Genomic DNA, 55175 nt, shown 5'->3' with positions numbered 1-55175 from the left:
TGGATGTACTCGTCGGTCTCGGCACGCCACTCGTAGACGTCACGGACGTTGATCTCGTCGTTCTCCGCGGAGTACTCGTTGATCTCGGTCAGGGACTTGTTCCGCCGGACCTTGTTGCCGTCGACACGGGTCTGGGTCTGGATCGAGACCAGATCCAGCGCCGTAAACAGCGTCTTCGAGACGTTGATCGGTTCGGTCGTGAACCGCTTGATGACCTCGCCGACCGAGTCGGCGTGGAAGGTGGTGTAGGTGGTGTGACCCGTTGACATGACCTGGAAGAGGGTTCGCCCCTCTTCCCCACGGATCTCACCCATGACGATGTAGTCGGGTCGTTGGCGGAGCGCGGCCTCCAGCAGGTCGAACTCGTCGACGTCGCCGGTGTCGTCCTGGCCGAACGACGGTCGGGTGACGCTCGCGACCCAGTTGCGCTGGGGGAGTTCGACCTCGCGGGTGTCCTCGATGGAGACGATCTTGGAGTTCGAGGGGATGAACAGCGAGACGGCGTTCAGGCTCGTCGTCTTCCCCGAGGCAGTACCCCCGGCGAAGATGAGCGACTTGTGGTTCTCGATACAGAGCCAGAGAAACGCCATCTCGTCCAGACTGAACGTGTTCCAGTTGATCAGATCGATCGGCGTGAACGGGACGTCCTTGAACTGACGGATGGTGTAGTTAGTCCCGTGGTCCGAGACCTCCCGTCCCAGGGTCAACTGAGCACGTGAGCCGTCCGGGAGGGTCGCGTCGACCTGGGGCTGGCGTTTCGAGATACCCTTCCCCGACCGCTGGGCGAGTTTGACGACGAAGTCGTCCAGTTCCTGCTCGCCGTGTTCGACGTTGGAGATGATCTGCTCGTAGTCGGTGTGGTAGGCGAACACACGCGAGTTGTAGCCGTCACAGGAGATGTCCTCGACGTTGATGTCGTGTTTGACCGGGTCGATGCGTGCGTAGCCGACGAAGTTCCGCTTGAGTTCGTACAGCAGTTTCTCGACCTGGTACTCGTTGAGTGTCGCCGGGTCGTCTTCGAGGATCTTCGGCTCCGGACGCGTCGACAGCCCGGTGAGTTGGCCGCTGGTCTGCTCGGTGTCGGGACCCATCCCGAGCATCGCCTTGAACTGGTCGAACATCCCACCGCCTTCACCGGTCCCACTGGAGACAGTGCCGTCGTAGAGGTCGTACCGGGAGAGCAGATCCTCCGCTTCACGCTGGATGACCTGTGCTCGGTCCTCGGTCGATCCCTGGACGATAACGTCGTCCTCGGAGTATTTGATCGCTGTCTTGAGCTTCCGCGAGAGGAACTCCTTGAGGTCGTTTTCGATCGGGTTGAGATGTGGTTCGATGACGTAGTACTTCTTCTCGTTTTCCTTCCGGGAGTGGAAGATAACAACACACGCGTAGGGTTTGTTCACCCAGTAGCGTTCGATCTCGCGGAAGTGTGATTTCTTGTTCTCCGGGACGGACTTTTCCAGATCGTATCGGTTGACGACGGTCGTATACCCCTCCCGAGTCGAGAAGAACTCGTCTTCGTCCAGTTCTTCGTTGACGTCGACGGTGTGTTCGTCGACGTATTCGGCCAGGGCCGTCCCGATACGCCCGGCCTCATCGACACGGTCCTGGGTGTCGTCGGGAGCGAATCCGAGGTACTGTTCGCCGTCGAACGGTTCCGCGTCGGCCGTGTTCGCCGGCGGTTCGCCGCCCTTGTAGTGGTATTCGCGCTTGAAATGTTCCCAACTGTACCGGTCTTTCGCGACCGGCGTCACGTCGGGATCGAGGGAGGCGTCCAACGGCTCCCTGATCGTCTTCGCGACGGCACCCCCGTCCTCGATCAACTGTTCGAGATACCGCGGCTCGAATCCGAGATACTCGCTCCGGTCGAAGCGTCCGCCGCCGTGGTATTCCTGTCTGAAATCGTCCCACGTGTACTCACCCACGGCAGCATCCCGATTGTCGACATCCCCTATGTTGTCGACTGCCCCATCTGTGTCCTCAATTGCCATTGTAATTCATCCCTTCGTGGAGGTGAAAAAACTTTCCGGCACCGGTCTGTGCCACGACTGGCTGGTCGTCCCGGAGACCGACACTCCCTGACATGATGTAGCAACGCTACAGTACCATCTGTACTGAAGGTTTCGGGTCGAATTTTATTACTGATAATTAGAGGGGTAGCGGCAACCTGTGACCGGGCGACGCGCGGCACTCAGTCGAGAAACGCTTCGATCCGGTCCATCGCCGTCTTCAGGTCCGCCATGCCGGTCGCGTACGACACCCGCAGGTGGCCCTCGGCACCGGCGCCGAAGGCATTACCCGGGACGACCGCGACGCCCTGGTCTTCGAGCAGCGCCTCGGCGAACGCCTCGGCGTCGTCCCACGGACACTCGGGGAACGCGTAGAACGCGCCCGCCGCGGGGAAACAGTCCAGCCCCATCTCGGCGAACCGCGAGAGGATGAACTTCCGTCGGCGGTTGTACTGGGTCGCCATCTCGGTGACCTCCGCCCGGCAGTTGTCCAAGGCCTCGATCGCTGCGTGTTGTGCCGTCGTCGGCGCCGACAACATCGTGTACTGGTGGATGCGGTTCATCGCCGTGATCGCCTCGGGCGGCGCCATCGCGTACCCCAGTCGGAAGCCGGTCATCGCGAACGCCTTCGAGAAGCCGTTGAACACGACCGTCCGCTCGCGCATCCCCGGCAGCGTCGCGATGGAGGTGTGGTCGTGTTCGTAGGTCAGATCGGCGTAGATCTCGTCGGCGAAGACGAGCAGGTCGTGTTCGCGACAGAACGCCGCGACCTCCTGCAGTTCGTCTCCGGTCATCGTCGCCCCAGTGGGGTTGTTCGGGTAGCAGTAGATGAGCGCCTCGGCGTCGGCCGCACCCGAGGCCTCCAGCACCTCGCGAGTGAGTTTGAACTCGTCTTCGACGCGCGTCGGGACATCGATGACTTCGCCGCCGGCGAATGTCACTCCCGGGACGTAGGAGACGTAACACGGTTGTGCGACCGCGACGGCGTCTCCCGGGTCCAGCAACGCTCGGAACGCCAGATCGATCCCCTCGCTGGCACCGGCGGTCACCAGGATCTCCTCGTCGGGGTCGTAGGTGAGGGCGTGTTCGGCCGCCTCGTAGTCGGCGATCCGCTCGCGGAGTTCACGCTTGCCGCGGTTTGCCGTGTAGGACGTTTTCCCCTGTTCGAGCGAGGCGATCGCCGCCTCACGGGCCGCCCAGGGTGCCGAGAAGTCGGGTTCACCGACCCCCAGCGAGATGATGTCGTCCATCTCCTCGGCCAACTCGAAGAACCGTCGGATTCCCGACGGCGGCACCGACTCGACGCGGGCGGACGGCTCGAAGGTCATGGCGAGACCGAGAGTCGATCGTCGTCGTCCCGGTCGTCGAAGCGCACCCCTCGCTCCTTGTAGGAGTCCATCACGTAGTGGGTGACCGTCTGGGTGATCTCCGGGATGGGGGCGATCTTGTTGCTGATGAAGTGTGATACTTCACGCATTGAGTCGCCCTCGACCTCCAGATCGAAGTCGTAGTCGCCGCTGATCAACCGCAGCGAGGTCACCTCGGGGAACTTGGCGATCCGGTCGGCGATGTCGGCGTAACTGGTCTCCCGGTCGAGGGTGACGTTGAGTTCGACGGTCGCGCGGACCCGCTCCTCGTCGGTCTCGACCGCCTCCCAGTCGACGACAGCCTGGTAGCCACGGATGACGCCGGCCTCCTCTAGTTCCTCGATGGCCGACTCGATCTCGTCGGCCGACTGGCCGGTCATGTGGGCGATGTCTTCGGTGGTGTACCGGGCGTTCTCCCGGAGGAGTTCGAGAATCTCTCGGCGGCTACTCATACAGAGACGGCGGGCGGTGGCGGACAAAAACCTTGCTCCGTCGTGTGAATGCCTGTCAGACACGGCGTCTCGCCCACAGCCGCGAGGATGACGGAGGCTTTACCACGGTGGCGTCCATCGACACCGACGATGTACGACAAGGGCACACAGCGCCCTGATACCGATTCCGGGTGGGCACACGTCGCACGCCACGACGAGTCAGCAGCCGTCATCGACGCCGCGCTCCGACTGGACCCAGAGGAAGCGTACACCAAGACCGAACTCAGCGATGCCGCCGGCGTCCCGTTGAAGACGCTGTACCTCGACGGGACCCTGGAGGATATCGTCGACATCGGCCTCCTGACGAAAGACGACCCGGAGGGCGAAGAGGCGACGTTCTCCGTCGACACCGACAGCGAGGTGTACCAGGCGGCGAGCGCATTCGACGACGCCGTCGTCAAGCACCTCCAGACAGGAAACTGAGAGCGGGGTGAACGGCGACGGGTTTCACCGCTGGCCGGCCAGTGACGACCCCGCGGTCCCGAACTCACAGTCGCGGCTGAGCGTCGGAGTCGTGTCGATCGGTCTCGGCAGACTGGTGCCGGCCTGACCGCCGGTGTCCTCCGGTCGGACCCACCCTGGCGTGGTACCGGACCCCAGCGACTCCGGAGCCACGCGGTTTTTGACGCCGACGCCCGTAGCCGGACCCACCATGGTCGAACTCGATTCCGACTCGGACGTACTCCAGCACGGCGACGCCCCACCGGACTTCGAACTGCTCGATACCGACGGCGAGCCCCGGTCGCTTGCCGACTTCGCCGATCGCGAGGCGCTGCTGGTCGTGTTCACCTGTAACCACTGCCCGTACGCGAAAGCGAAGTTCGACGAACTCAACCGCCTGGCCGCGGCGTACGACGACCTCGCGGTCGTGGGGATCAACTCCAACGACCCAGAACAGTACCCCGAGGACTCCTTCGAGCGGATGCAGGACCTGGTCGAGGACGGGACGATCGACTACGACGCGTATCTCTTCGACGAGGACCAGACTGTCGCGGCGGCCTACGGCGCTCGGTGTACGCCCGATCCGTTCCTGTTCGACAACGACGACGGCACTTTCCGACTGGCCTACCACGGCCGGCTGGACGACGCGACGAACCCCGACGACGAACCCACGGAGCGCGAGATGGCCGGCCACGTCGAGACGTTGCTCGCCGGCGAGGAGATCACCGCCTCCGAACGCCCCTCCCGTGGCTGTTCGATCAAGTGGCGCGAGGGCAACGAGCCCGAGTACTGGGATGCGTAGGCCGGCGCGACGGCCCGGAGTGCGGAGCGAGGCTAGGGACGGCGCTTCTCAGTGGTCGAGCGTCGGCCGTTCGATCCGGTCGCCGACGTCGGGATCGATCCCGCCCTCGCGGGCGGACTCGACGATCGCGTCGTGTGCGACCCCACAGCGCTCGACGACGTCGTCGGGTCCGAAGACGCCGACGACGTGGTCGGTCTCGACGAGGTACTCCGCGACGGCGAGCGTGTAGGTCGCCTCGGGGTCGATCGGTTCGCCGTCGACGGTCGCCGACCGGAGTTCGTCGGCTTCGTCGTCGAAGACGATACGAGCGCCGCTGAGGTGGCTGCAGAACCGCCGCGGGAACGCGTCGTTGTGTGCACCGACCGGGACCGCAGCCAGCGCCGAACGCAGCCGTTCCCCGGAGAGTTCGACCAGCGTCAGATCGTCCCGGTACGGGGCGAGTCCGATCAGGTCCGCGACGGTCACCTCCCCGGCCAGCGGGTCGCCCGACCTGAGCGCGCCGGTCGGGCTGATGGCGACGTCGGCCCCGGCGCGCCAGCGGAGCGCGTCGGTGACGAAGTTCCCCGCCCGGCTCTCGGCGACCGTGACGGCCTCCTCGGTCAGTTCGATCGGTTCGGCGACGGTCGCGACCACCTCGTCCAGACCGGTCGTCGCGAGGCGGTCCGCGAGCGTCGCCGCGAGCCCGTCGTGGCGGTGGTCGTCACCGATCTCGTGGACGGCCACCTCGGTACCCGTTCCCAACTGGACCACGGAGACGTACCGTGCAGCACGACCCGGCCGGACGACGACGGTGTCGGCGACCGTCTCGACGTGGACGTCGTGGACGTGCCCGCCCAGAACAGCGTCTACGTCGGTCTCGCGGGCGATACGGCTGTCGCCTTCGCCACAGTGGGAGGCGACGACGACGAAGTCCACATCGCGCTCGCGGAGCGTAGCGGCCGACTCCCGGACGGCAGGGACCGGATCGTGGAAGTCGACGGCGTCGGCGGCGGGATTGATCTCGTCGGTCTCGGGATGAGCGACCCCGACGACGCCGACGCGGTACTGTTCGGTCTCGACGACCGTGTGTGGAACCGTCTCGGCGGCGGCGAAGCGCTCGCCGTCGAGGGTCGCGTTCGCACAGAGCCAGCTCTGTGGTGCCGACCCGGCCAGTTCGCGGGCCGTCTCGACGCCGAAATCGAAGTCGTGGTTCCCGAAGGTATCGACGTCGGGCTCGACCGCCTCGAAGAACTCCAGTGCGATCCGGCCGTCGGTCGCAAGCGGGAGCGCCCCCGGCGCGGTGTTGTCCCCGGTACCGACGACGACGGTGTCGGCACCGCGGCGTTCGTCGATCGCGCCGGCCAGGCGCGCGCATCGCTCGGGGTCGTCGAGTGCCGTCTCGATATCGGAGTAGTGGAGGAGGGTCAGAGACACTGCCGATAGATGCGCCAGCACGGGTATGAATCCGTCGGAACTGCGGACGCGCCGAACCGCTCGGGAGCACGAGACGGGACGACAGCACGGACGTATCGGCCACGCTTGCCGGACAGCCAGTCCCGCGGTCGTGCCCCATCGTTTTGTACGGGCCTCACGAGGACTCTGATGTGAGTCGCCCACTCGGGTATCTGTCGCTCGTCCTCGCACTGTGTTGCAGTGCCGGTATCGCCGCAGTCCAGCGGTTCGGAGTCGGGGGCACCGTCGAGGGGATCGCCGTCTCGTTCGTCCTCGTGCGGGGCCTCTCGATACTGGCTGTCGTCTTCGTTACCTACGGCTGCTATCGGCTGGCGCTGACGGCCTTCGATCGTCATACGCCGGACAAGCGCCGGCGCCACGACGCGAAGAACGTCTTTCGACTCGCGTTCGGGGTCGCCGGCGTCGCCGCGGCACTCGGCGTCGTCACCGAGCAGTGGTTGGGCCTGCTGTTCTCGCTGGGCGTCGTCGGGTTCGCGGTGACGTTCGCACTTCAGCAACCCCTGTTCTCGCTGATCGGCTGGCTGTACATCATGATCAAGCGACCCTACCAGGTCGGGGACCGTGTCGCCATCGAGTCCTCGAAAGGCGACGTGGTCGAGGTGTCGTTCCTGGTGACGACACTCTGGGAGATCAACGGCGAACTCGTCTCCTCGAACCAGCCTTCCGGCCGGATCATCACGCTGCCGAACAGCGTGGTCCTCTCCTCGCACGTCAAGAACTACACCCGCGAGGAGTTCCCCTACATCTGGAACGAACTCACGATCCAGGTGGCCTACGAGACGGAACTGGACTACGCGACCGCGACGATGCAGCGGGAAGCCGACGAGTTCCTGGGCGACGAAATGGCCGCACGAATCCAGCGCTACCGCGAGCGACTGGCCGAGACGCCCGTGGAACTGGAAGTGCGGGATCGACCGACTGTCAACGTGGTACAGGAGGAGTCCTGGGTCGAACTGCGCTTGCGGTATCTCGTCCACCCGAAACGGGGACAGCGGGTCCGAAACGAACTGTACGAGCGGATCCTGGGGGCGTTCAACGACGACCCCGACCGGATCAAGTTCCCGATCGGCCGGAACCGCTGACGACGGTCGGCGTACCGGTTTCTCGTGAGCCAACACGAAGCGTTTGCGACGTTCGGCGCGTCCATCGACTGCGGAATGGAGTGACCGAAGAAGATGGACTCGCCGGGATTTGAACCCGGGGCCTCTCCCATGCCAAGGGAGTGATCTACCCCTGATCTACGAGCCCTCGCATCCCAGGATATCCTGGCACGGCAATTAAACCCATCGAAGTGATCGGGGTATCAGGGAGAGTAGCACGCAACCTCGCGCCCGAAACGTCCAATTATCAATTGTAAGATCACGGCCAGAATAGCTAAATCAGGGGGGCCTCTTGTTCGCTACAACCGTTTGCAGCGTCCCGACAGTTGATTGGTCATCACCGGTCGTGGACATACTTCGGGGTCTGAAACATGAAGCAGGGTCAAATACACTGGGTTCTCCGATGAGTCGTGGACAGACGACGCTCGATTTCGCAGTCGGAATCAGCCTCTTCCTCGCCATCGTTCTCTTCGTCTACCTGTTCGTTCCAGGGATCCTGACGACGTTTACCGACGGGACGCCGTCGGAGACAGTCACGGCCAACCGCGTCGCCGACGACCTGGCACTTGGCCTGTTGGGGTCGCCGTCGGAGCCCAACGTCTGGGACCGGGAGTGTGCCGTCGCGTTCTTCGACGGCACGACACCGGGTGGCTGTCACTTCGCCGGCTCGACGACGAACGAACGCGTGGGGATCGCTCCCCGGGAGAACGTCAACGTCACGGTCATCGGTAACGTCTCGGCCGACCCCGATCCGGGATCGGACCGCCTGTGTTGGGACGACAGCGCCGCTGCGCTCGCCGAGACCGACAGCGGCTGTACCGGGACGAACGACGTGACGCTCGCCGCTGGCGACCAGGCACCGAAGACGAACGCCGACTCGGTGACGGCGACGCGGGTCGTCTCACTCCACGGTGAAGCAGTCACCGTCGAAGTGGTGATGTGGTAACATGCGCGGACAAGCACATACGCTGGAAGCGGTCGTCGCGGGCCTGCTACTGTTGAGCAGTATCATCTTCGCGCTCCAGACGACTGCAGTGACGCCGCTGTCGGCGAGTACGTCCAGCCAGCATATCGAGAACCAGCAGCGGTCGGTCACCAACGGCATCCTGTCGGCTGCTGCCGAGGAAGGGGCGCTGAAATCGACGGTCCTCTTCTGGAACAACTCCTCGGAGCGGTTCCACGGGACGAGCGACATCGGATACTACACCAACGGCCCGCCGAACACGACCTTCGGGCGGATGCTCTCGCGTTCGTTCGACGACCGGAGCATCTCGTACAACGTCCGGATCGTCTTCCAGAAACCGGACGGCGAGTCGCTCCGACGACCACTGGTCGATCAGGGGGTTCCGAGCGACAACGCCGTCGTGACGAGTCGGACCGTCACGATCACCGACGACGACCCGCTGTACTCGGCCAGCGAGGAACCGATTCCGGGATCGGGCGTGACCAACGCGACGAGTTTCTACATGCAGGACACCGGTGGGAACGTCTACAACGTCGTCCGTGTGGAGGTGATCACGTGGCGGATCTGAGCGACGACCGCGGCCAGATCATCCTGATCGCGGCGTTCGCGCTGGCGGTGACGTTCATCGCGCTTGCGTTGGTGGTCAACGCGGCGATCTTCACCGAGAACCTCGCGAGCCGCGGGGAGACAGCGGGGAGCGACGACGCGTTACTACTCCGTCACAGCGTCGAGCAGTCCGTCGGCCGTGCCGTGACCAACGCGAACACGTACAACAGCTCCACAGAGCCGGCTCTCAACAGCAGTGTCGCCACGAGTGTCGACAACGTCTCCCAGGCAGTTACGAGACAGCAGTCGGTCAGTGGACGGATCGTCACCGTCTCGGGGCCGGCATACACACACGGGACACGGATCGTCGACAACGCCAGTGGTGGTTCGGAGTTCAGAGGCGCGGCTTCGACGGACAACTGGACCGTCGCTACCGGTGTCAACGCCCGGGCGTACACGATGCGGATATACGACGCCAATACTGCCGGTGGTGCCAACTTCGGCGGGACGAAGACCGACGAGTTCCGGCTGAACGTCACCGACGGGTCGGATACCTGGCGAGTCAACGTCACCGAACAGGCCTCCGGTGACATTGCGGTCGGCGTCAGAGAGTTCGGCGGCGAGTCTGGCGTCTGTACCGCATCGCCGACCGGCGGTCCCGTCGACATCGATCTCACGGGCGGTCGCGTCGGCGGCGAACCGTGCGCGCCGCTCGCGTTCGGCGAGGGCGTCGGTAGCGGGTACGACATCGAGTACAACAACAGCCACCTCGTCAGCGGGAACTACTCGCTGGTCGTCGACCAGGACGAGTACACGAACGGGAACCTGACGAGTGGCATCGGGACGGACGATCCCGGCACTCGACACGGGATCTACGCGGTCACTGTCACCTACCGCTACGACGGCTCGTCGATAACCTACGAGACCGAGGTCCGGGTCGCACCGGGTGAGCCGGCATGACCGACCGCGCAGTCTCGTCGACGCTCAACTACGTGTTGAGTATCGCGATCGCGTCGCTGCTGGTGACGGGACTGTTGTTCTCGGGGACCAGCTTCGTCGAGGGCCAGCAGGAGCAGGTCGTCCGCTCGGAACTGCGTGTCATCGGCGAGCAGATCAACGCCGACCTCCAGCGGGCGGACCGACTCGTCGTCGCCGGTGACGGATCGACGACGGTCCGGATCGAGCAGACGTTCCCGGAGCGCCTTACCGGCCGGACCTACGACATCGAACTCGATCCCGCGAGCCAGCAGTTGGTCCTCTCGATGAACAACCCCGACATCGTGGTGACGCTCCCCGTGGACCTCCGGACGTCGCTGTCGTCCTCGACCGTCGACGGGGGAGCCGTCACGGTCAGGAACACCACCAGCGGTGACCTGGAGGTGTCCAATGGCTGATCGGGGCGCGAGTGAGGTGCTGAGCTTCACGCTGGTGTTTGTGATCATCCTGACCTCGATCGTGTTCGTCTCCGTCTCGGGCGTCCAGACGCTTCAGGACGCTCGCGACGCCGAGCAACTCAACAACGCCGAGCGCGCCTTCGACGTCCTCTCGGAGAACATGGCCGACATCTACCAGCGGGGCGCGCCGAGCCGGGCGACCGAGATCAGTCTCCAGGGAGTAGAGTTGTACACGGGCGACAACGTGACGATCAACGTTACCGCGACCGACGGGCCAAGCGGTGACGTCACCGTCACGCGTGCGGTCCGTCCGCTCGTCTACGAGGCCGGCGACGACCGCCGACTCGTCTACGAGGGCGGCGCGGTGTTCCGGACGCAACGTGACGGCGGACTCGTCGTCCGGGACCCGCCCCTCGTCGTCCAGTCCGACCGCGTGTTGGTCCCGATCGTGGCGACGGTGTCCCCGGGGCGGACGAGCGTTGGCGGATCGACGGCGCTGGTGCGGGCCGATATGGTCGAGACGACGGTCCCTATCGCCGAGACGGACGACAGCAGTAGTGACGACGACTACGACGAGGTCTACGTCAACGTCACGTCGCCCCGGCGGAACCACTGGGAGACCGCACTGGAGGCCGAAGGGTTCAGCAACTGCATCCAGGGGACCGACGCCAGCGACGACCCGTTCGTCAGATGTACTCTCGGCAGCGGTAGTTCACTGGAACGGCTCCTCGTTCCGGCCTACGACATCGCTCTCGACATCGAGCGGTAAGCCGGAAGGCTCGATCGGTGACTCGGCAGTCGGCCGGTTCACGTCGTCCCCGGAGACGGAGGCAAAAACGTCGGAGCCGACCCGTAAACGCCGATCTCAGCTGGTGACGTTGACGCGGTTGGTCGAGATATGCAGGTACGTGACCCGGACGACGTCGTCACCGCGAGTCAGGGTCTGTTTCTCACGGAGTGCTTCGTCGTAGTGGATCGACCCTTTGTTGATCGTCGTCGTCCCGGTGACCAACCCACCGTACACTTCGCCGAAGTCGAGGTTCACGTCGCCGGTCCCGCCGTTGCCCGGCGGCGCGTAGATGACGCCGACGTACTTGGCGGGGTCGCTCCCGCCGCCGCCGGAGCCGATCCGGCCCGTGAAGTTGGCCTGGCCGAAGATACGGAACTGGTTCGCGTCGTCGCCGGCGTTGGTGATCGCCGAATCCTTGTCTAAGTAGAGGTCTTCGGTGTGTGGGCCGGCGCCTTCGACGTAGACGAACACCACGCCGTCGCCCAGCACCTCGATGTCGCTGTCGACGAGGTGGATGTACTCCCGCACCGAGAGCGTGACGTTCCCGCTCGTCGTATCGAAGTAGATCTCCTTGCCGGAGGCGTCGATCCGGTCCAGATAGTAGTTACCCGGCCCGATAGTGACCTCGTCGGACGGGCCCGCGGCGCCGTAATCGAGCGTGTCACCGGAGATACTACTCGTTCCCCCGTTGCCGTTGCTGTCGTCGGCCTCCTCGACTGTACTCCGGATGAGATAATCGAGCGCGCCGCGCTTCTGGATTCCGTCGATCTGGTTGACGGTCCCGCTCGCCGTCGTGATCCTGGACTGACAGTCGGCGATGCTCGGCTGGCAGGCCGTCGTGTAGTTGATGTCGCCGCCGACGTCGGGTTTACCGCCGCCGTTGCCGACCTTGACGGTCCCGCCCGAGACCAGCGAGCCGTAGAAGTTGTCGCCACCGGACCCGCTGCTGATGTCGATATCGTTCCCGTAGATGACGTCACCCTTGTTGCCCGGCGTCTGGCTACAGTAGTCGTCGCTCGTCCCCGAGGAGTTGTAGCTGTCAGTGTAGGTGTCGGCCCGACAGACGCTCTTTGCCGCACCGTTGACCTCGAAGGTCCCGCTGGCGGCCAGGCTCGCGGCCGCCGAGTTGACGTCGCTGGCCTGTAGCGGCGTGACGAGGTCGACGGTCACGCGGCTGTTGGGATGATCGTAGCTGACGTTGCCCGTCGTCCGCTGCTCGAAGAAGGTCCCCCAGGCCCGGTAGTAGTCGCTCTGGACGGTCACCTCGACCTCGCTGCGCTCCAGCGGGTTCGTGAAGTTACCGTTGGTCGACTCGTTGGGGAAGTACGCCTGGGACGTGTTGCGGCTGATGACGGCTCGGCCGTCGATCGATTCGTCACCCGAGACAGTCACTAGCGGGAGTGTCAGCGTCGCCTCCCGGTAGTGGAACTCCGGCGGCGACACCATCACGGCGTTGTTCTCGCCGTCGGATCGCCAGACTCCCCCGCCCTGATAGGCGATCTCACGGTCGTCGTTGTCGTAGACGATCGCACCCATCGACTCGTTCATGATCGTCGTCGACCCCCCACCGGTGAGGTTCGTGTAGGTGACGTCCATCCAGCCGGTGTTCTCCGCGACGCGATAGCTGTCGCCCGACGACGTGGCGAGTGACACTTCCTGGACCTGGGAGTTCCCGAGGGCGACCATCGCCGCCTGCGAGTCCAGTTGCGTCATCGACTTCTCGGCACGCTCTATCGACAGTTGATTCTGTGTCGAGCCGAACGCTTCCGCTCCGAGTGCGACTGTCAGCGCGGTGCCGCTGACGACGATCGCGAGGATGAGAATGACACCGAGCGGACTGCTCTGGCCCCGCTTCCCGATTCCTGGTGGGTTGCTCACCATACCTCACGCTCCGTCGACGCTGTGTCGGTCGTGCTGTCCCGACAACCGCCCACAGCGACCCGCTCTCGTGACCCCATTGTCCTGACTCGTGTTCGCGTATGGATACTCCTACCTATCCAGTTTTCACATATGATATTTGTGGCCGATCCGTCGCGCCGACAGGTTCGTTCGCTGTCCGCCGACGGCCGGCCCGGTCCCACCACTCCCGTCGTCGCTTGTCCCGGGACAGTCTGTTCGAAGCGAGTAGTAACCGTTATACGCGTCGGTAGACCAACGTCGGACGGGAACAGCACGACCGCAAATCTGACACGCCGTGGGCTTCCACGGCTCGGGATTGCGGCCGTGTTCGGCACCGGACGGTGCCAATACGCCTCGCGACCGGTAGCGACGAGCGGTTCGTGCAGTTCCAACACAACTATGGCACGAATGCATACACGCCGCCGTGGCTCGTCCGACTCGGACAAGCCGGCGGCAGACGAACCCCCGGAGTGGAGCGACGTCGACGCCGATGCCATCGAGGATCGCGTTGTCGAACTCGCCGAACAGGGCCACTCGCCCAGCGAGATCGGCCTGAAACTGCGCGACGAGGGCGTCCAGGGCACTCCCGTCCCGAACGTCAAACTCGCGACCGGCAAGAAGGTCACCGAGATCCTGGAGGACAACGAGGCCGAACCGGAGTTCCCCGAGGACCTCCGGAGCCTCCTCGAACGGGCCGTGCGCCTCCGTGACCACATGGACGAGAACCCGACGGACTACCAGAACAAGCGTGCGCTCCAGAACACGCAGTCGAAGATCCGCCGGCTCATCGACTACTACCGCGGTGACGAGATCGACGAGGAGTTCACCTACAGCTACGACAACGCCGTCGAAGCCCTCGGACTGGAGTAACCACGATGTCGACGACCGGTCGGGACGACGCGTCGGCCACCATCCCGAGTGATATCGCCACGGCGCTCGCCGACGCGACGTTCGTCCGTCTCGTCAGCGGCGTCACCGGCGATGCGCTCGCCGGTACCGGTGTGCTGGCGCGGGCACTGGCCGACGGCGGGACGCCGTTCCAGGCAAGCGCCGTCGGCCCCTTCGCCGACCCCGACCGGTCGACCGACGCCGACGTCACCGTCGCACTCGGCCGCCAGTACACGGCTGCGGATCACACCGTCCGCGATCGGATCGCGCCGACGGCCTTCGAGGCCGCCCGCGAACTCGGCGTGACCGCCAGCCCGACGCTGGCGCTTGCCGGGACGATCGCGGCCGGCGACACCGACAGCCGAATCGCCGAAGCCGCCGAGCAGGCCGGCGTGACCCGCCGACCGGGCGTCGCCGTCCCGGCGACGGACCTGGCCGACGGGCTGGCCCACTCGACGCTGCTCTCGGCTCCCTTCTCGGGTGACTCCGACGCGGCACGGGCCGCGCTGGCGTCGCTCGACCTCCCGGACGACCTGAGCGAGGACGACCACCGGCGCGTCGCCTCGCTTACCGCACTCGCCGTCACCGACGCCGAAGACGCCTCGCCACGCGCCGCCGAGGCCGTCCAGCGGGCGCTCCGACCCTACGTCGGCGGCCCCTTCGAGACGGTCGGCGGCTACGCGGACGTGCTCGATACTGTCGGGCGGGAACAGCCAGGTACCGCCGTCGCGCTCGCGCTCGGGCACGACGGGGTCCGCGAGGACGCAGTGGCCGCCTGGCGCCGTCACGCGAACCGTGCTCACGAGGCCGTCCAGACGGTCACGACCGGCCGCTACGAGGGCCTCTTCGTCGCCCGCGGCGACGAGATGCCGATCGGAACCGTCGCCCGACTGCTCTCGCAGTACCGCTCGCCCGAGCCCGTAACGCTGGTCGTCACCGACGGCCACGCCGCTGCTCGGGCGACGGACGGCCGTGACGTCGCTGCCGCGATGGACGCGGCGGCGGCCACAGTCGACGGCGAGGCGGTCGGGACGACGACCCGTGCGCGGGCACGGTTCGACGTGTCGACGGCCGACCTCATCGAAGCGTTCCGGGAGGCAGTATGAACGACGCCGAGATCCGTACGACCCACGGCACGCCCGCGGTCGCAGAACGGATCGCGGCCGCGCTCCGGCCGGACAACACCGACGAGATGCGGACACGCGTCGAGGGCGACACCGTAGTGACCACCATCGATCGGGAGTCGATCGGTGGCCTCCAGGCGACCGTCGACGACTACGTCGTCAACCTCCGGGTTGCAGCACAGCTTTCCGACCAACCGACACACGACACAAACCATGAGTGAACGAAGCGTCTCCAAGCGCAAACAGCAGAAACGGTGGTACACCGTCTACGCTCCCGAGCAGTTCGACCGGGAGGTACTCGGTGAGACCACAGCAGACGAACCGGACAAGGTGCTCGGTCGCACCATCGAGACCACGCTGGGCGAACTCCAGAACGACGCCAGCGAGAACAACACGAAGCTGACCTTCAAGATCAACGAGGTCGCCTCGGACTCGGCGTACACCGAGTTCACCAAACACGAGCTCACGCGGGACTACCTGCGCTCGCTCGTGCGCCGTGGCTCCTCGAAGGTCGAGGCCTTCATCACCGTACTGACCACGGACGACTACCGTGTCCAGATCCAGCCGGTCGCTGTCACGACCAAGAAGGCCGACGCCTCCCAGGAGAAGGCGATCCGCCGCACGATGATCGACCTCGTCGAGGAGACGGCCAAAGACCGGACCTTCGAAGAGGTCATCGACAGCGTCGTCGAAGGCCGTCTCTCCTCGGCCATCTACGGCGAGGCGAAGGACATCTACCCCCTGCGCCGCGTCGAGATCCAGAAGACGACGCTGGAAGCCCGGCCCGAGGAAGTCGCAGCCGAAGAGGAAACCTCCGTCGACGTCGACGAGGAAGACGTCGAAGTCGAGAGCTAATCCGCCCGAACACACTTTTTCGTCGCGCCGCTTCGAAGTGGCGACGCCGGCTATCCCGTCGTCGTGCTGGGGTCGTCAGTGACGACGACGGTTCCGACCATCCCGCCCCGTTCGTGGGGGATACAGAAGTACGGGTACTCCCCGCGGATCTCGAAGGTGTGGCTGTAGCTCTGGCCCTCGAAGAGGGTCCCGCCGTCGCCTGCACCCCACGCTTCCCGGGCGCTCTCCTCATCGTCGAAGCCGCCGGAGGCCCAGTAATCGGCCCCCTCAGGAAGGCCGGACTCGTAGGCCGTCACGGAGTGGCCCTGCTTGCTCGTGTTGCGCCAGACCACCTCCGTCCCCGGCGCGACCTCGATCGTCTCTGGGCGGAACGCTCTGGCGGACATTCCGACGTCGTACTCGGCGCTCGTGCCGCTAGTGCCGATACACCCGGCGAGGCCAGCTACTGTGACCGCGCCGACAGCCCGGAGGTAGGCCCGTCGCTCCATGGTCGCGTTCGGGACTGGACGGACAAAGACACCTCGGTTCCGAACTGCTACGCCCGGAACGTCAGCCCCGATCGCAGATCCCGCGCGTCCGCGAGTAGTCGTTCGCGATCCTCGCCGGTCAACGTGACGTGTCCCATCTTCCGGAGGTCGTACACTTCGCGCTTGCCGTACCAGTGGAGGTGGGCCCGATCGGTTTCGAAGACCGGCCCCTCGCCCGAGAGCGTCGCAGGCTGCCGGTCGTCGACATCCCCGAGAATGTTCGTCGAGACCGTAGGGAACCGCTGGTCGGTCGGGCCGAGTGGTCGGCCGGTCACCGCCCGGAGGTGTTGCTCGAACTGCGAGGTGTGACACCCCTCGATGGTCCAGTGTCCGGAGTTGTGGGGCCGGGGCGCGATCTCGTTGAGCAGGATGCGGTCGTCGCCGGTCTGGAACAGCTCGATCCCGAACACGCCCCGACCGTCCAGCACGTCCAGCACCTCCAGCGCGACTTCGCGGGCGTGCTCTCGGACCCGCTCGCTCGCTCGTGCGGGCGCGACCATCTCGCGAAGGATCTCTTCCTCGTGGACCGTCTCGGTGACCGGGAACGTCGCCCGCTCGCCGTCGCCGCGACAGCCCATGACCGCCAGCTCCCGCTCGAAATCGACCATCTCCTCGACCATCGCCGGCCCGGCGACGGTGTCGATCGCCGCCTCCACGTCGTCCGGTCCCTCGACGGGAACGTTCCCGCGACCGTCGTAGCCGCCGGTCCGGGCCTTGAGCATCGCCGGGTAGCCCAGCTCGTCGCAGGCTTCCCGGAGGTCGTCGGCGCTCTCGACCGCGCGGAACGCCGGGACGGGGACGCCCGCGTCGGCCAGTCGGCGCTTCTGGACGAGTTTGTCCTGGATGGTCCGCAGCGTCTCCGGCGCCGGGTGGACGGGTGTTCCGGTCGCCTCGGCGACCGCTTCCAGCACGTCCGGGTCCGCGAGTTCGATCTCGTAGGTCAGATACTCGGCGCGTTCGGCGAGTTCCCGGAGCGTCTCGCGGTCGTCGAACTCACCAACGACTTGGTCGTGGACGACCGGGAACGCCGGGCACTCCGGCGTCGGGTCCGAGACCACGAGGTCGATCCCAAGCGGGGCAGCCGCTTCCCCCAGCATCCGGCCGAGTTGGCCACCGCCGACGATCCCGACGGTCGGCCCTGGCGAGGAGAGTGTCATGTACCGGGCGATACCTCAGCGGTCGGGTTAAGGGTTCTCTCTTTGCCTGACTACGACGGGCGCTGGTCGGTGTGTGACTCGTGAATCCAGACGGTGAACGTGTTCTTGTACCCGCCAGTCCGTAGCTGATGGGTGCGCCGTTCGTACCCGGCCGGGCCGAGCTGTTTCCCTGGCTGTGTCCCGTCGAACGGCTGTGTGATGACGATCGGTGGCTGTTCGTCGCTGACCATCCGACTCAACTGCTCGCGGTCGTTCTCACAGACGGTCTCCATCTCCCCCGAGGCGAAGTACCACGGCAACGGCAGGGTGTTGTACCACTTCAGACAGGTCGGCCGCAGGTTCCAGAAGGCCTCGCCCCACTCGTCGCGGTTCTCCTGAACGTAGGCGCTCCCGTCGTCGAAGTTGTCGCCGCTCTCCCCGTAGTAGACCACCACGTCGGTCCCCTGGTTGTCGCGGGCGATGCGCTCCATCGCGGTGAGGTCGCTGCGCAGTTCCTCCTGGGGCTGTGCGAACTGGACGAGCGGGTTCGACTCCTCGTGGGCGTTGCTGTAGACGGTCGTGGCGGCGACGTTGCCCACGAGTGCGGTGACGAGAACGAGCACGAGCGCGGACGTGGCGACGCCGGTCACGTCGTCGGCCGAGAGCGCTTCGACACCCCAGCGGAATATCGCGGCGACACCGACGCCGGCCGGAATCGCCAGGGGAACCACGACGTGGGCACCGATCCAGGGGTTGCCGATGTCGGTGCCGATCGGGTAGCCGACGATCGAGACGTAGCCACAGTAGGCCGCGAACGGGACGAGATGTCGCGGCCGGATCGAACCCAGCCGATCCAGCGCGTAGCCGAACGCGGAGAAGGCGACCAGCGGGCCACAGGTGTAGGCAAGCGCCTCTAAAAGGATCCCGTAGTGACCGTCGACTTCCTTGTAGAACCGGTCGAAACGTTCCTGAAACGTGCTCTCGCCGGTGGTCGTCGCCCGCTCGGAGGCCGGGTTGAACCAGTTGCTGTACTGCTCGATCACTCGGTCGGAAGTCACCTGGACCAACTCCGGGAACATCGCCGGGTTGGTCACGCCGTTCCAGAAGTTGACGCTGTCGGCCGTGGGTGTCGCCGGCGGGTGCTGGATGCCGGCCAGTCCGGCTCCACGTGGCGCGTAGAAGAACAGCGAGACGGCGAGGAAGATCGCCAGCCCGATCCCGACGTGGCCGACGTAGGCGACGACCACCTGCCAGGGGGTTCCGTGTCGCTCGCGGAACGATCGAACAGTCTCGACGACGAGGGCTACGTCCGCGCGGACGCGACCGGCCATCCGGTTCCAGATCGCCGACGGCGACGGGACACTGGCGAGAAACGACGCCGCGTCGCGGTAGCCGTTGGGCAGTACCAGAACCTTCGCCAGCAAGAGCCCGGTCGCCCCGAACCAGGTCACGACGTAGACGATGGCGTTCTCCTTCGAGGCGAACCCCAGCGCAGCGAACGCGCCGACGCCGTAGAGATAGCGGGCCTTCCGGGTGTCGTAGAACCGAACGAGCAGGCCGAAGGCGGTGAACATGAACGCGGCGACGAGCACGTCGCTGCGCATGAACCGCGAGTAGTACAGCAGCAGGGGGTTCAACGCGAGGAAGGCGGCGACGCCGACGATCTCCTCCCGGCGGAGGTGCTCACGGAAGAGCAGTGCCGTCACCGGTAACAGTCCCCCGACGAGCGCGACGGGGAGTCGCATGATCAGGTCGCTCGTTCCCAGGAGCGAGAACAGCCAGGCGTCGACGTGCTGGATGAACGGGCCGTGGATGATGTACCGGTAGGTGAACGATCCCGTCTCGGCGAGGTTCAGCGCCCAGTAGGCGACCCGTCCCTCGTCGTAGTGGGCGACCCGGGAACCGAGACCGACGACCCGGAGGGCGACGGACAGGAGGGTGATTCCGAGGACCACCTTGGCGACGGCGTAGTCGTCGCCGTCGGCCCAGGCAGCGACACGTTCCCGCAGGCGTTTCAGCCGCGAGAGTTCGCGGGGCGGCACAGCCATACCCGGTGTGTGAACAGCGGTCGTTAGAACACTTCTGGTTTCCCGAAGCCGGAACGGTAGTTCTTTAGGGATAACAGCCACCCACACGAGTATGGTGCAGCTCGGACTGGTCGTCGCCCAGTACGACAAACACGGGCAAGTCGTCGAGGAGATGGAGGAGTCGGCCCGACAGGCCGCCGCCGACCACGACGCCGACGTGGTCGAGACGGTGGCTGTCCCCGGCTCCTACGACACGCCGCTCGCCGCCGACCGGCTGGCACGCCGGGACGATGTCGATGCCGTCGCGGTCCTCGGCGTTATCGTCGAAGGCGACACCGCCCACGACGCGGTCATCGCCGACGCGGCGGCACAGGGATTGACCGACGTCGCCCTCGACCGCGACACGCCCGTCACGCTGGGGATCATCGGCCCCGGCATGAGTACGGCCGAAGCCGAGGCACGGACTCACAAGGGCGGCTCGGCAGTCACGAGCGCCATCGAACTCGCTACCCAACTACCATGACTATGGACTTCGCATCCCGAGTCGAACGTGTAGAGCCGAGCGCGACGCTCGCGATCAGCAACAAGGCCGCCGAACTGGAGGCCGAGGGGAAAGACGTCGTCGACCTCTCGGTCGGCGAACCCGACTTCGATACCCCCGAGAACATCAAAGACGCTGCCAAGGACGCTCTCGACGCCGGCCACACCGGCTACACTCCTTCGAACGGTATCCCGGAACTCAAGGAGGCCATCGCCGAGAAGCTCCACGACGACGGCCTGACCCAGTACGGCCCGGAGAACCTCATCGTCACGCCCGGTGGGAAGCAGGCCCTCTACGAGGTCTTCCAGACGATCATCGACGACGGGGACGAGGTGGCCCTGCTGGACCCGGCGTGGGTCTCCTACGAGGCGATGGCGAAACTCGCCGGCGGGACGCTGACTCGCGTCGACACCGCCGCTCACGACTTCCAGCTAGCGGGCGCACTCGACGACCTCGCGGCCGCGGTCTCGGACGACACCGAACTGCTGGTGGTCAACTCGCCGGGCAACCCCCACGGTGCCGTCTACTCCCGCGAGGCGATGGAGGGCGTCCGTGACCTGGCCGTCGAACACGATATCACTGTGATCTCCGACGAGATCTACAAGGAGATCACCTACGACGGCGCCGAGGCCGTCTCGCTGGGCACTCTGGACGGTATGGAGGGCCGGACCGTCACCCTCAACGGCTTCTCGAAGGCCTACTCGATGACCGGCTGGCGGCTGGGGTACTTCGCGGCCCCGGAGGAACTGGTCTCGCAGGCCGGGAAGGTCCACTCCCACTCGGTCTCCTGTGCGGTGAACTTCGTCCAGCACGCCGGCGTCGAAGCGATCACCAACACCGACGAGGCCGTCGAGGAGATGCGCCAGGCGTTCGCGGAACGGCGCGAGTTCCTGATGGGCCTGTTCGAGGATCACGGCGTCCACGTCCCCGAGCCAGAGGGCGCGTTCTACATGATGCCGGAGATCGCCCCGGACGGCGACGACACCGAGTGGTGTGACAAGGCGATCTCGGAGGCCCAGGTCGCGACGGTCCCCGGCAGCGCGTTCGGGACGCCCGGCTACGCCCGTATCTCCTACGCCAACAGCAAGGAGCGCCTGCAGGAAGCGGTCGACCGACTGGCCGAGCACGACCTGCTGTAGCGGTCCATCCAGCGAGTCGGCGTACAGCCCTTTTCACGACACGCCGTCCGGACCGTGTTCACTCGCGCTCGTCGAGCACGCGGGCGATGATCTGACCGGTCGAGAGGAGGGACTCGTCGCCCTCCTGTTCCAGCGGGCTCGCCCGCCGGACGTCACAGTCGATACCGCGCTCGGAGAGCGCGTTCCGGAGCTTCTCGATGTCGTGATGTTGGTCGTATCCCAGCGCGATCACGTCCGGTTCGAGCCGTTCGATCGGGACGAAGATGTCCTCGGGATGGCCCAGATGGGCCTCGTCGACCGGCTTCAGCGACGCCACCATCTCCCGCCGTTGCTCGTCGGGCACCACTGGCGGCTCCTTGTGCGTGACGTTGACCGAGCGCGCGACGATGACGTGGAGTTCATCGCCCATCCGGGCGGCGTCCCGGAGGTAGTGGACGTGTCCGGGGTGGAGGATGTCGAAGGTCCCCTGTGCGACGACCCGCGTCACGAGTCGAACTCCTCGTCGCGCAGTTCGCGGTCGATGTCCGACTGGTCGAAATCGAAGAACGTCTCCTCCGGCGGGGCGACGTCGAGTACCGGGAGGTCGATCGGTTGGCCCTCGTTGTCGAAGGCCTGCCAGTCGTCGGGGCCGTACGGGTACCCCAGGATGATGTGGACGTCACCCCGACCGAACGTCGCCAGGTCGGCGTCGCTGGGCTGTAAGACGCCGTTGGGGTGCGAGTGGATCGACCCCGCGGCGCGCATATCGTTGGGGACCATACTCGTCTTGACGGTCGCACTCACCGGGTTCGATTCGGTGCCCGGGATGACGAGCACGTCGGTCAGGACCGTCCCGTCCTCGTCGAGTCCGACCTTCGTCGCGTCGTCGCCACGGAGCAGCCCCATGTACTCGTTGGGGTGTGACTCCTCCGAGGCGGCACGTGCAAACTCCAGTGCGGACTCGGCGATACCGAGGATACCGCCCGAGCGGAACAACGCCATACACACAGTCGGTGGGGCTGGCTTCTAAGGGTTGTGTCTCCGGCCAGCGGGCTCGCGTCCCGTGCTTTCCCGGCCAATTATCGTCGCTCGGATCGAGCGGCGCTACCCAGCGATTCCGAAGAGTACAAACGGCACAACACCGAAGTGACGGTAAATGTCTTCGCCAACCGGCACCGACGACGGTGCCGCGGTCCCCGATGGGGGGACTGTCGTCTACGATCTCGCTGCAGAGTGTACCGCCGACGATCTGGAGGACGATGGCCGCTACCTCGCGACTGTCAACGGCGTCGTCGAGTACGGTGTCTTCGTCGATCTCTCCGATACCGTCTCCGGACTCGTCCACGATTCGAACCTGCTGGGCGACTACGACGTCGGCGACGAACTCGTCGTCGAACTCGCCGAGGTCCGCCCCGATGGCGACCTCAGCTTCGACGAGGTCCGACTCGACGACTACCGGCTCGAACCGGTCGCTCACGGCGACCTGACGACCGTCGCCGACCTCGGCGGCGCGACCGGTGATACTGTGATCGTCGAGGGGACCGTCGTCCAGATCAAACAGACCGGCGGTCCGACCGTGTTCCAGCTCCGGGACACGACCGGCGTTGTCCCGTGTGCGGCCTTCGACGAGGCCGGTGTCCGCGCCCATCCCGGCGTCGAGATCGACGACATCGTCCGGATCGCCGGCCGCGCCGAGGAGCGGGACGGCGGCGTCCAGATCGAGGTCGAATCGCTGACCGTCCTCGACGGCGAGCCGGCGGCTGCCGTGCGGGACGACCTCGACGCCGCCCTCTCGGAACTGGCCGAGCCGGCCGATATCGACCCGTTGGTCGAGTGGCCGGCTTTCGAGAAGCTCTGGGACGACCTGCGGGAGGTCGCGACCGAACTCCGCCGGACGGTACTCGCCGGTCGGCCGATCCGGATGCGCCACCACGCCGACGGTGACGGGCTCTGTGCCAGCGTCCCGCTGCAGGTCGCGCTCCAGCGATTTATCGCCGAGCAGTACGAGGACAGCGACGCGCCCCAGCACCTCCTCAAGCGCCTGCCGAGCAAGGCCCCCTACTACGAGATGGAAGACGTCACCCGGGACCTGAACTTCGCGCTGGAGGACCGGACCCGCCACGGCCAGAAGCTCCCGATGCTGTTGATGCTCGACAACGGCTCGACCGAGGAGGACACGCCGGCCTACCGGAACCTCCGGCACTACGATATCCCTGTGGTCGTCGTCGACCACCACCACCCCGACCCCGAGGCCGTCGAACCGCTCATCGAGCACCACGTCAATCCGTATCTCCACGACGAGGACTACCGGATCACGACCGGGATGCTCTGTGTCGAACTCGCCCGGATGATCGACCCGACGCTGAGCGAGGGACTCCAGCACGTCCCTGCCGTCGCCGGCCTCTCGGATCGCTCCGAGGGCGAGGCGATGGCGGACTACCTCGAACTCGCCGGCGAGATGGGCTACGACGAGGGCGACTTGCGGGACATCGGCGAGGCGCTCGACTACGCGACCCACTGGCTTCGCTACAGCTCCGGCGAACAGCTCGTGACCGACGTGCTCAACGTCGACTGTGACGACCGCGGACGCCACGAGGAGATCGTCGAGTTCCTCGCCGACCGGGCCGAGCGCGACGTGGCGGACCAACTCGACGCCGCGATGCACCACGTCGATCACGAGCGACTCGACAACGGTGCCCACCTCTACCGGATCGACGTCGAGAACCACGCCCACCGCTTTACCTATCCCGCTCCAGGGAAGACCACCGGCGAGATCCACGACCGGAAGGTGGCAGAGACCGGCGACCCGGTCATCACCATCGGCTACGGTCCCGACTTCGCCGTCCTCCGGAGCGACGGCGTCCGGCTGGACATCCCGCGGATGGTCAGCGAACTGACCGCGGAGGTCGACGGCGGCGGGGTCTCCGGCGGGGGCCACCTCGTCGTCGGCTCGATCAAGTTCGTCTCCGGGATGCGCGACGAGGTGCTCGACGCCCTCGTCGAGAAGATGGCCGAGGCCGAGATCGACGAGGAACTCGGGAGTTCGACGGCGCTCCCCGAAGACGTCGACGTCTGATCGGTCAGCCTCGTCCGACGGTCTCCGCGAACTCAACTCGACGCAACGCCAGCACGGCTACGATCCCGACGCCGAGACCGATTCCCAGTAGTTCGAGCGGTAAGCCACTTCTTCCGCCCTGCCAGTCGGCGTCGAACACTTCCCGGTAGTACGACGCCACCTCCGAGCCGTGGAGGAGGAGGACGACCTCCCGGTTCGTGGTCGCGGCCTGCTCGTTCCAGTTGAGGCTGCCGACCACGACGCGGTCGTCGACGACCGCGCCTTTCGCGTGGATCTTCTCGTACCGGCCGGCGGGGTCGGCGACGCGGGCCGAGAGCGGGCTGTCGGTCCGGTCGGCCCACTCCCGGAACCGCTCGACCGTCGCTCGGTTCTCCTCGCGGACGTACCAGGCGTCGCTCAGGAGCAGGCGGACCTCGACGCCGCGCTGGGCCGCCCGACGCACCGCCCGCAGAAGCGGCTCGTCCCACCCGCCGACCGTCGGCTGGACGACGGCGATTCGCCGGTCGGCGTCGTCGATCGTCTCGATCAGACGTTGCTGTGCATTGTCGGGTGTGACCAGTAGCTCCGTCCGCTCGACCGGGACGCTCGTCGGTTCGAAGCGTCGTGGGTAGCTCCCGACTGCCCGTTCGCCACGTTCGAACTGACGGCCACGCCGGTAGGAGCGCCAGGCCGTCCCGTCTCGCCATCCCGCGTCGGCGCGGAACGTCGTCGCCAGCCCCTCGACGACGCTCGGCTGTTCGGTCACGACACCCCACCCGCGGCTGCTGTTGCCGCCGGTCCCGGCCGGTTTCCAGTTCTCGGTCAGGACGACCGCGCTCCCGTCGGCGACCGCGTACTTCGCGTGGTGATAGCGGTAGCGTGCCCGCGGCCCCGTGAGCAACCGCACCTCGACGCCGGCGTCGGTGAGACGGTCGAGTGTTCGTGCCTCGGTACGAGTCCGATCGCCGACTGGGTCGCCCTCCAGCAGCACACGCACCTTCGCTCCGCGTCGTTTTGCCGCGATCAGGGCGTCGGCAACCCGCTCGGAGGTGAGGGTGTAGCCGGCCAGCAGGACCCGACTCTCGGCGGTTCGAAGGGGTCCGAGTGGGGCGCCGGGCGCGTCCGGGAGCGTAAACGCCCGGACGGACCCGCGGCCCGCGGTGACGATCGGTCTGTCCGAAGCACCGAGTGGTCGCCAGCGGATCGTGGAGCCGGCGACGACGCCGACGGCTCCCTCCTCGGCGTCGGTGTAGCGGACGCTGTCGATCGTCTCACCGTCGGCGACGAGCCGGACCCGTTCGCCGCTGTTGGCCAGTTCCGGGTGGTCCGGGAGCGCGACGACGGGATGATCAACGAGTGGTCGGACGGCGTCCGGCGCCGCGGTCAGCGCGACCGTTCCGGTGACCGTCTCGTTCGGAAGCGTGACCGTTGACTGGCCGTCCGAGAGCGCGTATCGACTGAGACCGGTCCGCTCGGGAACGTCGAGGACGACGAACTCGCCGGTGTCGCCACCGGCTACGGGATTCGGGTAGACCGCGTGAATCGACGGATCGGTCGCGGTCGAAGTCGATCCCGGGCCGGCAGCGACCGGGGGACCGATAGCTGGGGTGACGAGCAGGCAGATCAACGCGAAGGCGACGGACGACCGCATCGGAGAGTTTGGTCGCCCTTCGGTACAAGAAGGTTCGGCCGTGGGGACGAGCGATGGATCAGGCGCTTGCGGCCTTCTCGGCCTCTGCCTGGACGAGGTACGCGCGGTCGTCGACGTACTGTGCGGCCTCGTCGAGCGCGCGCTCGGTGCCGATCTGGCGCAGTGCCCACGCGGCCGACGCGCGGGCCTGGTCGCTCTCGTCGCTCTTGAGGAGGTCAGCGAGCGGTTCGACCGCACGGGTATCGCCGAGCAGGCCCAGCGTGCGTGCGGCCACCGAGCGGATGTCTTCGTTCTCCGAGTCGAGACAGTTCGCGACCGGCTGGACGGAGTCGGGGCTGCCGATCGAGCCCAGCGCGCGCAGCGTCACCTTCTGGAGTGCGGGGTCGCCGTCCCCGTCGATGAAGTCGTGGAGCGTCTCGCAGGCACGGTCGTCGCCGATCTTCCCGAGTACCTTGATCGGTCCCTTGTCGCGCCGTTGGGCCTTCTCGTGCATCGCCTCGAAGGCCGGCTCGGCGTCGCTCCCGAGGTGATAGAAGATGTCGATGATGTACTCGTCCATGAACTCCGAGCCCAGCTTCTCGAACGCGAACAGGACGTCTTCGATGTTGCCCTGCTTCGCGTGGAGTTTGGCCGCGTTCCACTCGGGTGGGAAGTCCTTGCGGTTCTCGTTGGTCAGGATATCGTAGAAGCCCCGTGCGTCGAGCTGTTCCCGGACGGTCAGATCGTCCCAGACCTCCGCGGCCTCCAGATCGTCTGCTAGCGTCTCGGCGACCTCCAGAAGCGAGGTGATCGTGTCGGCGTCCTCGTCGGCGTCCAGCCCGGCGGCGTCGATCGCGTCGGCGACCGTCTCAAGCGCGGAGCCAGCGTTGATGAGGTCCGTCTCGGTGTCGGCGTCGTGGGTGACGTGGTCGCTCGCCGTCTCGAGGAACGACCGGACCGCTTCGAGTGCTTCGCCTTCGCCGTCTTCGGTCCACTCGCTGTCGTTGACCGTCGACTGTGCGGTCTCGACGATCCCGACGACGTCCTCGGCGTACGGGCCGCGTTGCGCTTCGAGGCCGTCCCGGAGGTCCGAGAGCTTCGACTCCAATTCCTCTCGGGGGTTCTCGGCGTCCTCGTCGTCTTCGTCCGGCTCCGGGAGGTCGGCCGACTCCAGCGCGCTCTCGATGTCGTCCAGTGTCGCCTCGATCTCGTCGAGGTCGGCCTCGGTCTCGGCGCCATCGAGGGCGCTCTCGGCCTCGTCGAGCCGTGATTCGAGTGCGTCGGCGGTCACGTCCGCGCCGGCGCTGTCGTCAGACGCCGCGGCGTCGTCCGTGGGCGCCTCGGTCTCGTCCTCGGGTGCCTCGTCGTCCCCGTTGCTCATGTACGACGATGTGTCGGTGTGGGGCAAGAGCGTTTCCTTTCTTGGCTGGGGTCGGCGTGAGCGAAACCACATACGCTTAGGTTCCCCGCCGTGGAGCCTGGGCTATGACAGCCGACAGCGTGCAGTCCCTGATCGACCAACTCCACGAGGAAGCGGCGACGGATCAGCCCGACGAACTGACACCCGACGTGGGAATCGTCATGGGATCCGACTCGGATCTGGCGACGATGGCCGGCGGGAAGGGGAAACGGCCGGGCGCGTACGCCGCGCTCGCGGAGGAACTCGGCTTCGAGGAACAGACCGACTACGCCGACGCCCCCGACGCTCGGTTCACCTTCGAGACGTTCGTCGTCTCGGCACACCGGACCCCGGAACTGATGTACGCGTACGCGGAGACCGCTGCCGACCGTGGTCTCGACGTGGTCATCGCTGGTGCCGGGGGGAAGTCGGCCGACCTCCCGAACATGACCGCCTCGATCGCGTACCCGTTGCCGGTCATCGGCGTCCCCGTCCAGGAGAAGTCCGTCGACTCGGTCATCGGGATGCCACAGGGGGCACCGATCACTGCCGTCGACGCGGGCAAGTCGTTCAACGCCGCACTGAGTGCCGTCCAGATCCTCGCACGCGAGCACGAGGACCTCCGCGAACGACTGATCGAGTACCATCAGGGTCTCCAGGAAGGGGTCGGTGACGTTTCGCGGGACCTCCACGAACTGGGAACGCCCGGGTTCAAGGCCGAATACTGGGACGAATAACCGGCGGGCGAGGTGGCCGGCGTCGAACTGCCGTGGTAGTGTTCGCTCGGGTGTCTGGCGACCCGCGCATCGCGTCACAGACGAACCCCGCCGACGGGGCGTGACTCACTCGAAACCCGAACAATGAACCCTTATATGCGAGTACACCTAACCGGCGAACGATAGGAGATTCCGGAATGAGTAATGCATGGATTGCCATCGGTGCGCTCGCGCTCGTGGGGCTCGCAATCCCGCTGGGGATGATGACGGCGTCGAGCCTTCTCCGGCCGAGCGTTCCCGAACAAGGCAAACGAACCACCTACGAGTCCGGTGAGGTGCCGACTGGCAGCAGCCGACATATCCGTTTCAACATCCAGTACTACATGGTCGCGCTGCTGTTCGTGGTCTTCGACATCGAGACGGTCCTCATCTTCCCGTGGACCCTCATCTACCGAGATGCGGTGTCGGCCGTCGGCATCACCAGGGTTCTGTTGCCGATGGCGGTGTTCGTCGGCATCCTCGTCGTCGGACTCGCCTGGGCGTGGCGTAACGGCGCGGTCCAATGGGTGCGTAACCCGTCGGTAACGAAGGGGGCAGATACATATGAGTAGTGACCAAACACCGCCGACCGAGGTATCGACACGAGAGGCCCGGATGGGCGAGGGCGCGGACGACCGCTTCAACTCCAAACTGCGGGAAGCGTTCGGCTCGACGCCGTTTATCCTCACCAAGTTCGACCAGTTCATGAACTGGGTGCGGGGCTCCTCGATGTTCATGCTACAGTTCGGGATCGCCTGCTGTAGCATCGAGATGATCCACACCTACGCGATCAAACACGACCTCGATCGCTTCGGTGCCGGCGTCCCGCGGGCCTCACCGCGGCAGGCCGACGTCATCATCGTCCCGGGGACCATCGTCTCGAAGTTCGCCCCGCGGATGAAGCGGGTCTACGACCAGATGCCCGAGCCGAAGTTCGTCGTCTCGATGGGTTCCTGTACCGTCTCCGGCGGCCCGTTCCAGGAGGGGTACAACGTCGTCAAGGGCGCCGAGGAGGTCATCCCGGTCGACATCCACGTTCCCGGTTGCCCGCCCCGGCCCGAGGCGCTGATCTACGGCGTCGCGAAGCTCCAGGAACGGATCGCCAACGGCGAGTCATCGCCGGTGACGGTCAAACCATACGAACTGGAGCAGTTCGGCGACCTCGAACAGGACGAACTCGTCCAGAAGCTCGCCGACGAGGTCGACGAGGAGGACCTCGTGATGCGGTACAACTGGGACAACTCGCCCTGACTACCAATGAGTCTCGAAGAACCTACACCGGACACGACGGTCGATGTCGGAGTGACCGACGACGGGCTCGACTACGACGCGCTGGCCGCCATGCTCGACGGACACGTCCTCGAGCGCGAACAGCACGTCAACGCCGAGGGTTTCGTCATCCGCCCCGACGAGGTACAGGCAGTCCTCTCGCAACTACGGACCGAAGCCGGCTTCGATCACCTCTCCTGTGTCACCGGCCAGGAGTACGACGATCGCTACGAGACGATCTATCACCTCAAAAAGTACGAGGACCCGACCCAGGAGCTGTCGATCGTCGTCCCGTCGCCGAAGGACGACCCCGGAAACGAGTCCGCGGCCCGCGTCTACTCGACGGCCGACTGGCACGAACGCGAGGCCTACGACCTCGTCGGGCTGGAGTACGACGACCACCCGAACCTGGAACGGATTCTCCTGCCCGAGACCTGGCAGGGCCACCCGCTCGGCCAGGACTACAACCAGGACCAGCCACAGATCGTCACGCTGCGTGAGAACGCCAACCCGCTCCAGGAGGACCACCGGAGCGAGGAGAACCCGGACACGATGTTCGTCAACATCGGTCCACACCACCCCGCGACCCACGGCGTGCTCCACGTCAAGACGGTGCTGGACGGCGAGCAGATCGCCGACATCGAGCCCGACATCGGCTATCTCCACCGCTGTGAGGAGCAGATGTGCCAGCAGGGGACCTACCGACACCAGATCATGCCCTACCCCGATCGGTGGGACTACATCTCGGCCGGCATCCTCAACGAGTGGGCATACGCCCGCGCGGCCGAGGACCTCGCGGACATCGAGGTTCCGGAGTACGCACAGGTCATCCGAACCATGTCCGCGGAGATGTGCCGGATCGCGGCACACATGCTCGCGCTGGCGACGTTCGCGCTGGACGTCTTCGGTGACTTCACCGCCGTCTTCCAGTACGGCATCCGCGACCGCGAGATCGTCCAGAACCTCCTGGAGGACCTCACCGGTCAGCGGCTGATGTTCAACTACCTCCGGCTGGGCGGCGTCGCCTGGGACCTGCCCGAGCCCCGCGAGGAGTTCTTCGAGAAGACGCGGGACTTCCTCGACGAACTCCCGGAGAAACTGGAGGAGTACCACGACCTCGTGACGGGCAACGAGATCTTCCAGATGCGGTGTGTCGACACCGGGGTTCTCTCGCCCGAGCAGGTCAAACAGTACGGCGCGACCGGTCCCGTCGCACGGGGCTCGGGCGTCGACTACGACCTCCGGCGGGACGATCCCTACGGCTACTACGACGAACTCGACTGGAACGTCGTCACCGAGGACGGCGGCGACAACTTCTCGCGCGTGCTCGTCCGCATGCGCGAGGTCGAGGAGTCCGCGAAGATCATCGAGCAGTGTGTCGACCTGCTCGAACAGTGGCCCGAAGACGACCGCGAGATCCAGGCAAACGTCCCGCGGACGCTGCGCCCGGACCCGGACGAGGAGATCTACCGCGCCGTCGAGGCCGCGAAGGGCGAACTCGGCATCTACATCCGCTCGGACGGGACGGACAAACCGGCACGGTTCAAGATCCGGAGTCCGTGTTTCTCGAACCTCCAGACGCTGCCCGAGATGTCTCAGGGTGAGTACATCCCGGACATGATCGCCTCGCTGGGTAGCCTCGACATCGTTCTCGGGGAGGTCGATCGGTGATGCAAAGCGGCGGTGCACCACTCCCCGAGATGCTCGCGGAACTGCTCGGGCTCGATCCGACGAACCCCGGGGTCATCCTGGTGATGGCGCTGATCGCCTCCGCCGCCGTCGGCTCGTTCGTCCTGACGAACACGGCCATCGTCATCTGGGCGAAACGGAAGATCACCGCGGCGTTCACCGACCGCATCGCCATCAACCGCGTGGGGCCGCTGGGGCTGCTCATCATCGTCGCCGACGCGGTCCGCCTGCTCTCGAAGGAACTGATCGTCCCGGAGGGCGTCGACCGCCCGGCCTGGGACCTCGCGCCGCTGGTACTGGCCAGTTCTGCGTTGCTCGGGTTCGCGGTCATCCCGATGGACATGGAGTACAACATCCAGATCGCCGATCCCGAGGTCGGTCTGGCGTACGTCTTCGCGACGGCCTCGATCGCCTCGGTCGGCCTGGTGATGGCCGGCTACGCCTCGAACAACAAGTACTCGTTCCTGGGTGGGTTGCGCGCGGTGGCACAGAACATCGCTTACGAGATCCCGCTCATCCTGACGGGCGCGTCGGTCGTCATCTTCGCCGGCTCGCTCCAGATGAGCGAGATCGTCACGGCCCAGCAGCAATCCCTGGTCGGTCCCATCCCCTCGTGGTACGCGTTCGTCAACCCGTTCGCGTTCGTCCTGTTCATGATCGCGAACCTGGCGGAGGTCGGCCGGAACCCGTTCGACATCCCCGAAGCGCCGACCGAGATCGTCGCCGGGTACCAGACGGAGTACTCCTCTGTGTACTTCGTGTTGATGTACCTCGGTGAGTTCATCCACATCTTCCTGGGCGGGGCTATCGTCGCGACCATCTTCCTCGGTGGCCCGGCGGGGCCAGTCCTCCCCGGGATCGTCTGGTTCATCATCAAGATGTGGGCAGTGTTCCTGTTCACCCAGTGGGCCCGGTCGGCGGTCCCCCGTGTTCGTATCGATCAGCTCATCGAGATCGGTTGGAAGGGCATGCTCGTGCTTTCGCTCGCGAACCTCATGCTGACAGCCGTGATCGTCGGGGTGGTCAACGTATGAGCACAGCGACGTTCGACAACGGCGGTGATCCACAATGATCGGAGTCTTGAAATCCATGGCGACGACGATGAAACACGCCCTCGAAGGGGAGACGTTCACGGTCGAGTACCCGGACGTCGCCCCCGAGGTGAGCCCCCGCTTCCGTGGCGTCCACAAGTGGAGCCAGGAGCGGTGTATCTGGTGTCGACAGTGTGAGAACGTCTGTCCGAACAACACCATCCAGATCGTGATGGACGACCAGCGCAACGGCGAGCAGTACAACCTCCATATCGGCCAGTGTATCTACTGCCGGCTGTGTGAGGAGGTCTGCCCGACCGACGCCATCCTGCTGACCCAGAACTTCGAGTTCACGGCGGACACCAAAGACGAGTTCGCTTACGACAAAGAACAACTGAAGAACGTTCCGTGGTACAAGGACATCGACCCCCTCGAATCGCGTGAACCCGACCGGGGCGCCTGGATCGGCGAGGGCGAAGGCGAAGTCGACTACCAGTAAGTCCGTCTCCGGCGGCGAATCCACGGATCCGCCTTTTCGTCGACGCTCTCGTCCCGAGCGACAGCTATCGGCCACTTGAGCGACAAAAGATGGCGAACGAAAAGAGGAATCTTCAAAGGGCCGCCGGAAAGAGGTTCAAAGTAAGATGGGACTGTACGAGTCAATCGCGTTCGCGCTGTTCGCCATGGTTACGGTGGGCAGCGCGTCGGGTGTCGTGTTAGTGCGCGACGTCTGGCACTCGGCGTTGTTACTGGGTGTGTCACTGGTCAGCGTCGCAGTGTTTTACGTGCTGAACCAGGCCGCATTCGTCGCAACGATGCAAATTCTGGTGTACGTCGGCGGCGTCCTCATCCTCATCACCTTCGCGGTGATGCTAACCCGGGAGGACGAGTCGGTCATCGAGGTGACACCATGACAACGAAACCCGAGATCAACACCGAGGGGAATCTCACCGCTGGACTGGCCGCTATCGCACTGTTTCTGGTGCTGGGTGGTGTGTTCCTCACGGCGTCGTTCTCGACGCCGATCGGGTTTCCCGAGGGCGCAGCCGTCACCATGAGTCTCGGCGCGGCGATGTTCGATATCGCACCCGGCGCGCTGATGGGCGATGGGCAGACGGCCGTCCCCGCTGAAGGGTTCATCGTCGCGTTCATCGCGATTGCCGTGGTCCTCGATGCGGCACTCGACGGCGCCCTGATGTTGGCAAAGCGTGACGACGAGGAGGACGTCGCCGCCGACGGGGGGGAGAGACGGTGATCCCCGTTCAAGCGTACCTTCTGCTGTCGGCGGCCGTGTTCTGTATCGGTCTGTTCGGTATCCTGACCCGGAAAAACGCGCTTATCTTCCTGATGTCGGTCGAACTGATGCTGAACGCGGCGAACATCAACTTCGTCGCGTTCTCGCTCCATCACGGCAACCTCTCTGGACAGGTCTTCTCGCTGTTCACGATGGGGATCGCGGCGGCCGAGGTGGCAGTCGGGATCGGTATCATCCTGGTCCTGTACCGTAACTTCAGTGACGTCGACGTGACGAAGGCGACGACGATGAGGTGGTAACAATGGCTGCATTCACATACGCTCCGGCGATCGTCCTGCTGCCGTTCGCATCGTTCCTCGTCGCACTGTTTGCCGGTGACCGGATGCCCAAGGGCGGCGCGCTGGCCGGCATCACGGCGACGGGTGGATCGCTACTGCTCTCGATCTGGGTGGCGCTGACTGTCGGTGGCTTTACGGGTAGTTCCACGTCCTACAACGAGTTTATCTACACGTGGGTCGCGGGCGTGGAATCGATCCAGCTTCGCTTCGGGTTGCTCATCGACCCGCTCTCTGCCCTCATGCTGTTGATCGTCTGTCTGATCGCCTTCCTCGTCCACGTCTTCTCGCTCGGCTACATGAACGACGAGGGCGAGACGGGTCTCCCCCGGTATTACGCCGGGCTGGGCCTGTTCACGGCGAGCATGCTCGGGTTCGTCGTCGCCAACAACCTCCTGATGGCGTTCATGTTCTTCGAGCTGGTGGGCCTGTGTTCGTACCTGCTCATCGGCTTCTGGTTCCGGGAGGACGGCCCGCCCAGCGCCGCGAAGAAGGCGTTCCTGGTCACCCGTTTCGGTGACTACTTCTTCCTCATCGGCGTGGTCGGTATCTTCGCTACCTTCGGGACCGGCCTCTTCGCTCCGATCACGGAGGGGGGCGAAGTGGTCGCACAGAGCTTCCCGGCGCTTGCCGAACACGCCGTCGTCGACGGCGAGACCGGCCCCATCTCGATGCTCGATACCGTCGGACTCGGCCCACAGGCCTGGTTCACGGTCCTGGGCCTGCTCGTGCTGGGTGGTGTCATCGGGAAGTCCGCACAGTTCCCGCTGCACACGTGGCTCCCCGACGCGATGGAGGGTCCGACCCCGGTCTCGGCGCTCATCCACGCGGCGACGATGGTCGCGGCCGGCGTCTACCTCGTCGCGCGCATGTACGGCTTCTACGCCATCTCGCCGACTGCACTCGCGGTCATCGCGCTGATCGGTGGGTTCACGGCCCTGTTCGCGGCGACGATGGGCCTGGTCAAACAGGAGATCAAGCAGGTACTGGCGTACTCCACTATCTCCCAGTACGGCTATATGATGCTCGCGCTGGGGTCGGGTGGCTACATCGCCGCAGTCTTCCACCTGACCACCCACGCCGTGTTCAAGGCGCTGCTGTTCCTGGGTGCCGGATCGGTCATCATCGCCATGCACCACAACGAGAACATGTGGGACATGGGCGGGCTGAAAGACCGGATGCCGGTGACCTACTGGACGTTCCTCTCCGGGTCGCTGGCGTTGGCCGGCATCGTTCCCTTCGCCGGCTTCTGGTCGAAAGACGAAGTGCTGTACGAGGCGCTCATCCACGGCTTCGGGAGCGAGGGCGGTCTCGGAACGGCCTATCTCGTCGCGTACGCGATGGGGCTGTTGGCCGTCTTCTTCACCGGCTTCTACACCTTCCGGATGGTGTACCTGACCTTCCACGGCAACGCCCGGAGCGACACCGCACGTGACCCCGAACCGGTCCACTGGAACGTCAAGGGGCCACTCACGGTACTCGGCGTGCTCGCCGCGACGATCGGGTTCATCAACATGAAGCCCGTGGCGGAACTGACCGGCGCACACATCGACTTCCTGCACGCGTGGCTCCACGGCCCCGACGAGGGCGGCTGGCCGGCCCAGCTCGGGACCGGGCTCGTCCGCTACGAGGAACTGCTCCACGATGTCGGCGGCGTCGCTGCCGGCTACCCGCTGGGCGAGATTCCGACGCTGCTGGCCTCGGCGGGCGTCTCGCTGGGTCTCGCGCTCGCCGGTGCCGGTGCCGCGACCGCGCTCTACCGCGGCCCGGACCCGGTCGAGCACACCGACAAGCTTGGCGGTCTGAAGACGCTATTCATGCACAACTACTACCAAGACGAATACCAGGTGTGGCTCGCGACGGGCGTCACCTACCCGCTGGCTCGCGCGATGGACAAGTTCGACCAGGGCGTCGTCGACGGCGTCGTCAACGGTATCTCCAGCGTCAGTCTGTTCGGCGGCAGCCGCATCCGGCGTATCCAGTCCGGTGTGGTCAGCAACTACGCCGCGCTCCTGACGCTCGGGCTCGTGCTGTTGCTTGCCTTCTTCGGCATCATGGGGGGGTGGTTCTGAATGTGGGTCGCTGCCTTACTCGCGGTGACGCTGCTGGGAACCGGTCTCGTCTTCCTGTCGCCGGACCGGCACGCAGGAAAACTCGCGGCCGGCATTAGCGCAGTTCCAGCCGTCGCGACGGTGTACATGTACTGGGTGTACCTGACCCAACACCAGGGCGCGGGCAACGCCTTACTCTCGCCCGGTGACGTCGCGTTCAGCCAACAGGTCCCGTGGATGGAGCTTGGTGGCTTCCAGATCGCCTACTACGTCGGGCTCGATGGCGTCAGCATGCCGTTGCTCACGCTGACGACGATCCTGACCACGCTCGCGATCGTCTCGGCTTGGACGCCCATCGGTGAGCGCCAGTCCCAGTTCTACGGGCTGATGCTCCTGATGGAGACGAGCCTCATCGGCGTGTTCACGGCGCTTGACTTCTTCCTCTGGTTCGTCTTCTGGGAGGGCGTGCTCATCCCGATGTACCTGTTGATCGGCGTCTGGGGCGGCCCCCGGCGGAAGTACGCCGCGATCAAGTTCTTCGTCTACACGAACGTGGCCTCGCTGATCATGTTCACTGGCCTGTTCGCGCTGGTGTTCAGTACGGATCTGACCTCGCTGGCCCTGCCGGCGATGGCCGAGGCCTTCCGGTCGGCGTCGGGACTCCCCGAGGTCGCCGGTGTCGGACTGGCGACGATCTCGTTCGTCCTGATGTTCTTCGGCTTCGCGGTGAAGGTGCCCGTCTTCCCACTGCACACGTGGCTGCCCGACGCCCACGTCGAGGCCCCGACGCCGGTGTCGGTGATGCTTGCCGGCGTCCTCCTGAAGATGGGGACCTACGCACTGCTGCGGTTCAACTTCACGATGCTGGCCGAGACCGCGCGAGCGCTCGCGATCCCGCTCGCGATCGTCGGCGTCGTCAGCGTCATCTACGGCGCGATGCTCGCGCTGGCCCAGCGTGACCTCAAACGGATCGTCGCGTACTCCTCGATCTCGTCGATGGGCTACGTCATCCTCGGGCTCGTCGCCTTCACGCCCCACGGGATGGGCGGTGCGACCTTCCAGATGGTCGCACACGGGCTCATCTCCGGGCTGATGTTCATGTGTGTCGGCGTCATCTACAACACGACCCACACGCGCATGGTCGGAGACATGTCCGGGCTCGCGGACCGGATGCCCAAGACGATCGCCGTCTTCGTCGCGGCCGCCTTCGGCTACATGGGGCTGCCGCTGATGGCCGGCTTCGCGGCCGAGTTCCTCATCTTCCAGGGTGCCTTCGACGCGGCGACGCTTGGCAGCGCCGCGCCGATCCTGACCAGCGCCGCGATGTTCGGTATCGTCGTCGTCGCCGGCTACCTGCTGTGGGCGATGCAGCGCACGCTGTTCGGTGAGTTCGAACTCGGGACGGACTACGACGTGACGCCGGCGGCGTTCCACGACGTCGCGCCGCTGGTAGTGTTGCTCCTGCTGGTCATCGTCCTGGGTGTCGCACCCGACCTCTCCTACCAGATGATTCAAAACTCGCTCGTCTCCCTCGTCGGAGGTGGTGCATAGATGGTCCACCAGCTTCCCTCGTGGGCAGGCCTCGCGCCGGTGTTCGCACTCGCCGGATCGGCACTGCTCCTGTTGCTGGCCGATAGCGTCGACCCCGACACGACCAACACCGGGGTGCTCAGTGGGATCTCGGTTATCGGTTCCCTCACCTCTCTCGGGCTTGCAGTCTGGTTCATCGTCGGCGGGACCGGTATCCCCCAGAGTCAGGGGGGCCAGGGAACGCCGACCCTGTTCAACAGTCAGTTGATCGTCGACCAGATGGCCCTGTTCTTCATGATCATCGTCGCCAGCGTCACGGCGCTCGTGGCACTGGCGAGCTACGACTACCTGGAGGGGCACAGCTACCAGGCCGAGTTCTACTCGCTCGTCTTGCTGGCCGCGACCGGCATGTCGCTGCTGAGTGCGGCAAACAGCCTGACGACGGCGTTCATCGCGCTGGAACTCGTCTCGCTGCCGTCGTACGCGCTCGTCGCGTTCCTGAAGAAGAACCGCGGTAGTGTCGAGGCGGGCCTGAAATACTTCCTCATCGGCGCGGTGTCGTCGGCGATCCTCGCCTACGGGATCTCGCTGGTCTACGCCGCGACCGGTGTGTTCCGGTTCGACGGCGTCGCGGCCGCGATCGACAGCGGCGTCGTCCAGACGGTCGTCGACGGGACTGTCCAGGCACAGAGCGGGAGTCCCGAGATCCCGATGTCCATCCTGGGTGTCGGTATCCTGATGATCATCGGTGGCGTCGCGTTCAAGACGGCCTCGGTCCCGTTCCACTTCTGGGCGCCGGAGGCCTACGAGGGCGCGCCCGCGCCGATCTCGGCGTTCCTCTCGTCGGCGTCGAAGGCGGCCGGCTTCGTGCTGGCGTTCCGTGCCTTCGCCGTTGCCTTCCCCATCGAGTCGCTGATCGGTGGGCCGATCCAGGCACTCAACTGGGTCGTCGCCTTCCAGATCCTGGCGATCGCGACGATGTTCGTCGGGAACTTCGCCGCGGCCACCCAGGAGACGGTCAAACGGATGATGGCCTACTCCAGCGTCGGCCACGCCGGCTACGTCCTCATCGGGCTGGCGGCGCTGTCCTCGACCGGTGAGGGGCTCTCGTTCAGCATGAGCGCTGGGATGGCCCACCTGCTGGTCTACGGGTTCATGAACACCGGTGCGTTCCTCTTCATCGCCCTGGCCGAGTACTGGGGTGTCGGTCGCCGCTTCGAGGACTACAACGGACTGGGCAAGCAGGCACCGCTGGCCTGCGGGGCGATGACGGTGTTCCTGTTCAGCCTGGCTGGCCTCCCGATCGGCGGCGGGTTCTTCTCGAAGTTCTACCTGCTGGAGGCGACGGTCAACGTCGGTGCCTACTCGCTTGCGGTCGCGCTCATCGTCAACAGCGCGCTATCGCTGTTCTACTACTCGCGAGTCGTCAAGGCGATGTGGATCGAGGAACCGACCGGCGATCGCAGCATCGAGTCGTATCCGACGGGCCTCTACACCGCGATCGTCGCCGCGGCCGTCGTGACGGTCCTGCTCCTGCCCGGTTTCCCGGCCGTCTCGGACCTGGCGACCCAGGCCGTCTCGTTCCTGTAGGCTACTCGCCGCGTTCGTAGACGAACACGCCGCCGTTCTCCCGTTTCTCGACGCGGTCACGCGCTTCCAGTACGTCCAGGTGTCCGACGGCCTCGCTCATCCCCGAGAAGTACTCCGTCGCGGGCAGATCGCCGAACAGCGCCGTCATCACCTCTACCGGCGTGGTCATACCTTCGTCGACGATCTCCGAGACCTCGCTGGTCCGCTGTTCGTGGGCCGCGAGGATGTCGTCGATCCGTCCCTGGGGTGATTCGACGGGTTCCCGATGACCGGTGAGAAACCGATCGTGGCCCTGCTCGCGGAGCCAGCGCAACGAGTCGTTGAACGCCGGCAACACACGGGGTCGTCGCCCACCGGGTTCGGCCGGCGGCTGGAGGAACGGATTGGGTGTGATATCCGCGAGCACGTTGTCCCCGACCAGTGCTTCGTGGCGTCCGTCGATGTCGTACGAGAAGACGATCTCGCCGACGGAGTGGCCGTCGACGGGGTCGACCGTCAGGGGCTCGTCGTCGACAGTGACGGTGTCACCCGCGTCCAGCGCTCGGTCGGTCTCGACGCTCTCGGCGTAGGCTAAAAACGCCTCGGGGAGCTGTGTGACCGTCTCCGCGGTCTCACGAGAGGTCCCACAGCGTTCGAAGAAATCGACGAAGTACGACTGCTCGTACTCCAGGCGGGCCGCGAACTCGGCCATGATCGGTTCCGCGTCGACGCTCGCGAGGACGTTCGCTCCTGCCGTCCGGAACCGCTTGGCGAGTCCGAAATGGTCGGGGTGTGGGTGTGTCACGAGAACCTGCTCTACGTCCCCCGGTGCGAGCCCGCGCGCTTCCAGGGCTTCCAGCAGCCGGGACCAGGCTTCCTCGCTGTCCGGTCCCGGGTCGACGACGGTCCGTCCGGCGATGTAGGCGTTGACCGCACCGACCTGGAACGGCGTCGGGACCGAGATACGCGTGAACATACACCGCTGTTGCGCACGCGGGTGGATAACGGTTCGTTCCGCGGAACCGGAAACGCCCAGGCGGGCACAAAGGATTTATTCGTTGTCTGCGTAGGGACAGATATGAACAAGCACTTCGAAGACGCACGGTACTACCTCAAGCGCGCCGGCGAGACCGCGACCAAAGGCGTCAAAGAGGAACTCGAACCGGTCGAAGAGCGGTTCCGCGAACTCACCGGCAAGGAAGAGGAGCCCGAACCGAACCGCTTAGAGAAGGTCAAAGCCGACCTGCAAGAGCTCCAGCAGCGAGCGGAGGGTGACGCCGAACAGGCGATCAAGGACGCCCGCGAGAAGATCGGTGACTACCGCAAGAGCGAGCAGTCCGAGGCGTAAGCGCCGGAAGCGACGCCGCCGCCCCCCAGACGATAACGCTTAAGTCCAGTCATCAGATAGCTGGATGTACCGGGTTGGTGATCTAGTCCGGTTATGATACCTCCTTCACACGGAGGAAGTCGGCGGTTCGAATCCGCCCCAACCCATATCCTGCCGCGAACGACTCCGTGAGCGGCTGGTGTGGGTCGTCGGATTCGAACCCTGGAAGACGAGCAAGCGAGTCTTCTTTCGGTGAGAATCCGCCCCAACCCATCAGCCTGACGCCCCTTGCTAACGGAAGCGATCTCCGAGTCCGCTTTCGATCGTCTTGCTTTGTTCGGATGCCTTCTCGTGTGAACGACCAGGCGTTCGGGTTGTTGATCGACCGGTCACGTGCTGAGTATTCCGAAGAGGATCGTGAGAACAACTGCGGAGACAAAGAGGAGTATCGCTCCGAGAACGAGTCGTCGAACGAACCGAGGGAAGACATCCAAATCGGGGGCCAAAGGGAGACTATTCGAGTCCATATTTGGACATCCCCAGCAACCCAGTAAATACGTTTGGTCGAACAATTTAGTCTTTCGTCGACCGCTGTCCCGTTTTCAGCTCACGTTCGGTGCATCGTCTGTCTTGGTCGTATCGGGAGATCCTGGTGAGGGCTGTGAACCGAACGCGGCTCGCGGTTCGAGTCCGCCGTCTCTACGGGTGTCCCCTCGGGCACAACGTGTAATCCCCTGGGGAACGCTGGCTGTAGTATGTCCGAGGAGCCACTCCACGAACGGATGGAAGCGTACGAGCGGTTGGCGACGGAGGCGACAGAGCGCGCCCGCGAGCGAGATCGGGTCGCCGCCGACGTCGGCGACCAGCTCGCTGAGGCCGTCTCGTCGGCCGCACAGGAGGCGGGCGTCACTATCGAACCGGGGGACCGATCCAGGGACGGCCGTCGGTTCAACTTCACCGCCAGACTGGACAGTGCGGCGCTCGTGGCGGCCGTGACACGCACGCTACCCGATGGTTTCGTCATCTCGCACGTCAACGACGACGGCTCGCTGGACGTGGAGTGGACGGGGAAGCGCGAGACGCCGTCGAAGCGGGAACACGGCGCGATCTTGAAGGCTATCGTCGCCGAGGAGACGGTCCTCGACGAGGACGGACTCGTCGATACCGTCCCGACGCGCAAGCGGGTGCTGTCCCGCGCGGTCGAGTTGGGGCTCGACGAGAGCGACGCCGACGACCGGCTGGCGCGGTTAGCGACGCTGGACGTCGTCGATATCATCGACGGCAGCGTCTACCCGGACGAGAACTTCTCGCGGTACTGAGGAGTCACACCGACTCGACGAACGTCGCGTCGGCGGAGGTCCGGCCCTCGTTGAACGACAGGACCTTCGCACGGATCACGTCGCCGGTCGAGAGCCCGCCGGGGACGTCTTCGACGAACAGGACGAACCCCTCGACTTTCCCGACGGCGACCCGGTCCCCGGAGTGGTGAGTCGAGAACTCCGTCACGCCGAACTCGTAGGTCGAGCCGACCTCGACCGGCGGCTCGCGTTCCTGTGCGGCTTCGTGGGCCTGTTTCGACGCTCGCGTGTCCGACGAACGGTACCGCACGATCGCGTAGGTCCCGCCGAGACCGACGGCACCGCCGGCAGCGGCGGCGAGGACGAGTAGTTCCATAGCGGATGGGTCGTGGCCGTGCCCCTTAGCTTCCGGCACTTGGCGGTGACTCGGGAGTCGTCCGACCCGGTGCCCCCCGTGTTGCCGTCCACATCCGACTTGTCCATGGCGGTCGCGACGCTCTCGACGGCTAGTCCGCCTTCGAAACCCCCGCCTCGCCGAGGGCGACGTTGACGTGTGTCTGTACGCGACCGCGCCGTGTCGGGTCGCGAACTGCGAGAGCGTCCCGGCGGTTACTCGGGCCGTGGGGTCGGCAGCGAGCGGTGGCGCCGCGGTGGGACGAGGAAGTAGCCACGCCGACGGACGAAGATGTACTCCAGGATGCCGTTGTTCACCCGCTGACGGACCGCGGGGGTCTCGGCGGTGATGTCGGTGCCGTTCATCGCCTCCCGGACGGCCTCGAACTCGGAGATACCCCGCTGGAGGGTCGGGAAGTGGAGGCTGGCGACCTGCTGGTCGGAGCCGATGTCGTCGGTCGACTCGAAGTGGCGTCGTAGGAGCCTGACGTTGCCGTCCTCGTCACGGTTGCCGCGGGCGGCCTTCTGTGCGTGGCCGACGCGGCCGAACTCCCGGGCCTGGTCGACGATGTCGTCGACGTACTGGTCGACCTTGCTGTCGTCCCCGAGGTTGGCGCCGATCCCCTCGACGAGGCCGTCCTCGGCGTGGCCGGGCGAGAACATCTCCATGACCTGCTCGCGGTGGTCCTGTTCCCCGTACCAGTCGCCCAGGCGTTGACGGAGGTTCGCGACGGCTTTCGTCGTGCCGCCGGCGAACGGCCCCGAATCGAGCGTGACGGAGTCCTCGGTCGCCTGGTTGCCGACGAAGCCGGCCTTGAACCCCATGAACAGCGGGGACTCCTCGGGAACCGGGTTGCCGTCGGGGATGCCTTCGGCGTCCTGGTGTTTGGCGGGGAGGCCGGCGCCGACGAAGCCCGTCCGGCGGGAGTCGACGGTCACGGCGTCGGTGAGCCGTGCGGTGACGTCCTCGCCGTTGATCGTCTCGCGGTCGCCGGTCAGTCCCGCCTCGGCTTCGAGAACCACGTCGGCGTTGTCGCTGGCGAGGTGGACCACGGCGTCCTGGGTGTCGAAGGTCGGCGTCTCGAACCCCGAGAGCGCGCGCGGTTCCGGGAGGTCGAGGTCTTCGGGGAGTGGTCGGTCGAACCGGTCGAAGTACGACCGGGAGTACGCGACGCTGAACACCAGCCCGTCGTTGCTCCACTCGTAGGCCCGATCCAGCGTCGAGAGGGCCTCGTCGACGGTGGCCCGTGCGTCATCGCCGGGTGGCCCGTCGGCGTCGAGGTCGACGTAGAGGAGCAGTTGGTGTTCCGGCAACAGCGAGTTCCCGTGGTCGTCGTGGCGGATGTGCTCGCGCCAGGCGTGTTGGCGTGCGGGCTTCGCGTCGGGGTCACCGGTCGGCACTGGCTCGTCCCTGAACCGGCCGAGACACGCCGAAAGCGCGCTCGCGCCGCCGACGGCGACCGCTGCCTTGCAGAACCGGCGTCGTGAGAGCCCGTCGTCCAGCGGCTGCATGCCTGGGAATTGGCGGTCGGCGTGTAAGCGCGTTGCGGTCGGTTACAGCCCCAGGATATCCCGGAGGCCACCACTACCGCTGTCGGTCGCGTCGGCCCCGGCGGTGGCGTCGCCCGGTAACTCTCGGGCGAGTTCGGCGACCTCCTGCTCGCCGAAGCGCTCGTCGTCCCGTGCGTCCTCGATCCAGGCGGCCCACTCCTCGTCGGTCAACAGCCCCCGGGAGTCGGTTCCCCACTGGTCGACCAGCGCCTCCCGGTCCTGGAAGGGGATGTCCATCCCGCTGTCGCCCCAGTACAGCGGCGAGAGCTCGAAGTCGTACGTCTCGTGGTCGAGCCAGACGAGCCGGTACGGATAGCCGTTGTAGAGGAAGACGTCGTCGGGACCGACGCGGTCGCCGGTCGGGAGTTCGAGCCGCTCTGACATACCCCTGGCTAGACGAGCGAGACAGTTCAGGATTGTGTCCGGCGGAAACCCGGACGGGACCACACTGGGTCGTCGGCGGTCAGTACTCGTGGAGCGGCCGCTGTCTGATCTTCGAGCGGAGTTCGGCCAGCGAGGGGTTCTCCTCGCCACTGAACTGCTGACAGACCGCGTGGACTTCCTCGCGAGTGATCTTGACGTTGCCCTCCTCGATGACGTCGGCCGGCCGGTCACGGAGTTCGCGGATCGTCCCGACGGCGAGCAGGAACGGGATGGCCCACGCGGACAGGCGGTTCCCGCGGGTCTCGGGCATCGCGTCGAGCCAGTTCTGGGCGCCGTCGAGGTAGCCTTCGGCCCGCTCTGTGACGGCCTCGATGACTGGGACCAGCGCGGTGGTGTGGCCGGTGTCGCCCACGTCACCGTGGTCTAGCCCCTGCTCGTCGAGCAACTCCAGCGGGAGGTAGACGTTGTTCTCCTCTTCCATGTCGGTCGCGGCGTCTTTGGCGACGTTGACCAACTGGAGCAACAGGGCAAACGACCGCGCGTTGGCCTCCATCTGTGCGACTTGTTCGTCGCTGGCCTCGTGGGAGACCAGTCCCGTCACGAGCGACCCGACGGTCCCGGCGGCGTACCAGCAGTACTCTTCGAGTTCTTCGAGGGTCTGGATACGGAGTCCGCCCTCGTCGGCGTAGCGGTCGACGAACATCGCCATCCCGTCGACGAGTTCTCGGACCGGACTGCGGATCGTCTCCGGCGAGCGCCCTTCGAGGGCTCTGAACACGTCGACGACGCGGCCGGCGTTGTCGACGACGCGCCAGTCGTCGTTTTTCGACTCCGGAATCCACTCGTCTGCGGCCTCCCGGAAGGTTCGGATGGTCGTATCCGTCTCGGGGTCAAGGACGCGACTGTACGTCCGGAGGAGGTCGGCCTGGACGGCTGGGGGGACGTGACCGGCGTCCTCGATGGTGTCCGCGACCCGACAGAGGAGGTATCCGACGCAGATGTCACGTGCCATCGGCTCTTCGAGTTCCGCTATCGTCAGACTGAATGTTCGCGATACCCGATGGACGGCGTCGTAGCACCACTCGATGTCTTCCTGTGACGACCGGTCAGTGTGGTTCTGAGACATTCCCGACATCCGCGGTAGGGCATACTGTGATAAAAATGGGGTGGCTATCGATCCCGGTCGGACCGGAGCGCCACGCATAAGCAGCGGTATCCCCTAGCGCAACCATGCATACGGCCTACCGGCCGGTGACCGACCGATGAACGACAGCATCGCGCTCGGGGTGGCAATCGCCGCGGTCGTCGTCGTCCCCGGACTGGCAAACGGCTTCCTCAACGCCCTCGGGTTCCCGACCGTCGGGAGCCTCGTCTGGGCGCTGGGCTACGGTCTCGGCGTCGTCTTCGTCTGGTCCGAGTGGATCCGCCCGCTGGACATCACCGGCCCCGAAGGTGTCTCCCTCTCCGAAGACGAATCGACAGGCGATCGCTCCTGAACGTGCAGAAACGAACATACTACAGCAGTAGTAGTCATCCAGAACTGTTAACCCGATTGTCGAGACACACACGTGTATGACAGAGCAGTCGCTCGGCGAGGGTGTCCCCGGACATCGGGCCCGCGCCGGCTGGAGCCGCGAGCAGGCCGGAGCGATCGAACGGACCGACGACACCGTTGCCCCGATCGTCTACCCGCCCGAGGACGACCAGATCCCCGAGGTCCACATCTGGGACACGTGGTTCCTGCGCAACCGTGACGGCACGCTCGCCGAGGTCGACGGCTACCGCGTCTGTTTCTCGCTGACCGCGCCGTCGGACCTGCTGCCGGGCAAGCGCCACGACGTGGCGACGATCCGGTGTTTCTACTCCGACGACGGGAAGAACTGGCACAACGCCGGCCCGGTCTTCGAGGACGCGCTGGGCCAGCGCCAGTGGGCCGGCTCGGCGCTGTACGACGACGACGGATCGGTGTATCTGTTCTACACGGCTGCCGGGGAAGACGGTGCCGAAGACCTCACCTACGGCCAACGGATCGTCGGTGCCGGCGGCGGCCGTCTCCACACCGACGACGGCTTCGAACTGTCTGGCCCCTGGACCCACCACGAGCTGCTCCGGCCCGACGGCGAGCGCTACGAGCGCGAGGAGCAGTCCCGCGCGATGATCTATACGTTCCGTGATCCGTGGTTCTTCGAGGACCCCGAGACCGGCGAGACCTGGCTTCTCTTCGAGGCCAACTCGCCCGTCCCGGAGGGGAGCGACGCCTGTGGCGGCGACGCCGAACTGCAGGGGTTCAACGGCAGCGTCGGGATCGCCCGCTCGCCGTCGGGTGATCCCCTGGAGTGGGAACTCGAAGACCCACTGTTGGACGCCGTCGGGGTCAACCAGGAACTCGAACGGCCCCACATCGTCTACCGTGACGGGCTGTACTACCTGTTTCTCTCCAGTCACCTCCACACGTTCGCGCCCGGCCTCGACGGCTTCGACGCGCTGTACGGGTTCGTCGCCGAGGAACTGCGCGGCGACTACGTTCCGCTGAACGACTCCGGCCTGGTCGTGACCAACCCCGAGAACGCCCCGTTCCAGTCCTACTCGTGGATGGCGTTTCCCCACGACGACGAGGTGCTGGTCCAGAGTTTCTTCAACTACTACGAGTTCGCCGGCGAGACGTTGGACGAGATCGCACACCTTCCCGAGTCCGAGCAGATGCGCCGCTTCGGTGGGACGCTCGGTCCGACAGTCCGGCTGGACGTCGAGGGCACTCGCACACGGATCATCGGGGCGCTCGGTCACTGGCACATCCCGATGGCCGGCGAGGCACTGCCCCCGACCGACCGGGAACTGATCCGGCGTGGGCGGGCCAGCGACCGCGGGAGCTACGGACAGTAGACCGGCCGTAGCGTTTTGGTCTCCCGGCGCGTCTACGACAGACGAACCGATGCGTGGCGACGACACCACCGTCCCGGACCCCGAACACGCGCTCGCGGTCGTCGGACACGGCGGTCTCGAACGGCTGGGAGGAGGGTTGGGACGGGTCCCCGGTGTCACGTCGCTGGCCGAACCACCCGCTCCCGACGGCGAGAAGGCGGCCGTCACGCTCCTGCTGACGGACTTCGCCGACGGCGTCCCGCCCTCCGTCGAGTGGATCGACGGGGTGACTGTCGGCGCGGGGCTCTCGCTGGCCGTGATCGGCGCTCCCGCTTCGGCCGACGCCCTCGACCCGACGGTCGCCCGCGAGATCACGCGGCTCCGGGACGCGGTCGACGCGACGGTGGTCGTCCCGCCCGCGTGGCACCGTCGCGGCGTCCGCGGGACCGTGACGACGCTCGCGGACCTGCTCGTCCGGCCCGGCGTCATCAACCTCGATCCGGCCGATGTCCGGACGGTCCTGCAGGCCGGCCCGACGGCGGCTATCGCGACGGGTTCCGGGACCGACAGCGGGGACACCGCGAGCGACGCTGTCACGGCGGTCCGGGGGGCACTGGAGACGCCGTACGCCGACGTGGGGCCGCCGGAGGCCGTCCTCGTCAACCTCGTCGGCGGCCCGGAACTGACGCTTTCCTCGGCGGTCGAGGCCGTCGACGGTATCCAGCGGTCGGTCCCCGACGACGCGGTGTTGCTTTGGGGGGCCGCCGTCGAGTCGTCGCTGTCGACGGTCCACGCACAGGTCGTCGCCAGCAGCGCCACGGCGCCGGCGTTCGACGGGGTCGTGTCGGCCGCCCGGGAGCCCTCGCCGGGCGAGAACTGCCCGCGGTGTGGCGGCCACGTCGCGGCCTACACGCTGGGGGACAGCCACACGGTCGCCTGTGACGACTGTGGGTTCTCGGGGACGAGCACGCGGCTGTGAGCGACGACTACTGTGACCCCTGGTCGGTCCCGGCTCGGGTCCAAGCGCCCGCCAACTCCCAGACGTCCAGCGAGGCGACCGTCGCCCGGCCGCCTTCGGCCTGCAGCGAGACACCCGTTGCGTCCTCGCGGGTGGGGTAGACGCGACTCGTCAGACAGTGGCGCTCGTTTGCGAACACCTCGACGACGGAGCCGTCGACGAACACGCGCAGGGACAGCGGCGAGTCGTACGGCGTCACCCGCATCTCCTGGGTCGCGCTCGTGGCCCGCTCGTCGAGGCTGGCCGTCGAGCGATCGATCGACACCTCCGAGTTGCGTGTGTACCGAATCGGCGTCTGTTCCGCTCTGTCCGGCGTCTCCAGTACCGACAGCTCCAGAGCGTCGGCGTCGTCCAGTCGAACCGTCGCACGCAGTTCGAACTGGCGGCTGTCGACGTCGAGCGTCCGGCGCTCGTTGTCGAGACGGAGGACGTCGTGACCGACGTTCTCACCGCGTAGCGCCCGGAGTTCCGGGGCCGGCCGCTGACAGAGGCCGCCGTCGTCGGCCAGACTCAACTCCCGGGGGAGCGACATCGTGCCGGACCAGCCGGCGTCCCACTGCGCGCCGACGTCCCTGGCCTCCGGGAGCCATCCCCAGGTGAGGACCTGCCCGTCGTCGAGCCACATCGACTGGGGGGCGTAGAAGTCGCCGTGGTCGAGCTTGTCCCGCCGTTCGGCGTCGAACTGGCCGTCCTCGTAGGTCCCCAGGAAGTAGACGACGTCCTCGTAGTTCGAGATGTGCAGCAGCTGTTTCTCGCCGAAGTCGAGCAGTTCGGGACACTCCCAGACGGTTCCGGCCGTGTCCCGGTCGCCGGTCAGGATCGGCCCGCGGTACTCCCAGTTCCGGAGGTCACCGGATTCGTACAACAGGGCCGCGCCGCCGCCGTCCTCGATGCCGGCGCCGATGAGCTGATACCAGGTCCCGTCCTCGCGCCAGACACAGTGGTCCCGGAACTCCCCGTCCCAGTCCTCCGTCGAGAGGACCTGTGGCTCCCGGGGGACCTCCTGGATGATCGGGTTCTCGGGGTCTTTGCTCCAGGTTCGCAGGCTGTCGTCGTCGGCGGTCGCCATACAGGGTAACTGGAGCTTCTCGCGACCGCCGGTGTAGAGGATCGTCGGGGTCCCGTCGTCGTCGACCGCACAGCCGGACCAGCAGCCGTCACGGTCCGGGCCGTCCGGCGAGGGGGTCAACGCCACTGGTTCGTCCTCCCAGTGGACCAGGTCGTCGCTGACGGCGTGGCCCCAGTGGATCGTCCCGTGGAACGGACCCGCGGGGTTGTACTGGTAGAAGAGGTGATAGCGACCGTTCCAGTGGATGAGGCCGTTGGGGTCGTTCAGCCAGTTGGCCGGCGGCGTGACGTGATAGTTCGGGCGCAGTCGGTCGGTCGCCAGCCGGTCCCTGGCTAAGCCAAACGTTTCGGCGTCGTTCGGTCGACCAAGCAGCGGCGACCGCTCCCCGCCGGCCAGCTGGCGGAGGGCGTTTCCCACGAGCGTCTCGCGGTTGCGCTGGCAGATGTCGTGGGTCGGATGGAGAAAGGAGACGGCCGATCCGATCCCCAGCACCTGCCCGTCACCGGGATGCCAGGCGATCGTCGACAGTTCCGAGACTGCGTCGGTGTCCGCCCGTGCAGTGCTCGCGAGCACGTCGCCCCGAGCCGGAACCACTCCTTCGTATCGAGCGTACGGAACCGTCACCCCGGGACCGCGAGTGTGGATACGCAGCGTATCGAACTCCGCGTGGACGGGGTGGTCCTCGTAGAGGGCCTTCCACAACGGCCCGGTCGGTTCGGAGATCTCCTCCCAGCCGGTCTCGTCGGGTGGGACCGCCTCGAAGCCCAGCGGGACGACCGCGCCCATCGCGCCCAGCGTGAGCAACAGTCCGCCGCCCGATTCGACGGCCGACCGAAGCGTCTCCGCGGCGTCGGCCGACAGGTCGTCCGGATCGAACTCGTCGTCGCGGTGCCACCAGAGGACGTCGAACGCCCCGGGATCGACTGCCGTGAGCGAACACCGCTCGACCGTCCCGGCTGCCTCCTCGCACCAGTCGTAGGCGGCCGCCTGCTCGTCGGAGCAGGAGTCGGCGTAGAGACAGCCGATACGCAGCGATTCGACCATTGCCGGAGAGTCACTCTCTCGAATATAAAAATATTCGGTAATCGTTCGTGCGTATTTATGCACGATTCCGCCGTCGCGACCTACTTCTCGACGACAGAGTGGTTGTTCTCGCCCGCCGCGTGGGCCGGTGTCGTCTCGTCGACGGCCCCGTCACGGTCGGTCGTCGGCTGGGACCCGTCGTCACACTCGGCCAGTTCCGCCTGTGCCCGTTCGATGCGCCCCTCGACGGCGTCTAGTTCCGTCCGGAGATGCTCGACGGCGTCGGGATAACAGTCGTGGGCGGTCTCCAGGGCGTTCTCGAACGCCTCTCGGGCTGCTTCGAACTCTTCGATGGCCGGGTCGTACTGACCGGCAGCGGCGTACCAGTCCCCGGCTTCGGTCTTGTCGCTGGCGATCGTCCGCCGGGTCGCCGTGAGCCGTTGTGCGACCTCGCCGAGTCGGTCCCGGATAGCCGCGGGATCGCCGTCGAACCGGCGCTCGTCGGCCCCCCAGTCGAGCCCCATGGCGGTTCGGTACCGTTCGAGGGCTCTCTCCCAGTGGGTAACAGCCTCTTCCGGTTCGTCCGTGGCTGCCGCCGCTTCAGCCGCCTGTTCGGCGCGCTCGATCGGAGCGGCCGAGAGCCGATCGAGTGTCTCACGCAGTCGGTCACGCTCCGACTGGACAGTCGATACGTCCGGCACGGCTTCGGATCGGTGCGAGAGGGCTGCCTCGTATTCGTCGAGTGCCGTCTCGAACGTGTCGTATGCGGCCTCGTATCTCTGGTCTCCCCAATACCGTTCCCCCTCGTCGCGGAGTTGGTTCGCGTAACTCCGCCGGATCCGTGTGTCGACCGTCGCTGCGCGTGCCGACACCGTCTCGACGCGCCGTTCCATCGCCGCGGCGGCCCGTTCCGACGGAACGCCCGAGACAGTTGCCTCGGCGTCACTGAGCCGATCGAAGGCGTTCCGTACAGCGGCTCGTGCAGCGGCTATATCGCCGTCTTCCCGCCGGTCGCTGGCCTCGACGAGCGACGTTCGGATGTCCTCTAGGACTGTCTCGGTGTGAACCCACGCCTGCGAGACGGCATCCAGAAACGTCGCGACCGTCCCGAGCCCGTCGGTTCCACAGTACAGCGTCAGCGTCGCACCCCCGGTCCGTCTGATCGTCAACTCACCGTGGCGGAGTCGGGTTGTGGTCTCGACCTGCTCGATCTCGGCGTGTGGGACAGCGAACTCGCGATCGCCGTCCTCGTCGACGCCACCGACGAGGATCACCAGACGGCGGTCGGTGACGACGCCGATAGTCCGGTAGCCTTTCCCCGGACGCACCTCGTCGCGGCGTGTCTCCGACTCGAACGTGACCCCGTATTTCCCGTTCGTGAGGACGAACTGTGCTCGTTCGTCCCCTTCTAGTGCCGCGGTAGCCGGTGACTCCTGGAGCGTCCCCGGGGACAGGAACCCACCCTGTCCGGTGCTGGTGAGGACGTCCGGGAGATCATCCTCGAAATTATCTAAAATGATAATCTGACCCATCAAACAACTCTACAACGCCTTTGTATATGATATTCTCTTATCTATCCTGATACTCTCGGACGGTGTTTTTCGGCTATCGGTGAAAATCCTACTCGGTGACGGGGAGAATTTTGTCTGCACGGCGGATCGTCGGCTCTCCGACTGACACCTGTCTGACTGCCATTTAGGTGCCACGTTCACGTACCGTCGGCCATGTCTCGGCGAGTGGAGCAGGCCAACGACCGGCCCGAGAAGCGGCGGCCGTCAGCACGCGAAGAGCCGTTCGTCCGTCTCGACATCGGGGTGTTCGAGTCGCTTACTGACGACAGCGGCCTCTCTCAGTGTGGGAAGCGACCGCGGATCGAACGGTGGCTGGACTGCTGGGGCGATCCCTGAGAACCGTTAACTGTTCTCGACTAGCCTGGCAGCGATCCGTTGGGCGCCGACAGTCGCCGCGTCGGCGGGTTCGTCGGCGGCCGTCGCTTCGACCTCCCGGTCCAGTTCCTCGCTGAGCCGTTCCTCGAACTCCTCGACGATACCGGGGATACAGGCCATCCCGCCGGTGAGCACGATCGGCTGATCGAGGGCGAGCTGGTACACCTTCATGTGGTCGTTGCCGAGTTCGGGCAGGAACGTGTTGGCCAACTCGTCGACCGCCTCGTCGAGGTACTCGTTGACGGCGTCCATCACCGACCGCTCGATGGTGAACTCGTGGGAGCCACCGCCGGGCTGTTGGATGATGTCGGTAAAAGGCTCGAAGTCGACGAAATCGGCGTGTTCCTCCTTGTACTCGCGGGCGGTCTGGGTGTCGATGTTGACCCGGCCCTGGGTCTCTTCCTCGACGTAGTTCGCGATCATCCGGTCGACCTCGTTGCCAGTGACTGCACCCGTCGTGAACGGCGCGAGCTGTTCGCCACGCCGGTAGGCCGAGGCTTCGAGGTTCGTCGAACCCATGTTGACCGCGACGAATATCTCGTCGATGGCCTCCAGATCGTCGCCGAACGCCGGGATCGAGCCACACAGCGACTCGGGGTAGCTCTCGACCAGTTCCTGGCCGATCGAGGACTCTTCGATGACCGACCGGAGGTTCTCCAGTCCGGCCGGGTTGTCGATCGTCGGGATCGCGTAGACGACGCCGCTGTCCTCGGGGATATCGTTCGCCTCGATGATCGCCTCGAAGAACGTTTTCGTCATCTCGGCGCGATCCGCGTCCTCGGGGAGCCCGGACCGGAGCATGTACTGGACGCGGTCGGGGTACTCCCGGGCGGCCTCCTCGCCGTAGAGGATCTTCTCCTCGCCGGTCAGCGCGTCCTCGTAGGTCGCCATACAGGTCAACGACTTGACGATCCGGTTCCCGCCGTCCTCGTCCGGAAGTGCGATGACCGTCCGGGTACTGCCGAGTTTGACGCCGACGGGTACTGTGCCACCGTCGGTCCAGCTCTCGGTCGCCGCGTCGTCTCCCGGTTCTGCGTCGTCATCACTCATGGTCGGTAGCCTGTTCGCTCGCGTGTGGTATATAACCTCACCTCAAGAATCAGAGCTGATACCGCCTCACGTCATCGCGGTCAGTTTCGCGATGTACACCAGACTCAGCATGTGGTCGTCCACGTCGAGGTCGTTGCCCTCGTTGGCGGCCGACTCTTCGACACCCAACAGGTAATCCGAGAGATCGGCCGTGACCTCCTCGGTGAGCCAATCGACCGACTCGTAGTACGACAGCGCGTTGTCGGCACCTTGATAGCCCGAATGCAACACCAGAAACTCCAGCCACTCGAAGACGACGAACTCGGCCGCGTAGGTCTCGGGGAGCGATTCGAGATACGGCTTCTCCAGTTCGTCGCCGCCGAGAAACGGCAGCAACTCCCGGTAGAGCCCCGACCGGAAGGAGTTCCCGGTCATCTCTTCGCCGTCGCCCTCTCCGAGGCCGACATCGGCGAGGTTCGACGGGTCGGGGAGCTCTCCGTCACCCAACCCGTTGTCCTGGTCCCCGCGCTTGCGGGCCAACTCCCGCAGTTCGTCGAGGTCGTAGTCGCGCGGATTGATAGTCATTGTACACACGTTCCAGCTACTGAGATATAAAAGTTCCACCCTGTCTGACTGCCGTCAGACGCCTCTTCGGGGCCGCTATCCGGGAAATACGCCGTCGTCTCCGAGTTCCGCCGTTGATAATCGGGGGCGTATTTTTATAGTGACCGGGCGACGAGTTCCCCCCACTTCGAGATGACGAGATCAGCAGCGGACGGCCCGGCGCGTATCTGCGTGACAAACGCGAAAGGCGGGACCGGGAAGACGACCATCGCCATCAACGTCGCCGGGGCGTTGAACGACAGGGGACGGGACGTCCTCTTCGTGGACCTCGATCCACAGGGCAACGCCACCGAGGGGCTCGGACTCGTCGACGCGTACGACGCCGAACCACCCACCCTGTTCGACGCGCTCACCGGCGACCCGTCGCTCCTGTCGGAGTTGGTGGTCGAACACGAGGAGATGGACGTCGTCCCGTCGAGCATCGACATGCTCCAGGCCGAACACGAGCTAACGATCGCGGACCTCATCGCACGGGTCCGGACACAGAACCGCGAGATCGATCCGGAGACGCTGGCGTCGTTCGCGATCAACGTCTCGCCGTCGATGGTCTCGGGCAGTCACGCCTTGGACACGCTCGACCGTGCGCTTGCGACGATCAGCGGCTACGATTACGTCATCATCGACTCCCCGCCGTTCTACGGGAAACTGACCGACACCGGCGTCTTCGCCGCACAGCACATCATCGTCCCGGCGCTGACCGAGGCCACCTCCGAACGGGCCATCGAACTGCTGATGGACCAGATGGCGGCCATGGAACGCCAGACGGGCGTCTCCGTCGAGATGCTCGGTGTCGTCGCGAATCGGGTCGAGACGACCGCGGAGGACGAGACGATGCTGGAGTGGTTCAACATGGCGTTCCCGGAGCGTCCGGTCTGGGAAGTGCGAAAGCGGGTCGCCCTCCAGCGGGCGTTCAGCGCCGGTCGGTCGGTGTTTGCGGCCGACGAAAACTGTGATATGGCGGCGGTGTTCGAGGAGATCGCCGCGGAGTTCGATAGGACCTTCGGATACACTGAGGTGACAGCATGAGTGACGACGACGACCGTATGGACCGTGCAGAACGCATCCGGAAGATGCGCGAAGGGGACCGAGAGGCAGACACCGACGACTCGTCGACGGAGCCGACCGACGACTCGTCGACGGAGCCGACCGACGACTCGTCGGCGACGGACGCCGACGCGGACCGCGGGGAGACGCCGGAGCAGGACGAGTCGACCGACGACACCGCTCCGACGGCGTCGGAGACGACAGCCGACTCCGAGGAGTGGTTCGACGAACAGTCGGAGAACGCAGGGGACGCGACGGCCGATCCCGGGGACGGTCCCCAGTCGGCCGACGACACGCTCTCGGCGGCCGAACGAGCGGCACAGTCGGCGGCACAGTTGTCGGGCGGGGAAGCGACTCCCCCCGGCGGCGAACAACCGGGTGACATCTCCGCGACGGCGACGGCGATGCAGGGGCCGACCGGCGTCGAACTGCCCGACCAGCAGCTCCTCGATGAGGCGATGTCCGGCTCCGACGCGTCCAGAACCGAGGGAGGCGCACGTGCGGCGGCGGTCGGCGAGGAGACCGGCTCCAAGAACGAGGAGTTAGTCCGTGTCCTGGAGTTCACCCT

At 65.8% G+C, this 55175-nt stretch carries 57 protein-coding genes and 2 tRNA genes (2 of these 59 only partly in view); 36 read left to right on the top strand and 23 right to left on the bottom strand.

Features of this window, described 5'->3' with window-relative positions:
* The 3 genes from P0204_RS06195 to P0204_RS06185 all read right to left on the bottom strand — a co-directional run.
* Positions 1 to 1991 carry the 5' portion of a type II/IV secretion system ATPase subunit gene (locus tag P0204_RS06195; RefSeq protein WP_276222605.1) on the bottom strand. It extends 502 nt beyond the left edge of the window, so 1991 of the gene's 2493 nt are visible here — the first part of the coding sequence; the start codon lies at positions 1989 to 1991; the stop codon falls past the left edge of the window.
* 200 nt (positions 1992 to 2191) lie between these two features.
* On the bottom strand, positions 2192 to 3337 hold the full coding sequence (locus P0204_RS06190; RefSeq protein WP_276222604.1) for a pyridoxal phosphate-dependent aminotransferase: 1146 nt from the start codon (positions 3335 to 3337) through the stop codon (positions 2192 to 2194).
* Positions 3334 to 3828, bottom strand: a complete 495-nt coding sequence (locus P0204_RS06185) for an Lrp/AsnC family transcriptional regulator (protein ID WP_276222602.1) — start codon at positions 3826 to 3828, stop codon at positions 3334 to 3336. Before P0204_RS06185 ends, P0204_RS06190 begins: the two co-directional genes overlap by 4 nt.
* 129 nt (positions 3829 to 3957) lie before the next feature.
* Between P0204_RS06185 and P0204_RS06180 the strand changes: the two genes are divergently transcribed.
* Positions 3958 to 4290 carry a hypothetical protein gene (locus tag P0204_RS06180; RefSeq protein WP_276222600.1) on the top strand — a complete coding sequence of 111 codons (333 nt, stop codon included), beginning with the start codon at positions 3958 to 3960 and terminating at the stop codon, positions 4288 to 4290.
* A gap of 24 nt (positions 4291 to 4314) precedes the next feature.
* Here P0204_RS06180 and P0204_RS06175 read toward each other — a convergent pair whose 3' ends face one another.
* Positions 4315 to 4521: a hypothetical protein gene (locus P0204_RS06175; protein ID WP_276222599.1), complete on the bottom strand. Its 207-nt coding sequence runs from the start codon at positions 4519 to 4521 to the stop codon at positions 4315 to 4317.
* Between P0204_RS06175 and P0204_RS06170 the strand changes: the two genes are divergently transcribed.
* Positions 4520 to 5110: a thioredoxin family protein gene (locus P0204_RS06170; protein ID WP_276222598.1), complete on the top strand. Its 591-nt coding sequence runs from the start codon at positions 4520 to 4522 to the stop codon at positions 5108 to 5110. The genes P0204_RS06175 and P0204_RS06170 overlap by 2 nt on opposite strands.
* 48 nt (positions 5111 to 5158) lie before the next feature.
* On the opposite strand, the gene P0204_RS06165 is transcribed toward P0204_RS06170, so the two are convergent.
* Positions 5159 to 6523 (bottom strand): bifunctional metallophosphatase/5'-nucleotidase, encoded by a 1365-nt coding sequence (locus tag P0204_RS06165; RefSeq protein ID WP_276222596.1) that lies wholly within the window; start codon positions 6521 to 6523, stop codon positions 5159 to 5161.
* Positions 6524 to 6693: 170 nt separating this feature from the next.
* Here P0204_RS06165 and P0204_RS06160 point away from each other — a divergent pair, with 170 nt between their 5' ends.
* Complete coding sequence (locus tag P0204_RS06160; RefSeq protein ID WP_276222594.1) at positions 6694 to 7644, top strand: mechanosensitive ion channel family protein; 951 nt, start codon at positions 6694 to 6696, stop codon at positions 7642 to 7644.
* 94 nt (positions 7645 to 7738) lie between these two features.
* On the opposite strand, the gene P0204_RS06155 is transcribed toward P0204_RS06160, so the two are convergent.
* A tRNA-Ala gene (locus P0204_RS06155) sits at positions 7739 to 7810 on the bottom strand.
* Between the two features lie 255 nt (positions 7811 to 8065).
* Here P0204_RS06155 and P0204_RS06150 point away from each other — a divergent pair.
* The 5 genes from P0204_RS06150 to P0204_RS06130 are packed head-to-tail and all read left to right on the top strand — an operon-like array spanning position 8066 to position 11335.
* Positions 8066 to 8608 carry a DUF7287 family protein gene (locus P0204_RS06150; RefSeq protein WP_276222592.1) on the top strand — a complete coding sequence of 181 codons (543 nt, stop codon included), beginning with the start codon at positions 8066 to 8068 and terminating at the stop codon, positions 8606 to 8608.
* Between the two features lies 1 nt (position 8609).
* A complete protein-coding gene (locus tag P0204_RS06145; RefSeq protein ID WP_276222590.1) occupies positions 8610 to 9194 on the top strand; it encodes a DUF7288 family protein in 585 nt (194 codons plus the stop codon).
* On the top strand, positions 9182 to 10132 hold the full coding sequence (locus tag P0204_RS06140; RefSeq protein ID WP_276222589.1) for a DUF7261 family protein: 951 nt from the start codon (positions 9182 to 9184) through the stop codon (positions 10130 to 10132). Before P0204_RS06145 ends, P0204_RS06140 begins: the two co-directional genes overlap by 13 nt.
* Positions 10129 to 10566: a DUF7266 family protein gene (locus tag P0204_RS06135; RefSeq protein WP_276222587.1), complete on the top strand. Its 438-nt coding sequence runs from the start codon at positions 10129 to 10131 to the stop codon at positions 10564 to 10566. Before P0204_RS06140 ends, P0204_RS06135 begins: the two co-directional genes overlap by 4 nt.
* On the top strand, positions 10559 to 11335 hold the full coding sequence (locus P0204_RS06130) for a DUF7289 family protein (protein WP_276222584.1): 777 nt from the start codon (positions 10559 to 10561) through the stop codon (positions 11333 to 11335). The genes P0204_RS06135 and P0204_RS06130 overlap by 8 nt, the downstream gene beginning before the upstream one ends.
* 96 nt (positions 11336 to 11431) lie before the next feature.
* Here the strand turns inward: P0204_RS06130 and P0204_RS06125 are convergent, their stop codons facing one another.
* Positions 11432 to 13234 carry a DUF7289 family protein gene (locus P0204_RS06125; protein ID WP_276222583.1) on the bottom strand — a complete coding sequence of 601 codons (1803 nt, stop codon included), beginning with the start codon at positions 13232 to 13234 and terminating at the stop codon, positions 11432 to 11434.
* Positions 13235 to 13654: 420 nt separating this feature from the next.
* Here P0204_RS06125 and P0204_RS06120 point away from each other — a divergent pair, with 420 nt between their 5' ends.
* From P0204_RS06120 to P0204_RS06105, 4 genes are read left to right on the top strand one after another with little or no spacing between them, the layout of a single operon-like run.
* Positions 13655 to 14125 (top strand): 30S ribosomal protein S15, encoded by a 471-nt coding sequence (locus P0204_RS06120; protein ID WP_276222582.1) that lies wholly within the window; start codon positions 13655 to 13657, stop codon positions 14123 to 14125.
* Between the two features lie 5 nt (positions 14126 to 14130).
* Positions 14131 to 15249, top strand: coding sequence for a hypothetical protein (locus tag P0204_RS06115; protein WP_276222581.1), 1119 nt, complete (start codon positions 14131 to 14133; stop codon positions 15247 to 15249).
* Positions 15246 to 15488 (top strand): KEOPS complex subunit Pcc1, encoded by a 243-nt coding sequence (locus P0204_RS06110; protein WP_276222580.1) that lies wholly within the window; start codon positions 15246 to 15248, stop codon positions 15486 to 15488. The genes P0204_RS06115 and P0204_RS06110 overlap by 4 nt, the downstream gene beginning before the upstream one ends.
* On the top strand, positions 15481 to 16122 hold the full coding sequence (locus tag P0204_RS06105; protein ID WP_276222579.1) for a 30S ribosomal protein S3ae: 642 nt from the start codon (positions 15481 to 15483) through the stop codon (positions 16120 to 16122). Before P0204_RS06110 ends, P0204_RS06105 begins: the two co-directional genes overlap by 8 nt.
* A gap of 50 nt (positions 16123 to 16172) precedes the next feature.
* On the opposite strand, the gene P0204_RS06100 is transcribed toward P0204_RS06105, so the two are convergent.
* Genes P0204_RS06100 through P0204_RS06090 form a run of 3 tightly spaced genes read right to left on the bottom strand, consistent with a single transcriptional unit; the run spans position 16173 to position 19833 of the window.
* Complete coding sequence (locus tag P0204_RS06100) at positions 16173 to 16610, bottom strand: plastocyanin/azurin family copper-binding protein (RefSeq protein ID WP_276222578.1); 438 nt, start codon at positions 16608 to 16610, stop codon at positions 16173 to 16175.
* Positions 16611 to 16657: 47 nt separating this feature from the next.
* Complete coding sequence (locus P0204_RS06095) at positions 16658 to 17806, bottom strand: 5-(carboxyamino)imidazole ribonucleotide synthase (RefSeq protein ID WP_276222577.1); 1149 nt, start codon at positions 17804 to 17806, stop codon at positions 16658 to 16660.
* Positions 17807 to 17856: 50 nt separating this feature from the next.
* Entirely contained in the window at positions 17857 to 19833 is a 1977-nt protein-coding gene (locus tag P0204_RS06090; RefSeq protein WP_276222576.1) for a flippase activity-associated protein Agl23, read from the bottom strand.
* Between the two features lie 91 nt (positions 19834 to 19924).
* Between P0204_RS06090 and ribH the strand changes: the two genes are divergently transcribed.
* Both ribH and P0204_RS06080 read left to right on the top strand, forming a co-directional pair.
* Complete coding sequence (gene ribH / locus P0204_RS06085) at positions 19925 to 20335, top strand: 6,7-dimethyl-8-ribityllumazine synthase (RefSeq protein ID WP_276222575.1); 411 nt, start codon at positions 19925 to 19927, stop codon at positions 20333 to 20335.
* Positions 20332 to 21492, top strand: a complete 1161-nt coding sequence (locus tag P0204_RS06080) for a pyridoxal phosphate-dependent aminotransferase (RefSeq protein WP_276222574.1) — start codon at positions 20332 to 20334, stop codon at positions 21490 to 21492. Before ribH ends, P0204_RS06080 begins: the two co-directional genes overlap by 4 nt.
* 58 nt (positions 21493 to 21550) lie before the next feature.
* Here the strand turns inward: P0204_RS06080 and P0204_RS06075 are convergent, their stop codons facing one another.
* A complete protein-coding gene (locus P0204_RS06075; protein WP_276222573.1) occupies positions 21551 to 21979 on the bottom strand; it encodes an FAD synthase family protein in 429 nt (142 codons plus the stop codon).
* The gene (locus tag P0204_RS06070) at positions 21976 to 22473 is read right to left on the bottom strand and encodes a Mov34/MPN/PAD-1 family protein (RefSeq protein WP_276222572.1); all 498 of its coding nucleotides are present in this window, start codon (positions 22471 to 22473) and stop codon (positions 21976 to 21978) included. The genes P0204_RS06075 and P0204_RS06070 overlap by 4 nt, the downstream gene beginning before the upstream one ends.
* Before the next feature lie 154 nt (positions 22474 to 22627).
* Between P0204_RS06070 and P0204_RS06065 the strand changes: the two genes are divergently transcribed.
* Positions 22628 to 24547 carry a Hef-associated nuclease gene (locus tag P0204_RS06065; protein ID WP_276222571.1) on the top strand — a complete coding sequence of 640 codons (1920 nt, stop codon included), beginning with the start codon at positions 22628 to 22630 and terminating at the stop codon, positions 24545 to 24547.
* A gap of 4 nt (positions 24548 to 24551) precedes the next feature.
* Here the strand turns inward: P0204_RS06065 and P0204_RS06060 are convergent, their stop codons facing one another.
* A complete protein-coding gene (locus tag P0204_RS06060; protein ID WP_276222569.1) occupies positions 24552 to 26177 on the bottom strand; it encodes a phospholipase D-like domain-containing protein in 1626 nt (541 codons plus the stop codon).
* A 58-nt stretch (positions 26178 to 26235) separates the two neighbouring features.
* Positions 26236 to 27537, bottom strand: coding sequence for a HEAT repeat domain-containing protein (locus tag P0204_RS06055; protein ID WP_276222568.1), 1302 nt, complete (start codon positions 27535 to 27537; stop codon positions 26236 to 26238).
* Positions 27538 to 27641: 104 nt separating this feature from the next.
* On the opposite strand from P0204_RS06055, the gene P0204_RS06050 reads away from it, so the two are divergent.
* The 12 genes from P0204_RS06050 to P0204_RS05995 all read left to right on the top strand — a co-directional run bounded on the left by P0204_RS06050 (position 27642) and on the right by P0204_RS05995 (position 39060).
* Complete coding sequence (locus P0204_RS06050; protein ID WP_276222567.1) at positions 27642 to 28292, top strand: AIR carboxylase family protein; 651 nt, start codon at positions 27642 to 27644, stop codon at positions 28290 to 28292.
* Positions 28293 to 28468: 176 nt separating this feature from the next.
* On the top strand, positions 28469 to 28882 hold the full coding sequence (locus tag P0204_RS06045) for an NADH-quinone oxidoreductase subunit A (RefSeq protein WP_276222566.1): 414 nt from the start codon (positions 28469 to 28471) through the stop codon (positions 28880 to 28882).
* A complete protein-coding gene (locus P0204_RS06040) occupies positions 28875 to 29561 on the top strand; it encodes an NADH-quinone oxidoreductase subunit B (RefSeq protein ID WP_276222565.1) in 687 nt (228 codons plus the stop codon). The genes P0204_RS06045 and P0204_RS06040 overlap by 8 nt, the downstream gene beginning before the upstream one ends.
* 6 nt (positions 29562 to 29567) lie before the next feature.
* Positions 29568 to 31250: an NADH-quinone oxidoreductase subunit D gene (locus P0204_RS06035; protein ID WP_276222564.1), complete on the top strand. Its 1683-nt coding sequence runs from the start codon at positions 29568 to 29570 to the stop codon at positions 31248 to 31250.
* Positions 31250 to 32302, top strand: coding sequence for a complex I subunit 1/NuoH family protein (locus P0204_RS06030; RefSeq protein ID WP_276222563.1), 1053 nt, complete (start codon positions 31250 to 31252; stop codon positions 32300 to 32302). The genes P0204_RS06035 and P0204_RS06030 overlap by 1 nt, the downstream gene beginning before the upstream one ends.
* Before the next feature lie 34 nt (positions 32303 to 32336).
* A complete protein-coding gene (locus P0204_RS06025; RefSeq protein WP_276222562.1) occupies positions 32337 to 32798 on the top strand; it encodes a NuoI/complex I 23 kDa subunit family protein in 462 nt (153 codons plus the stop codon).
* Positions 32799 to 32943: 145 nt separating this feature from the next.
* Positions 32944 to 33213 (top strand): NADH-quinone oxidoreductase subunit J, encoded by a 270-nt coding sequence (locus tag P0204_RS06020; RefSeq protein WP_276222561.1) that lies wholly within the window; start codon positions 32944 to 32946, stop codon positions 33211 to 33213.
* Entirely contained in the window at positions 33210 to 33554 is a 345-nt protein-coding gene (locus P0204_RS06015; RefSeq protein ID WP_276222560.1) for a proton-conducting membrane transporter, read from the top strand. Before P0204_RS06020 ends, P0204_RS06015 begins: the two co-directional genes overlap by 4 nt.
* Positions 33551 to 33853 carry an NADH-quinone oxidoreductase subunit NuoK gene (gene nuoK, locus P0204_RS06010; RefSeq protein ID WP_276222559.1) on the top strand — a complete coding sequence of 101 codons (303 nt, stop codon included), beginning with the start codon at positions 33551 to 33553 and terminating at the stop codon, positions 33851 to 33853. The genes P0204_RS06015 and nuoK overlap by 4 nt, the downstream gene beginning before the upstream one ends.
* A 2-nt stretch (positions 33854 to 33855) precedes the next feature.
* On the top strand, positions 33856 to 35961 hold the full coding sequence (nuoL, locus tag P0204_RS06005) for an NADH-quinone oxidoreductase subunit L (protein ID WP_276222557.1): 2106 nt from the start codon (positions 33856 to 33858) through the stop codon (positions 35959 to 35961).
* Positions 35962 to 37491, top strand: a complete 1530-nt coding sequence (locus tag P0204_RS06000) for a complex I subunit 4 family protein (RefSeq protein ID WP_276222556.1) — start codon at positions 35962 to 35964, stop codon at positions 37489 to 37491.
* Complete coding sequence (locus P0204_RS05995; RefSeq protein WP_276222554.1) at positions 37492 to 39060, top strand: NADH-quinone oxidoreductase subunit N; 1569 nt, start codon at positions 37492 to 37494, stop codon at positions 39058 to 39060.
* A gap of 1 nt (position 39061) precedes the next feature.
* On the opposite strand, the gene P0204_RS05990 is transcribed toward P0204_RS05995, so the two are convergent.
* Complete coding sequence (locus P0204_RS05990) at positions 39062 to 40015, bottom strand: MBL fold metallo-hydrolase (protein ID WP_276222552.1); 954 nt, start codon at positions 40013 to 40015, stop codon at positions 39062 to 39064.
* A 102-nt stretch (positions 40016 to 40117) separates the two neighbouring features.
* On the opposite strand from P0204_RS05990, the gene P0204_RS05985 reads away from it, so the two are divergent.
* The 3 genes from P0204_RS05985 to P0204_RS05975 all read left to right on the top strand — a co-directional run bounded on the left by P0204_RS05985 (position 40118) and on the right by P0204_RS05975 (position 41685).
* On the top strand, positions 40118 to 40387 hold the full coding sequence (locus P0204_RS05985; RefSeq protein WP_276222549.1) for a DUF7553 family protein: 270 nt from the start codon (positions 40118 to 40120) through the stop codon (positions 40385 to 40387).
* A gap of 71 nt (positions 40388 to 40458) precedes the next feature.
* A tRNA-Val gene (locus tag P0204_RS05980) sits at positions 40459 to 40533 on the top strand.
* Between the two features lie 588 nt (positions 40534 to 41121).
* On the top strand, positions 41122 to 41685 hold the full coding sequence (locus tag P0204_RS05975; protein WP_276222547.1) for a hypothetical protein: 564 nt from the start codon (positions 41122 to 41124) through the stop codon (positions 41683 to 41685).
* Between the two features lie 4 nt (positions 41686 to 41689).
* Here the strand turns inward: P0204_RS05975 and P0204_RS05970 are convergent, their stop codons facing one another.
* From P0204_RS05970 to P0204_RS05955, 4 genes are all read right to left on the bottom strand, one after another.
* Positions 41690 to 42040 carry a hypothetical protein gene (locus P0204_RS05970; RefSeq protein WP_276222545.1) on the bottom strand — a complete coding sequence of 117 codons (351 nt, stop codon included), beginning with the start codon at positions 42038 to 42040 and terminating at the stop codon, positions 41690 to 41692.
* 233 nt (positions 42041 to 42273) lie between these two features.
* Positions 42274 to 43569, bottom strand: coding sequence for a DUF7405 family protein (locus tag P0204_RS05965; RefSeq protein WP_276222544.1), 1296 nt, complete (start codon positions 43567 to 43569; stop codon positions 42274 to 42276).
* A 42-nt stretch (positions 43570 to 43611) separates the two neighbouring features.
* A complete protein-coding gene (locus tag P0204_RS05960) occupies positions 43612 to 43992 on the bottom strand; it encodes a hypothetical protein (RefSeq protein ID WP_276222542.1) in 381 nt (126 codons plus the stop codon).
* Positions 43993 to 44071: 79 nt separating this feature from the next.
* The gene (locus P0204_RS05955; protein WP_276222540.1) at positions 44072 to 45118 is read right to left on the bottom strand and encodes a phytoene/squalene synthase family protein; all 1047 of its coding nucleotides are present in this window, start codon (positions 45116 to 45118) and stop codon (positions 44072 to 44074) included.
* Between the two features lie 136 nt (positions 45119 to 45254).
* Here P0204_RS05955 and P0204_RS05950 point away from each other — a divergent pair, with 136 nt between their 5' ends.
* From P0204_RS05950 to P0204_RS05940, 3 genes are all read left to right on the top strand, one after another.
* Positions 45255 to 45488: a DUF7996 family protein gene (locus P0204_RS05950; RefSeq protein WP_276222539.1), complete on the top strand. Its 234-nt coding sequence runs from the start codon at positions 45255 to 45257 to the stop codon at positions 45486 to 45488.
* Between the two features lie 76 nt (positions 45489 to 45564).
* A complete protein-coding gene (locus P0204_RS05945; RefSeq protein WP_276222537.1) occupies positions 45565 to 46875 on the top strand; it encodes a glycoside hydrolase family 68 protein in 1311 nt (436 codons plus the stop codon).
* A 49-nt stretch (positions 46876 to 46924) separates the two neighbouring features.
* A complete protein-coding gene (locus P0204_RS05940) occupies positions 46925 to 47833 on the top strand; it encodes an FtsZ/tubulin family protein (RefSeq protein ID WP_276222535.1) in 909 nt (302 codons plus the stop codon).
* Positions 47834 to 47840: 7 nt separating this feature from the next.
* On the opposite strand, the gene P0204_RS05935 is transcribed toward P0204_RS05940, so the two are convergent.
* Positions 47841 to 49985, bottom strand: a complete 2145-nt coding sequence (locus P0204_RS05935; protein ID WP_276222534.1) for a glycoside hydrolase family 32 protein — start codon at positions 49983 to 49985, stop codon at positions 47841 to 47843.
* Positions 49986 to 50065: 80 nt separating this feature from the next.
* Positions 50066 to 51496, bottom strand: coding sequence for a hypothetical protein (locus P0204_RS05930; RefSeq protein ID WP_276222532.1), 1431 nt, complete (start codon positions 51494 to 51496; stop codon positions 50066 to 50068).
* A 192-nt stretch (positions 51497 to 51688) separates the two neighbouring features.
* On the opposite strand from P0204_RS05930, the gene P0204_RS05925 reads away from it, so the two are divergent.
* On the top strand, positions 51689 to 51871 hold the full coding sequence (locus tag P0204_RS05925) for a hypothetical protein (RefSeq protein WP_276222530.1): 183 nt from the start codon (positions 51689 to 51691) through the stop codon (positions 51869 to 51871).
* 6 nt (positions 51872 to 51877) lie between these two features.
* Here the strand turns inward: P0204_RS05925 and P0204_RS05920 are convergent, their stop codons facing one another.
* On the bottom strand, positions 51878 to 52960 hold the full coding sequence (locus P0204_RS05920; protein WP_276222528.1) for an actin-like salactin: 1083 nt from the start codon (positions 52958 to 52960) through the stop codon (positions 51878 to 51880).
* Between the two features lie 66 nt (positions 52961 to 53026).
* Complete coding sequence (locus tag P0204_RS05915) at positions 53027 to 53524, bottom strand: FlaD/FlaE family flagellar protein (protein ID WP_276222527.1); 498 nt, start codon at positions 53522 to 53524, stop codon at positions 53027 to 53029.
* A 171-nt stretch (positions 53525 to 53695) separates the two neighbouring features.
* Here P0204_RS05915 and P0204_RS05910 point away from each other — a divergent pair, with 171 nt between their 5' ends.
* Together P0204_RS05910 and P0204_RS05905 are read left to right on the top strand one after the other, a co-directional pair.
* Positions 53696 to 54589 (top strand): ParA family protein, encoded by an 894-nt coding sequence (locus tag P0204_RS05910; protein ID WP_276222525.1) that lies wholly within the window; start codon positions 53696 to 53698, stop codon positions 54587 to 54589.
* Positions 54586 to 55175 carry the 5' portion of a chemotaxis protein CheW gene (locus tag P0204_RS05905; RefSeq protein ID WP_276222523.1) on the top strand. Its footprint extends 409 nt past the window's final position, so only the first 590 of its 999 coding nucleotides appear in the window; it begins with the start codon at positions 54586 to 54588; its stop codon lies off the right edge, out of view. The genes P0204_RS05910 and P0204_RS05905 overlap by 4 nt, the downstream gene beginning before the upstream one ends.

The organism is Haloarcula halophila (assembly GCF_029278565.1).
GTDB lineage: Archaea > Halobacteriota > Halobacteria > Halobacteriales > Haloarculaceae > Haloarcula > Haloarcula halophila.
Note: the sequence above shows the minus strand (reverse complement) of the source record. Positions and strands in the feature narration are given on the sequence as shown.

Excerpts from the sequence above, each read along its gene's own strand:
- P0204_RS06190 (WP_276222604.1), bottom strand. The coding sequence starts at position 3,337 with ATGACCTTCGAGCCGTCCGCCCGCGTCGAGTCGGTGCCGCCGTCGGGA.
- P0204_RS06185 (WP_276222602.1), bottom strand. The coding sequence starts at position 3,828 with ATGAGTAGCCGCCGAGAGATTCTCGAACTCCTCCGGGAGAACGCCCGG.
- P0204_RS06180 (WP_276222600.1), top strand. The coding sequence starts at position 3,958 with ATGTACGACAAGGGCACACAGCGCCCTGATACCGATTCCGGGTGGGCA.
- P0204_RS06170 (WP_276222598.1), top strand. The coding sequence starts at position 4,520 with ATGGTCGAACTCGATTCCGACTCGGACGTACTCCAGCACGGCGACGCC.
- P0204_RS06175 (WP_276222599.1), bottom strand. The coding sequence starts at position 4,521 with ATGGTGGGTCCGGCTACGGGCGTCGGCGTCAAAAACCGCGTGGCTCCG.
- P0204_RS06150 (WP_276222592.1), top strand. The coding sequence starts at position 8,066 with ATGAGTCGTGGACAGACGACGCTCGATTTCGCAGTCGGAATCAGCCTC.
- P0204_RS06145 (WP_276222590.1), top strand. The coding sequence starts at position 8,610 with ATGCGCGGACAAGCACATACGCTGGAAGCGGTCGTCGCGGGCCTGCTA.
- P0204_RS06135 (WP_276222587.1), top strand. The coding sequence starts at position 10,129 with ATGACCGACCGCGCAGTCTCGTCGACGCTCAACTACGTGTTGAGTATC.
- P0204_RS06130 (WP_276222584.1), top strand. The coding sequence starts at position 10,559 with ATGGCTGATCGGGGCGCGAGTGAGGTGCTGAGCTTCACGCTGGTGTTT.
- P0204_RS06120 (WP_276222582.1), top strand. The coding sequence starts at position 13,655 with ATGGCACGAATGCATACACGCCGCCGTGGCTCGTCCGACTCGGACAAG.
- P0204_RS06115 (WP_276222581.1), top strand. The coding sequence starts at position 14,131 with ATGTCGACGACCGGTCGGGACGACGCGTCGGCCACCATCCCGAGTGAT.
- P0204_RS06110 (WP_276222580.1), top strand. The coding sequence starts at position 15,246 with ATGAACGACGCCGAGATCCGTACGACCCACGGCACGCCCGCGGTCGCA.
- P0204_RS06105 (WP_276222579.1), top strand. The coding sequence starts at position 15,481 with ATGAGTGAACGAAGCGTCTCCAAGCGCAAACAGCAGAAACGGTGGTAC.
- P0204_RS06100 (WP_276222578.1), bottom strand. The coding sequence starts at position 16,610 with ATGGAGCGACGGGCCTACCTCCGGGCTGTCGGCGCGGTCACAGTAGCT.
- P0204_RS06095 (WP_276222577.1), bottom strand. The coding sequence starts at position 17,806 with ATGACACTCTCCTCGCCAGGGCCGACCGTCGGGATCGTCGGCGGTGGC.
- P0204_RS06090 (WP_276222576.1), bottom strand. The coding sequence starts at position 19,833 with ATGGCTGTGCCGCCCCGCGAACTCTCGCGGCTGAAACGCCTGCGGGAA.
- ribH (WP_276222575.1), top strand. The coding sequence starts at position 19,925 with ATGGTGCAGCTCGGACTGGTCGTCGCCCAGTACGACAAACACGGGCAA.
- P0204_RS06080 (WP_276222574.1), top strand. The coding sequence starts at position 20,332 with ATGACTATGGACTTCGCATCCCGAGTCGAACGTGTAGAGCCGAGCGCG.
- P0204_RS06070 (WP_276222572.1), bottom strand. The coding sequence starts at position 22,473 with ATGGCGTTGTTCCGCTCGGGCGGTATCCTCGGTATCGCCGAGTCCGCA.
- P0204_RS06065 (WP_276222571.1), top strand. The coding sequence starts at position 22,628 with ATGTCTTCGCCAACCGGCACCGACGACGGTGCCGCGGTCCCCGATGGG.
- P0204_RS06060 (WP_276222569.1), bottom strand. The coding sequence starts at position 26,177 with ATGCGGTCGTCCGTCGCCTTCGCGTTGATCTGCCTGCTCGTCACCCCA.
- P0204_RS06055 (WP_276222568.1), bottom strand. The coding sequence starts at position 27,537 with ATGAGCAACGGGGACGACGAGGCACCCGAGGACGAGACCGAGGCGCCC.
- P0204_RS06050 (WP_276222567.1), top strand. The coding sequence starts at position 27,642 with ATGACAGCCGACAGCGTGCAGTCCCTGATCGACCAACTCCACGAGGAA.
- P0204_RS06045 (WP_276222566.1), top strand. The coding sequence starts at position 28,469 with ATGAGTAATGCATGGATTGCCATCGGTGCGCTCGCGCTCGTGGGGCTC.
- P0204_RS06040 (WP_276222565.1), top strand. The coding sequence starts at position 28,875 with ATGAGTAGTGACCAAACACCGCCGACCGAGGTATCGACACGAGAGGCC.
- P0204_RS06035 (WP_276222564.1), top strand. The coding sequence starts at position 29,568 with ATGAGTCTCGAAGAACCTACACCGGACACGACGGTCGATGTCGGAGTG.
- P0204_RS06030 (WP_276222563.1), top strand. The coding sequence starts at position 31,250 with ATGCAAAGCGGCGGTGCACCACTCCCCGAGATGCTCGCGGAACTGCTC.
- P0204_RS06025 (WP_276222562.1), top strand. The coding sequence starts at position 32,337 with ATGATCGGAGTCTTGAAATCCATGGCGACGACGATGAAACACGCCCTC.
- P0204_RS06020 (WP_276222561.1), top strand. The coding sequence starts at position 32,944 with ATGGGACTGTACGAGTCAATCGCGTTCGCGCTGTTCGCCATGGTTACG.
- P0204_RS06015 (WP_276222560.1), top strand. The coding sequence starts at position 33,210 with ATGACAACGAAACCCGAGATCAACACCGAGGGGAATCTCACCGCTGGA.
- nuoL (WP_276222557.1), top strand. The coding sequence starts at position 33,856 with ATGGCTGCATTCACATACGCTCCGGCGATCGTCCTGCTGCCGTTCGCA.
- P0204_RS06000 (WP_276222556.1), top strand. The coding sequence starts at position 35,962 with ATGTGGGTCGCTGCCTTACTCGCGGTGACGCTGCTGGGAACCGGTCTC.
- P0204_RS05995 (WP_276222554.1), top strand. The coding sequence starts at position 37,492 with ATGGTCCACCAGCTTCCCTCGTGGGCAGGCCTCGCGCCGGTGTTCGCA.
- P0204_RS05990 (WP_276222552.1), bottom strand. The coding sequence starts at position 40,015 with ATGTTCACGCGTATCTCGGTCCCGACGCCGTTCCAGGTCGGTGCGGTC.
- P0204_RS05985 (WP_276222549.1), top strand. The coding sequence starts at position 40,118 with ATGAACAAGCACTTCGAAGACGCACGGTACTACCTCAAGCGCGCCGGC.
- P0204_RS05975 (WP_276222547.1), top strand. The coding sequence starts at position 41,122 with ATGTCCGAGGAGCCACTCCACGAACGGATGGAAGCGTACGAGCGGTTG.
- P0204_RS05970 (WP_276222545.1), bottom strand. The coding sequence starts at position 42,040 with ATGGAACTACTCGTCCTCGCCGCCGCTGCCGGCGGTGCCGTCGGTCTC.
- P0204_RS05965 (WP_276222544.1), bottom strand. The coding sequence starts at position 43,569 with ATGCAGCCGCTGGACGACGGGCTCTCACGACGCCGGTTCTGCAAGGCA.
- P0204_RS05960 (WP_276222542.1), bottom strand. The coding sequence starts at position 43,992 with ATGTCAGAGCGGCTCGAACTCCCGACCGGCGACCGCGTCGGTCCCGAC.
- P0204_RS05955 (WP_276222540.1), bottom strand. The coding sequence starts at position 45,118 with ATGTCTCAGAACCACACTGACCGGTCGTCACAGGAAGACATCGAGTGG.
- P0204_RS05950 (WP_276222539.1), top strand. The coding sequence starts at position 45,255 with ATGAACGACAGCATCGCGCTCGGGGTGGCAATCGCCGCGGTCGTCGTC.
- P0204_RS05945 (WP_276222537.1), top strand. The coding sequence starts at position 45,565 with ATGACAGAGCAGTCGCTCGGCGAGGGTGTCCCCGGACATCGGGCCCGC.
- P0204_RS05940 (WP_276222535.1), top strand. The coding sequence starts at position 46,925 with ATGCGTGGCGACGACACCACCGTCCCGGACCCCGAACACGCGCTCGCG.
- P0204_RS05935 (WP_276222534.1), bottom strand. The coding sequence starts at position 49,985 with ATGGTCGAATCGCTGCGTATCGGCTGTCTCTACGCCGACTCCTGCTCC.
- P0204_RS05930 (WP_276222532.1), bottom strand. The coding sequence starts at position 51,496 with ATGGGTCAGATTATCATTTTAGATAATTTCGAGGATGATCTCCCGGAC.
- P0204_RS05925 (WP_276222530.1), top strand. The coding sequence starts at position 51,689 with ATGTCTCGGCGAGTGGAGCAGGCCAACGACCGGCCCGAGAAGCGGCGG.
- P0204_RS05920 (WP_276222528.1), bottom strand. The coding sequence starts at position 52,960 with ATGAGTGATGACGACGCAGAACCGGGAGACGACGCGGCGACCGAGAGC.
- P0204_RS05915 (WP_276222527.1), bottom strand. The coding sequence starts at position 53,524 with ATGACTATCAATCCGCGCGACTACGACCTCGACGAACTGCGGGAGTTG.
- P0204_RS05910 (WP_276222525.1), top strand. The coding sequence starts at position 53,696 with ATGACGAGATCAGCAGCGGACGGCCCGGCGCGTATCTGCGTGACAAAC.